Source organism: Nocardioides nanhaiensis, from assembly GCF_039542785.1.
In the GTDB taxonomy this organism is placed as follows: Bacteria; Actinomycetota; Actinomycetes; order Propionibacteriales; family Nocardioidaceae; genus Nocardioides; species Nocardioides nanhaiensis.
On record NZ_BAABIM010000001.1, the window covers coordinates 1,142,652 to 1,198,983 of the forward strand.

51 protein-coding genes and 1 riboswitch (1 of these 52 running past the window's edge) are annotated in these 56,332 nt (G+C 73.3%); of the genes, 24 read left to right on the top strand and 27 right to left on the bottom strand.

The window, feature by feature from the left end:
- Positions 1-210 precede the first annotated feature (210 nt).
- The 5 genes from ABD948_RS05495 to ABD948_RS05515 all read left to right on the top strand — a co-directional run bounded on the left by ABD948_RS05495 (position 211) and on the right by ABD948_RS05515 (position 5,406).
- On the top strand, positions 211-1,470 hold the full coding sequence (locus tag ABD948_RS05495; RefSeq protein ID WP_345263449.1) for a cell division protein PerM: 1,260 nt from the start codon (positions 211-213) through the stop codon (positions 1,468-1,470).
- A 37-nt stretch (positions 1,471-1,507) separates the two neighbouring features.
- Positions 1,508-2,137: a phosphoribosylglycinamide formyltransferase gene (gene purN / locus ABD948_RS05500; protein WP_345263451.1), complete on the top strand. Its 630-nt coding sequence runs from the start codon at positions 1,508-1,510 to the stop codon at positions 2,135-2,137.
- 2 nt (positions 2,138-2,139) lie between these two features.
- Positions 2,140-2,216: riboswitch (ZMP/ZTP riboswitch) on the top strand.
- Between the two features lie 23 nt (positions 2,217-2,239).
- The gene (gene purH / locus ABD948_RS05505; RefSeq protein WP_345263453.1) at positions 2,240-3,805 is read left to right on the top strand and encodes a bifunctional phosphoribosylaminoimidazolecarboxamide formyltransferase/IMP cyclohydrolase; all 1,566 of its coding nucleotides are present in this window, start codon (positions 2,240-2,242) and stop codon (positions 3,803-3,805) included.
- Positions 3,806-4,171: 366 nt separating this feature from the next.
- Complete coding sequence (locus ABD948_RS05510) at positions 4,172-5,038, top strand: bifunctional methylenetetrahydrofolate dehydrogenase/methenyltetrahydrofolate cyclohydrolase (RefSeq protein ID WP_345263455.1); 867 nt, start codon at positions 4,172-4,174, stop codon at positions 5,036-5,038.
- A 2-nt stretch (positions 5,039-5,040) separates the two neighbouring features.
- A complete protein-coding gene (locus ABD948_RS05515) occupies positions 5,041-5,406 on the top strand; it encodes a DUF3017 domain-containing protein (protein WP_345263457.1) in 366 nt (121 codons plus the stop codon).
- 71 nt (positions 5,407-5,477) lie between these two features.
- On the opposite strand, the gene ABD948_RS05520 is transcribed toward ABD948_RS05515, so the two are convergent.
- Positions 5,478-6,461 (bottom strand): malate dehydrogenase, encoded by a 984-nt coding sequence (locus ABD948_RS05520; protein WP_345263459.1) that lies wholly within the window; start codon positions 6,459-6,461, stop codon positions 5,478-5,480.
- A gap of 116 nt (positions 6,462-6,577) precedes the next feature.
- Between ABD948_RS05520 and ABD948_RS05525 the strand changes: the two genes are divergently transcribed.
- Positions 6,578-7,330, top strand: a complete 753-nt coding sequence (locus ABD948_RS05525; protein WP_345263460.1) for a hypothetical protein — start codon at positions 6,578-6,580, stop codon at positions 7,328-7,330.
- 21 nt (positions 7,331-7,351) lie between these two features.
- Here the strand turns inward: ABD948_RS05525 and ABD948_RS05530 are convergent, their stop codons facing one another.
- A complete protein-coding gene (locus tag ABD948_RS05530; RefSeq protein ID WP_345263462.1) occupies positions 7,352-8,467 on the bottom strand; it encodes an MIP/aquaporin family protein in 1,116 nt (371 codons plus the stop codon).
- A gap of 259 nt (positions 8,468-8,726) precedes the next feature.
- On the opposite strand from ABD948_RS05530, the gene ABD948_RS05535 reads away from it, so the two are divergent.
- The 3 genes from ABD948_RS05535 to ABD948_RS05545 all read left to right on the top strand — a co-directional run bounded on the left by ABD948_RS05535 (position 8,727) and on the right by ABD948_RS05545 (position 11,948).
- Positions 8,727-10,943: an NADP-dependent isocitrate dehydrogenase gene (locus ABD948_RS05535; protein WP_345263464.1), complete on the top strand. Its 2,217-nt coding sequence runs from the start codon at positions 8,727-8,729 to the stop codon at positions 10,941-10,943.
- Positions 10,944-10,957: 14 nt separating this feature from the next.
- A complete protein-coding gene (locus tag ABD948_RS05540; protein ID WP_345263466.1) occupies positions 10,958-11,383 on the top strand; it encodes a hypothetical protein in 426 nt (141 codons plus the stop codon).
- Between the two features lie 100 nt (positions 11,384-11,483).
- A complete protein-coding gene (locus ABD948_RS05545) occupies positions 11,484-11,948 on the top strand; it encodes an SRPBCC family protein (RefSeq protein WP_345263468.1) in 465 nt (154 codons plus the stop codon).
- Positions 11,949-12,064: 116 nt separating this feature from the next.
- On the opposite strand, the gene ABD948_RS05550 is transcribed toward ABD948_RS05545, so the two are convergent.
- Positions 12,065-13,372, bottom strand: a complete 1,308-nt coding sequence (locus tag ABD948_RS05550) for a cytochrome P450 (RefSeq protein ID WP_345263470.1) — start codon at positions 13,370-13,372, stop codon at positions 12,065-12,067.
- A gap of 102 nt (positions 13,373-13,474) precedes the next feature.
- Between ABD948_RS05550 and ABD948_RS05555 the strand changes: the two genes are divergently transcribed.
- Positions 13,475-14,095 (top strand): TetR/AcrR family transcriptional regulator, encoded by a 621-nt coding sequence (locus ABD948_RS05555; protein ID WP_345263472.1) that lies wholly within the window; start codon positions 13,475-13,477, stop codon positions 14,093-14,095.
- A gap of 42 nt (positions 14,096-14,137) precedes the next feature.
- On the opposite strand, the gene ABD948_RS05560 is transcribed toward ABD948_RS05555, so the two are convergent.
- The 4 genes from ABD948_RS05560 to ABD948_RS05575 form a co-directional block, all read right to left on the bottom strand.
- Positions 14,138-14,971 (bottom strand): carbohydrate ABC transporter permease, encoded by an 834-nt coding sequence (locus ABD948_RS05560; protein WP_345263474.1) that lies wholly within the window; start codon positions 14,969-14,971, stop codon positions 14,138-14,140.
- Positions 14,972-15,024: 53 nt separating this feature from the next.
- Positions 15,025-15,993, bottom strand: a complete 969-nt coding sequence (locus tag ABD948_RS05565) for a carbohydrate ABC transporter permease (RefSeq protein ID WP_345263476.1) — start codon at positions 15,991-15,993, stop codon at positions 15,025-15,027.
- Between the two features lie 118 nt (positions 15,994-16,111).
- Positions 16,112-17,365, bottom strand: coding sequence for an extracellular solute-binding protein (locus ABD948_RS05570; protein ID WP_345263478.1), 1,254 nt, complete (start codon positions 17,363-17,365; stop codon positions 16,112-16,114).
- The gene (locus tag ABD948_RS05575) at positions 17,362-18,453 is read right to left on the bottom strand and encodes a LacI family DNA-binding transcriptional regulator (protein WP_345263480.1); all 1,092 of its coding nucleotides are present in this window, start codon (positions 18,451-18,453) and stop codon (positions 17,362-17,364) included. The genes ABD948_RS05570 and ABD948_RS05575 overlap by 4 nt, the downstream gene beginning before the upstream one ends.
- Positions 18,454-18,508: 55 nt before the next feature.
- Between ABD948_RS05575 and ABD948_RS05580 the strand changes: the two genes are divergently transcribed.
- The 4 genes from ABD948_RS05580 (at position 18,509) to ABD948_RS05595 (ending at position 23,817) form a co-directional block, all read left to right on the top strand.
- Positions 18,509-20,713: a glycogen debranching N-terminal domain-containing protein gene (locus ABD948_RS05580; RefSeq protein WP_345263482.1), complete on the top strand. Its 2,205-nt coding sequence runs from the start codon at positions 18,509-18,511 to the stop codon at positions 20,711-20,713.
- A gap of 148 nt (positions 20,714-20,861) precedes the next feature.
- Positions 20,862-22,154, top strand: a complete 1,293-nt coding sequence (locus ABD948_RS05585; RefSeq protein ID WP_345263484.1) for an MFS transporter — start codon at positions 20,862-20,864, stop codon at positions 22,152-22,154.
- A gap of 9 nt (positions 22,155-22,163) precedes the next feature.
- Complete coding sequence (locus ABD948_RS05590) at positions 22,164-22,703, top strand: 2'-5' RNA ligase family protein (protein ID WP_345263486.1); 540 nt, start codon at positions 22,164-22,166, stop codon at positions 22,701-22,703.
- 31 nt (positions 22,704-22,734) lie between these two features.
- Positions 22,735-23,817, top strand: a complete 1,083-nt coding sequence (locus ABD948_RS05595) for a YihY/virulence factor BrkB family protein (protein ID WP_345263488.1) — start codon at positions 22,735-22,737, stop codon at positions 23,815-23,817.
- A gap of 90 nt (positions 23,818-23,907) precedes the next feature.
- On the opposite strand, the gene ABD948_RS05600 is transcribed toward ABD948_RS05595, so the two are convergent.
- From ABD948_RS05600 to ABD948_RS05625, 6 genes are all read right to left on the bottom strand, one after another.
- Positions 23,908-24,651: a succinate dehydrogenase/fumarate reductase iron-sulfur subunit gene (locus tag ABD948_RS05600; protein WP_345263490.1), complete on the bottom strand. Its 744-nt coding sequence runs from the start codon at positions 24,649-24,651 to the stop codon at positions 23,908-23,910.
- Positions 24,651-26,675, bottom strand: coding sequence for a fumarate reductase/succinate dehydrogenase flavoprotein subunit (locus ABD948_RS05605; RefSeq protein WP_345263492.1), 2,025 nt, complete (start codon positions 26,673-26,675; stop codon positions 24,651-24,653). The genes ABD948_RS05600 and ABD948_RS05605 overlap by 1 nt, the downstream gene beginning before the upstream one ends.
- 29 nt (positions 26,676-26,704) lie before the next feature.
- On the bottom strand, positions 26,705-27,442 hold the full coding sequence (locus tag ABD948_RS05610; protein WP_345263494.1) for a succinate dehydrogenase cytochrome b subunit: 738 nt from the start codon (positions 27,440-27,442) through the stop codon (positions 26,705-26,707).
- An 88-nt stretch (positions 27,443-27,530) separates the two neighbouring features.
- Positions 27,531-28,595, bottom strand: a complete 1,065-nt coding sequence (locus ABD948_RS05615) for a glycosyltransferase (RefSeq protein WP_345263496.1) — start codon at positions 28,593-28,595, stop codon at positions 27,531-27,533.
- 151 nt (positions 28,596-28,746) lie between these two features.
- Entirely contained in the window at positions 28,747-31,977 is a 3,231-nt protein-coding gene (locus ABD948_RS05620) for an ATP-binding protein (protein WP_345263498.1), read from the bottom strand.
- A 74-nt stretch (positions 31,978-32,051) separates the two neighbouring features.
- Positions 32,052-32,459, bottom strand: coding sequence for a hypothetical protein (locus ABD948_RS05625; protein WP_345263500.1), 408 nt, complete (start codon positions 32,457-32,459; stop codon positions 32,052-32,054).
- 60 nt (positions 32,460-32,519) lie between these two features.
- Here ABD948_RS05625 and ABD948_RS05630 point away from each other — a divergent pair, with 60 nt between their 5' ends.
- The 4 genes from ABD948_RS05630 to meaB are packed head-to-tail and all read left to right on the top strand — an operon-like array spanning position 32,520 to position 38,201.
- On the top strand, positions 32,520-33,254 hold the full coding sequence (locus ABD948_RS05630; RefSeq protein WP_345263502.1) for a hypothetical protein: 735 nt from the start codon (positions 32,520-32,522) through the stop codon (positions 33,252-33,254).
- A gap of 48 nt (positions 33,255-33,302) precedes the next feature.
- Complete coding sequence (locus ABD948_RS05635; RefSeq protein WP_345263504.1) at positions 33,303-35,036, top strand: methylmalonyl-CoA mutase family protein; 1,734 nt, start codon at positions 33,303-33,305, stop codon at positions 35,034-35,036.
- Positions 35,033-37,204 (top strand): methylmalonyl-CoA mutase, encoded by a 2,172-nt coding sequence (gene scpA / locus ABD948_RS05640; protein WP_345263506.1) that lies wholly within the window; start codon positions 35,033-35,035, stop codon positions 37,202-37,204. The genes ABD948_RS05635 and scpA overlap by 4 nt, the downstream gene beginning before the upstream one ends.
- A 19-nt stretch (positions 37,205-37,223) precedes the next feature.
- The gene (gene meaB, locus ABD948_RS05645) at positions 37,224-38,201 is read left to right on the top strand and encodes a methylmalonyl Co-A mutase-associated GTPase MeaB (RefSeq protein WP_345263508.1); all 978 of its coding nucleotides are present in this window, start codon (positions 37,224-37,226) and stop codon (positions 38,199-38,201) included.
- Between the two features lie 39 nt (positions 38,202-38,240).
- On the opposite strand, the gene ABD948_RS05650 is transcribed toward meaB, so the two are convergent.
- On the bottom strand, positions 38,241-38,678 hold the full coding sequence (locus ABD948_RS05650) for an Hsp20/alpha crystallin family protein (RefSeq protein WP_345263510.1): 438 nt from the start codon (positions 38,676-38,678) through the stop codon (positions 38,241-38,243).
- 131 nt (positions 38,679-38,809) lie between these two features.
- On the opposite strand from ABD948_RS05650, the gene ABD948_RS05655 reads away from it, so the two are divergent.
- Complete coding sequence (locus tag ABD948_RS05655; RefSeq protein ID WP_345263512.1) at positions 38,810-39,142, top strand: MerR family transcriptional regulator; 333 nt, start codon at positions 38,810-38,812, stop codon at positions 39,140-39,142.
- Between the two features lie 32 nt (positions 39,143-39,174).
- Positions 39,175-40,395, top strand: coding sequence for an amidohydrolase (locus ABD948_RS05660; protein ID WP_345263514.1), 1,221 nt, complete (start codon positions 39,175-39,177; stop codon positions 40,393-40,395).
- Positions 40,396-40,494: 99 nt separating this feature from the next.
- Here ABD948_RS05660 and ABD948_RS05665 read toward each other — a convergent pair whose 3' ends face one another.
- The 4 genes from ABD948_RS05665 to ABD948_RS05680 form a co-directional block, all read right to left on the bottom strand.
- On the bottom strand, positions 40,495-41,802 hold the full coding sequence (locus tag ABD948_RS05665) for an ABC transporter permease (RefSeq protein ID WP_345263516.1): 1,308 nt from the start codon (positions 41,800-41,802) through the stop codon (positions 40,495-40,497).
- Positions 41,799-43,031, bottom strand: a complete 1,233-nt coding sequence (locus ABD948_RS05670) for an ABC transporter permease (RefSeq protein ID WP_345263518.1) — start codon at positions 43,029-43,031, stop codon at positions 41,799-41,801. The genes ABD948_RS05665 and ABD948_RS05670 overlap by 4 nt, the downstream gene beginning before the upstream one ends.
- On the bottom strand, positions 43,028-44,545 hold the full coding sequence (locus ABD948_RS05675; RefSeq protein WP_345263520.1) for an ABC transporter ATP-binding protein: 1,518 nt from the start codon (positions 44,543-44,545) through the stop codon (positions 43,028-43,030). The genes ABD948_RS05670 and ABD948_RS05675 overlap by 4 nt, the downstream gene beginning before the upstream one ends.
- 113 nt (positions 44,546-44,658) lie before the next feature.
- Positions 44,659-45,762 carry a BMP family lipoprotein gene (locus tag ABD948_RS05680; protein ID WP_345264473.1) on the bottom strand — a complete coding sequence of 368 codons (1,104 nt, stop codon included), beginning with the start codon at positions 45,760-45,762 and terminating at the stop codon, positions 44,659-44,661.
- Positions 45,763-45,992: 230 nt separating this feature from the next.
- On the opposite strand from ABD948_RS05680, the gene ABD948_RS05685 reads away from it, so the two are divergent.
- Both ABD948_RS05685 and ABD948_RS05690 read left to right on the top strand, forming a co-directional pair.
- Entirely contained in the window at positions 45,993-46,430 is a 438-nt protein-coding gene (locus tag ABD948_RS05685) for a cytidine deaminase (protein WP_345263522.1), read from the top strand.
- Entirely contained in the window at positions 46,427-47,719 is a 1,293-nt protein-coding gene (locus ABD948_RS05690; RefSeq protein ID WP_345263524.1) for a thymidine phosphorylase, read from the top strand. Before ABD948_RS05685 ends, ABD948_RS05690 begins: the two co-directional genes overlap by 4 nt.
- On the opposite strand, the gene ABD948_RS05695 is transcribed toward ABD948_RS05690, so the two are convergent.
- Both ABD948_RS05695 and ABD948_RS05700 read right to left on the bottom strand, forming a co-directional pair.
- Positions 47,700-48,161, bottom strand: coding sequence for a protein-tyrosine phosphatase family protein (locus ABD948_RS05695; RefSeq protein WP_345263526.1), 462 nt, complete (start codon positions 48,159-48,161; stop codon positions 47,700-47,702). The two genes, ABD948_RS05690 and ABD948_RS05695, sit on opposite strands and share 20 nt — an antisense overlap.
- Positions 48,162-48,166: 5 nt before the next feature.
- Entirely contained in the window at positions 48,167-48,622 is a 456-nt protein-coding gene (locus tag ABD948_RS05700; RefSeq protein ID WP_345263528.1) for a MaoC family dehydratase, read from the bottom strand.
- 50 nt (positions 48,623-48,672) lie between these two features.
- On the opposite strand from ABD948_RS05700, the gene ABD948_RS05705 reads away from it, so the two are divergent.
- Positions 48,673-49,770: an adenosine deaminase gene (locus ABD948_RS05705; protein WP_345263531.1), complete on the top strand. Its 1,098-nt coding sequence runs from the start codon at positions 48,673-48,675 to the stop codon at positions 49,768-49,770.
- A gap of 98 nt (positions 49,771-49,868) precedes the next feature.
- Here the strand turns inward: ABD948_RS05705 and ABD948_RS05710 are convergent, their stop codons facing one another.
- The 5 genes from ABD948_RS05710 to deoC are packed head-to-tail and all read right to left on the bottom strand — an operon-like array spanning position 49,869 to position 54,367.
- The gene (locus tag ABD948_RS05710) at positions 49,869-50,423 is read right to left on the bottom strand and encodes a hypothetical protein (protein WP_345263533.1); all 555 of its coding nucleotides are present in this window, start codon (positions 50,421-50,423) and stop codon (positions 49,869-49,871) included.
- Positions 50,408-51,019, bottom strand: coding sequence for an ATP-binding protein (locus ABD948_RS05715; protein ID WP_345263535.1), 612 nt, complete (start codon positions 51,017-51,019; stop codon positions 50,408-50,410). Before ABD948_RS05715 ends, ABD948_RS05710 begins: the two co-directional genes overlap by 16 nt.
- Before the next feature lie 5 nt (positions 51,020-51,024).
- Complete coding sequence (locus ABD948_RS05720; RefSeq protein ID WP_345263537.1) at positions 51,025-51,903, bottom strand: aldehyde dehydrogenase family protein; 879 nt, start codon at positions 51,901-51,903, stop codon at positions 51,025-51,027.
- Positions 51,903-53,378 carry an aldehyde dehydrogenase family protein gene (locus ABD948_RS05725; protein ID WP_345263539.1) on the bottom strand — a complete coding sequence of 492 codons (1,476 nt, stop codon included), beginning with the start codon at positions 53,376-53,378 and terminating at the stop codon, positions 51,903-51,905. The genes ABD948_RS05720 and ABD948_RS05725 overlap by 1 nt, the downstream gene beginning before the upstream one ends.
- Before the next feature lie 5 nt (positions 53,379-53,383).
- A complete protein-coding gene (deoC, locus tag ABD948_RS05730; protein ID WP_345263541.1) occupies positions 53,384-54,367 on the bottom strand; it encodes a deoxyribose-phosphate aldolase in 984 nt (327 codons plus the stop codon).
- Positions 54,368-54,424: 57 nt separating this feature from the next.
- On the opposite strand from deoC, the gene ABD948_RS05735 reads away from it, so the two are divergent.
- Positions 54,425-55,015: a hypothetical protein gene (locus ABD948_RS05735; RefSeq protein ID WP_345263543.1), complete on the top strand. Its 591-nt coding sequence runs from the start codon at positions 54,425-54,427 to the stop codon at positions 55,013-55,015.
- A gap of 147 nt (positions 55,016-55,162) precedes the next feature.
- On the opposite strand, the gene ABD948_RS05740 is transcribed toward ABD948_RS05735, so the two are convergent.
- Together ABD948_RS05740 and ABD948_RS05745 are read right to left on the bottom strand one after the other, a co-directional pair.
- The gene (locus ABD948_RS05740; RefSeq protein ID WP_345263545.1) at positions 55,163-55,840 is read right to left on the bottom strand and encodes a response regulator; all 678 of its coding nucleotides are present in this window, start codon (positions 55,838-55,840) and stop codon (positions 55,163-55,165) included.
- 31 nt (positions 55,841-55,871) lie between these two features.
- Positions 55,872-56,332, bottom strand: partial view of a sensor histidine kinase gene (locus ABD948_RS05745; protein WP_345263547.1) — the 3' end only. It continues 802 nt past the right edge of the window; only the last 461 of its 1,263 coding nucleotides appear in the window; the start codon falls outside the window, past its right edge; its stop codon occupies positions 55,872-55,874.

Below are 56,332 nucleotides of genomic sequence, written 5' to 3' on the forward strand. Positions count from 1 at the left end.
AGGTCACGCAGCGCCGCGCCGGGGGAGGCCGCGGTCGGCCGTGGTCCTCGTGGAACTGCGGACGCACCGGGGTCCCCGGGCACGCCGCCGGGCGGGCGAAGGGGGCGTGCAGCCCGCACGTGTCCGCACGTCCACGCATCGGCCACCTCGAGGCCGTGCTCGGCGTGGGAGCCCACGAGCGCCGGGCCCGAGGGCGATGATGGCCCGACCATGACCTCACTGCTGCCCCCCGCCTCCCGCCGGCGCGGTCAGGAGACGCCGCCCACCAGCCCGTCGAGCCAGTCCAGCCCGAGCGTGCCGCGCCCGCTGGCGCTGGTGGCGGCCCTGGGAGGCGTGACGGCGGCCGCCGCGCCGCTGGTGGTCTTCCTGGGGTTCGGGGTGGTCGGCTGGTTCCTCGCCGACGGCGGCGCGCACGGTGCCCCCCGCGACGGGCTCCGGGCCGGGGCGCTGGTCTGGCTCGCCGGCCACGGCTCCGGGGTCACCGTGCAGGGTGCCGCGGTCACCGCGGTGCCGCTCGGCGTCACGCTGGTCGCCGCCTGGGCGGTGTGGCGGGTTTCCCGGCGGGTCGGTGAGCTCGTGGCGCCGCACGGTCCCGACGCGCCAGCCCTCGCCGACGGCGCCCGCGACTGGACCGTGCCGCTGGCGGGCTCCCTGTTCGCCGCCTCGTACGCCACCGTCGCCGTGCTGGCCTGCTCGGTCGCCGCCACCCCCGCGACCCAGCCCGAGCCTGCCCGGGTGCTGGTGTGGTCGCTGTCGCTGTGCCTGGCGGTGGCGCTCCCGGCGATCGCCGTGGGCGGCGGGCGCCTGGCCACCTGGGCGGCCCTGCTCCCACTGCCGGTGCGCGCCTGCCTGGCCGCGGTGCGCGCGCTGCTGCTCACCTGGTTCCTGGTCTGCGCAGTGGCGCTGGCAGCCGCCTTCCTGCTCGACCTCTCCACCGCCGCCAACATCAGCAGCCAGCTCGGCGCCGGCCCCGGCGACCTGGTCATGCTCGGCCTGCTGATGCTGCTGGCGGTGCCCAACGCGATGGCCTTCACCGGTGCCTACCTGCTCGGCCCGGGCTTCTCGCTCGGCGTGGGCACCCTGGTCACCCCCCAGGTGGCCGTCGTGGGTGCGCTGCCGCTGGTGCCGCTGCTGGCCGCTCTGCCCGACGACGGCGCCGCGCCGGGCTGGGTCGCGTGGCTCGCCGCGCTGCCGGTGCTGGTGGCGGCCCTCGCCGTCGGCCGTGCCCAGCTGCGGGTGCCGACGCTGCGCTGGGACGAGGCGCTGCTCCGCGGCTGCGGGGCGGGCGTGCTCGCGGGCGTCGTCGTGGCGGTGACCGCCGGGCTCAGCGGTGGCGCGGTCGGGCCCGGCCGGATGCGCGAGGTGGGCCCGGTGGCGCTCGACGTGCTGGTGCACGCCGTCACGGCCTTCGGGCTCGGGGGGCTGCTGGGCGCGGCCGCCGTCACCTGGTGGCAGCGCCGCTCCGCCTGAACGGCCGCACCCTCCTCACGCCGTAGACTCCCCGCCCGTGACTGACCCCGCCCGCCTGGTCGTGCTCGTCTCGGGCAGCGGTACCAACCTGCAGGCCCTGCTCGACGCCACGGCCGACCCCGCCTACGGCGCGCAGGTGGTGGCCGTCGGTGCCGACCGCGCCGGCATCGAGGGGCTGGCGCGCGCCGAGCGTGCCGGTGTGCCCACCTTCGTGCAGCGGGTCGGCGACCACCCCGACCGCGCCGCCTGGGACGCCGCCCTGGCCGACGAGGTGGCGGCACACCGTCCCGACCTGGTGGTGCTGGCCGGCTTCATGAAGCTCGTGGGGGAGGCCTTCCTGGCCCGCCACGGCGGCCGTGTGGTCAACACCCACCCGGCCCTCTCGCCGTCCTTCCCGGGGATGCACGGGCCTGCGGACGCGCTCTCGCACGGCGTCAAGGTCACCGGCTGCACCCTGTTCGTGGTCGACGCCGGCGTCGACACCGGCCCGATCGTGGCCCAGAGCGCGGTACCGGTCGAGGAGGACGACGACGTCGAAGCGCTGCACGAGCGGATCAAGGTGGCCGAGCGCGCCATGCTGGTCACGGCCGTCGGGCGGATGGCGCGCGAGGGCTTCCGGGTGGAGGGGCGCGCGGTCCGGTTCGGCAGCCCGCCCCGACTTGCCTAGACTCACGCCCAGACGACTGGCGCAGGTGGGGAACCACCAGGGAGTACGCGCGGGGCCATCGACCGCCTGGGTGGCCCGGCACCGCGACCCAGGAGACCCCTGATGACCCAGCAGACCGGCCCGTCCCACCAGATCCCCGTCCGCCGCGCCCTCGTCTCGGTCTACGACAAGACCGGGCTCGAGGAGCTGGTCCGCGGCCTGCACGAGGCCGGCGTCGCGCTGGTCTCCACCGGCGGCTCGGCCCGGCTGATCGCCGGGCTCGGCGTGCCCGTGACCCAGGTGGAGGAGCTCACCGGCTTCCCCGAGTGCCTCGACGGCCGCGTGAAGACCCTGCACCCGCGCGTGCACGCCGGCATCCTGGCCGACCGCCGCCTGGACTCCCACGTGGCGCAGCTGGCCGACCTGGGGATCGAGGCGTTCGACCTCGTGGTCGGCAACCTCTACCCCTTCCGCGAGACCGTCGCCTCGGGCGCCGGCTTCGACGAGTGCGTGGAGCAGATCGACATCGGCGGGCCCTCGATGGTGCGCGCGGCGGCCAAGAACCACCCCTCGGTCGCCATCGTCACCTCACCCGCCCGCTACGAGGAGACCCTCGCCGCGGTGCGCGACGGCGGCTTCACGCTCTCCCAGCGTCGTGGCCTGGCCGCCGAGGCGTTCGCGCACACCGCCGCCTACGACGTCGCCGTGGCCGAGTGGTTCGCCCGCCAGGAGACGCCCGAGGACTGGCCGGCCTTCGGCGGCGGCACGCTGACCCTGCGCAGCCCGCTGCGCTACGGCGAGAACCCGCACCAGCACGCCGCGCTGTACGTGAACGGCGAGGGCGGCCTGGCCGAGGCCGAGCAGCTGCACGGCAAGGAGATGTCGTACAACAACTACGTCGACACCGACGCCGCGCTGCGCGCCGCCCACGACCACGCCGAGCCCGCGGTCGCCATCATCAAGCACGCCAACCCGTGCGGCATCGCGGTCGGCGAGGACGTCGCGCAGGCCCACGCCCGCGCGCACGCCTGCGACCCCGTCTCGGCCTTCGGCGGCGTGATCGCGGTCAACCGCCCGGTCTCGGTGGCGATGGCCGAGCAGGTGGCCGAGGTGTTCACCGAGGTGATCGTCGCGCCGGACTACGAGGACGGCGCCGTCGAGGTGCTGCAGGGCAAGAAGAACATCCGCATCCTGCGCTGCGAGGCGCCCGCACCCGAGGGATTCGCGTGGGAGTACCGCCCGATCTCCGGTGGCGAGCTGGTGCAGCAGCGCGACCTCGTGGACGCCGAGGGCGACGACCCGGGCACCTGGACCCTCGCCACCGGCGAGGCGGCGACGCCCGAGGTGCTCGCCGACCTCGCCTTCGCCTGGCGCGCCTGCCGCTCGGTGAAGTCCAACGCGATCCTGCTGGCCAAGGACGGCGCCTCGGTGGGCGTGGGCATGGGGCAGGTCAACCGTGTCGACTCCTGCCGGCTCGCCGTCACCCGCGCCGGTGAGCGGGCGCAGGGCGCTGCCGCGGCCTCCGACGCCTTCTTCCCGTTCGAGGACGGCCCCCAGATCCTCATCGACGCCGGCGTGGCCGCCATCGTGCAGCCGGGCGGCTCGGTGCGCGACGAGCTGACCGTGGAGGCCTGCCGCGCCGCCGGCGTCACGATGTACTTCACCGGCACCCGCCACTTTGCCCACTGACGAGCGAAGCGAGTGAGTGGGCAACGTGGAGGAGCCGACTCGGCGGTAGCGCCTCGGAGGAGCGAAGCGGGGGAGGGGCGCTGGCGCCGCGTCGGCGAGGTGTCCATGGCCGGCTGGCCAACCGCGGAGCCCAGCCCCCGCGGGTCGGTCTGAACACTGTGCCAGGGCAAGGAGCCGACTCGGCGGTAGCGCCTCGGAGGAGCGAAGCGGGGGAGGGGCGCTGGCGCCGCGTCGGCGAGGTGTCCACGGCCGGCTGGCCAACCGCGGAGCCCAGCCCCCGCGGGTCGGTCTGAAGACCGAGCGAGTCCCGGCTCGCACGACAGGCCAGGCGCCCCGCCCCGCACCACCAATGGAAGGATGACCCCCGTGACGGCACAGAAGCTCGACGGCAGCGCGACCCTGCGGACCATCAAGGCCGAGCTGGCCGAGCGCGTGACCGCCCTGCGTGACCGGGGCGTCGTGCCCGGCCTGGGCACCGTGCTGGTGGGCGACGACCCGGGGTCGCACTGGTACGTCGGCGCCAAGCACAAGGACTGCGCCGAGATCGGCATCGAGTCGATCCGCGTCGACCTGCCCGCCACCGCCACCCAGGCCGAGGTCGAGGCCGAGATCGACCGGCTCAACGCCGACCCCGCCTGCACCGGTTTCCTGGTCCAGCAGCCCACCGGGCTCGACGAGGTGGCGCTGCTGAGCCGCGTCGACCCCGACAAGGACGTCGACGGTCTGCACCCGGTCAGCCTGGGGCGGCTGGTGCTGGGAGAGCGGGGCTCGCTGCCGTGCACGCCGGTGGGCGTCATCGAGCTGCTGCGCCGCCACGGCGTCGAGCTGGCGGGTGCGGAGGTCGTGGTCGTGGGCCGCGGCCTCACCGTGGGCCGGCCCCTGGGCCTGCTGCTCACCCGCCGCTCCGAGAACGCCACGGCCGTGCTCTGCCACACCGGCACCCGCGACCTCGCCGCGCACACCCGCCGCGCCGACGTCGTCGTCGCTGCCGCGGGGGTGCCCGGCATCATCACCGGCGACATGGTCAAGCCCGGTGCGGCCGTGCTGGACGTCGGCGTCTCCCGGGTCGACGGCAAGATCGCCGGCGACGTGGCCGACGACGTCTGGGAGACCGCCGGCTGGGTCTCGCCCAACCCGGGCGGCGTGGGCCCGATGACCCGCGCGATGCTGCTGGCCAACGTCGTGGGCATGGCCGAGGCGGCTGCCGACGCCGGCGCGGCGGGGACCCGCTGACCATGCCGCCGGAGGGCACGCCGGCTCCGAGCGAGGGCGAGCCCCCCGAGGAGCCGCCCGAGCCGCCTGAGGCATCGCCCGCCCTGGAGGAGCGTCGCCACCCCTCCACGCTCGGGGGCGCGCTCTACCTGCTGATCCTGGCCGCGATGTCGCTCGGCGTCGTCCTGGCCTACCTAGACGACTGGCGCCTGGGGGCGCGGATCCTGGGCGGCGCGCTGCTGACCGCCGGAGCCCTGCGGCTGGTGCTGCCCGAGCGCGACGCCGGCATGCTGCGGGTACGGCACCGCCTGGTCGACGTCGGCGTGCTCGCCGTCATGGGCGGCGCCATCGTGTGGCTGGCCGGCGACATCCCCGAGCAGCCCTTCTGAGCTGGTGCTGCACGACGGCGCCCCGCGGACCGGGTCCGCGGGCGCCGTCGTCGGTGCTGGGCGAGGCCAGCTCAGATCAGGCCGAGCTCGGTGACCGCGGCCTTCTCGTCGGCCAGCTCGGCCACGGAGGCGTCGATCCGCCCGCGCGAGAAGTCGTCGATCTCCAGGCCCTGGACGATGCTCCAGTCGCCGTTCGAGGTGGTGACGGGGAAGGAGGAGATGAGCCCCTCCTGCACGCCGTAGGAGCCGTCGGAGACGACCGCCATGGAGACCCAGTCGCCCTCGGCGGAGCCGTGCAGCCAGTCGCGGGCGGCGTCGATGGTGGCCGAGGCCGCGGAGGCGGCCGACGAGGAGCCGCGGGCCTCGATGATCGCGGCGCCGCGCTTGGCCACGGTGGGGATGAAGGTGTTCTCCAGCCAGTCCTGGTCGCCCACGGCCTCGGCGGCGTTGCGGCCGGCCACCTCGGCGTGGAAGAGGTCGGGGTACTGCGTGGCGGAGTGGTTGCCCCAGATCGTCATCTTGGTGATGTCGGTGACCGGGGCGCCGGTCTTGGCGGCCAGCTGCGAGATGGCGCGGTTGTGGTCGAGGCGGGTGAGCGCCGAGAACCGCTCGCGCGGGATGTCGGGGGCGTTGCTCATCGCGATGAGCGCGTTGGTGTTGGCGGGGTTGCCCGTGACGCCGATGCGCACGTCGTCGGCGGCGACCTTGTTCAGCGCCTTGCCCTGCGCGGTGAAGATCGCGCCGTTGGCCGAGAGCAGGTCGCCACGCTCCATGCCCGGACCGCGAGGCTTCGCGCCGACGAGCAGGGCGAGGTTGACGCCGTCGAAGATCGTCTCCGCGTCGTCGCCGATCTCGACACCGGCCAGCGTCGGGAACGCGCAGTCGTCGAGCTCCATGACGACGCCCTCGAGCGCCTTGAGGGCCGGGGTGATCTCCAGCAGGCGCAGCTCGACCGGGCGGTCACCCAGGGCGCCGCTGGCGAGGCGGAAGAGCAGGCTGTAGCCGATCTGGCCGGCGGCTCCGGTGACGGCGATCTTCAGCGGGGTTGAGCTCACGTCGTGACTCCTCGGGGATCTGGGGCTGGGTGCGGGCACGAGTGCCAGGTTCCCCGAAACTAGCAGCGCACCACCCCCGCGCCCGACGCCGCCTCGGCTGCGGGACGATGGCCACCATGAGGGCTCCCCGCTCCGCCGCCGCGCTCACCGCCCTGCTGCTGGGCCTCTCCGGGAGCGGGGCGCTGAGCGCCTGCGGCTCGGGCACGGGCACCGCGCCGCTGGCCGGCGTCGACGGCCTCGAGGTGCCCACGCCGAGCCCGGACCCGGACGACTTCGTGGCCGAGGTGGACAATCCCTGGCTGCCGCTGGTGGTGGGCTCCTCGGCGGTCTACGAACCGGGCACCGGGGTCCTCGGCGCCGATGTCGCGCAGCTGCTGGTCAGCGTGGAGGAGGGGCCGCAGGTGGCGGGCGTGGCCACCACGGCGGTGCGCCGCACCACCACCGGCTCGGAGGGCACGGTCCCGCCGGACCCCGAGGCCGGGGGCGAGACGGTGGACTACTACGCCCAGGACGCCGCGGGCAACGTGTGGTGGTTCGGGCGCGAGGGGGAGTGGCTGGCCGGCGAGGACGGCGCCGAGGCGGGCGTCGCGATGCTGGCGACCCCGCGGGTGGGTGACGGCTATCGCGAGGCGCTGGCGGCCGGCATCGACGTGCGGGCGCAGGTGCTCTCGCTCGACGAGGAGGCGACGACGCCCGCCGGCACCTTCGGTGGGCTGGTGCTGGTGGAGGTGCGGGACACCGCGGCGGACCGGGTGGAGCGCCGCGCGTACGCAGAGGGCCTCGGGCTGGTGGCCGTCGAGACCGTGAGCGGGACCCCGGACGTGCGACTGGGGCTCGTCCAGGTGGACGAGCCCCAGTCGGGGAGCTGAGTCAGCGGTCGGTCGTCTGACTCACTGACCGTCGGGCGGGCGGATCTGGGTGCGCTCGCCGCCGGCGTCGGGCCACGACTGCTGCGGGGCCTTCTGCTCGGGGATCCACTGCTGGGCGGCGGGGTCCCACTCCCACCCGTCCTGGACGATCTTCTGCGGCTGGGCCGGGGCGGCCTGCTGGGCGGGGACCGCCTGGGTGGCGCCGGCGTTCGGGTCGGGCCAGCCCTGCTGACCGCCCTGCTGGGCAGGTGCGGACTGCTGGCCCCAGGGGGCCTGCGCGACCGGGGCCTGCTGGGCCTGCGGGTAGCCGGGCACCTGCTGGTTCCACTGCTGCTGGTAGGCGTCGGGGGTGCCGTAGCCGGGGGCCGTGGGCGAGCCGCCGCGGCCGCCGCCGAAGTTCATGCCCGAGCCGACGACGGGCTCGGCGCCGTGGCCGAACAGGGCCGGGTAGGAGAGGCCGGCGATCGCAGCGCCGACGAGGGGGCCGAGGATGAACAGCCAGATCTGCACCATCGCGTCGCCGCCGGAGAAGAACACCGTGGAGAGCGAGCGGGCGGGGTTGACCGAGGTGCCGGTCGCCCCCATCGAGGCGAAGTGGACGGCGGCCAGCGTGAGGCCGATCGCCAGCGGCGCGAGCGCGGGGTGCTCGTTGCGGGTGTCGGTGACCGCGAGGATCACCAGCACGAAGACGAACGTCATCACGATCTCGATGACCAGGGCGCCGCCGAGGGCGAAGCCGCCGCGGTCGCCGAAGAAGTTGGCGCCGAAGCGGTCGTCGCCGAACTCGAGGCCGGTGTCGCCGAGCACGAACATCAGCACCAGCAGCAGACCGCCGACGAGCGCGCCGCCGACCTGGGCGCCCATGTAGGCACCCGCCTCGCGCCACGCGATGCGGCCACCGAGCGCGGCGCCGATCGAGACGGCGGGGTTGAAGTGGCCGCCCGAGACACGGCCGAAGGCGTAGACCATCGCGATGATGGCGATGCCGAACGCGAGGCCGACGGCGGCGTAGTCCTCGCCCTGGGTGATGACGGCAGTGCCGACGCCGAACAGGACCAGCACGAACGTGCCGATCGCTTCGGCGGTCAGCTTCTGGCCCAGCGTGGGTGGGGCGGTGACGGCAGGTGCGTCGCTCATGGGTGGGGACTCCTCAGGCTCCGGTGTGACTGCACTCAGATGCCCACGCAGCGTAGACCCAAACCTCCGATCTGGACGGGGTGCCGCGCCCCACCCCCGAGCGGCCTGCTGGGCGGCCTGCCGCCGTGCCCGTTGAAGTACGCGGACCCGGCTGCGAGGCTGGCCTCGCCGACCGCGCGGCGACCATCCGCCGAGGTCAGGTATCTTGACGTCAAGATTTGTGCCGACCGACCTCCGAGAGCACCAGGAGCACCGCCCCATGGCCAACCCGTCCCGGATCATCTACACCCTCACCGACGAGGCGCCGCTGCTGGCGACCTACTCCTTCCTCCCCGTGATCGAGGCCTACGCCGCCAAGGCCGGGGTCGGTGTCGAGACCCGCGACATCTCCGTGGCCGCGCGCATCCTGGCGCAGTTCCCCGACCGGCTCGGCGAGAAGGCGGTCGACGACGCGCTGGCCGAGCTGGGCGACCTCGCGAAGACCCCCGAGGCCAACATCATCAAGCTCCCCAACATCTCCGCCTCCGTGCCACAGCTCAAGGCCGCGATCAAGGAGCTGCAGGAGCAGGGCTTCGACCTGCCGGCCTACCCCGACGACCCGAAGACCGACGAGGAGCGCGAGACCCGCGCCCGCTACGACAAGGTCAAGGGCTCCGCGGTCAACCCGGTGCTGCGGGAGGGCAACTCCGACCGGCGCGCGCCCGCCTCGGTCAAGGGCTACGCCAAGGCCCACCCGCACCGGATGGGTGCCTGGAGCCCGGACTCGAAGACCAACGTGGCCACCATGGGCGAGCACGACTTCCGCTCCAACGAGAAGTCGGTCGTCATCGAGTCCGACGACACCCTGCGCATCGAGCACGTCGGCGCCGACGGAGAGACCGCCGTGCTCAAGCCCGAGGTGAAGGTGCTGGCCGGCGAGGTCGTCGACGCCACCTTCATGGACGTCGCCGCCCTGCGTCGCTTCCTCACCGAGCAGGTCGCCCGCGCCAAGGCCGAGGACGTGCTGTTCTCGGTGCACCTGAAGGCCACGATGATGAAGGTCTCCGACCCGATCATCTTCGGCCACGCCGTGCAGGCGTTCTTCCCGACCCTCTTCGACCAGTACGGCGAGCAGCTCGCCGCCGCGGGCATCTCGCCCAACGACGGTCTGGGAGCACTGCTCTCGGCCGTGGCCGACCTGCCCGACGGCGAGGCGATCAAGGCCGCGGTCCAGCAGGGTCTGGCCGAGGGTCCCGCCATGGCCATGGTCGACTCCGACAAGGGGATCACCAACCTGCACGTGCCCTCCGACGTGATCATCGACGCCTCGATGCCGGCGATGATCCGCACGTCCGGGCACATGTGGGGCCCCGAGGGCGAGGAGGCCGACACCCTGGCCGTCATCCCCGACTCCTCCTACGCCGGCGTCTACCAGACCGTGATCGACGACTGCCGCGAGCACGGCGCCTTCGACCCCGCGACCATGGGCTCGGTGCCCAACGTCGGCCTGATGGCGCAGGCTGCCGAGGAGTACGGCTCGCACGACAAGACCTTCGAGGTGCCCGCCGCCGGGACCGTGCGCGTGGTCGCCTCCGACGGCACGGTGCTGATCGAGCACGAGGTGCAGCCCGGCGACATCTGGCGGGCCTGCCAGACCAAGGACGCCCCGATCCGCGACTGGGTGAAGCTCGCCGTCACCCGTGCGCGCGCCACTGGTGCCCCTGCCGTCTTCTGGCTCGACGAGACGCGTGCCCACGACGCCGAGCTGATCGCCAAGGTGAACGAGTACCTGCCCGAGCACGACACTGACGGGCTGACCATCGAGATCATGCCGCCCGCGGAGGCCTGCGCCTACTCGCTCGAGCGGATCCGCAAGGGCGAGGACACCATCTCGGTCACCGGCAACGTGCTGCGCGACTACAACACCGACCTCTTCCCGATCCTCGAGCTCGGCACGTCCGCCAAGATGCTCTCCGTCGTGCCGCTGATGAACGGCGGCGGCCTCTTCGAGACCGGCGCGGGTGGCTCGGCGCCCAAGCACGTGCAGCAGCTGGTGCGCGAGAACTACCTGCGCTGGGACAGCCTCGGCGAGTTCTTCGCCCTCGCCGCCAGCCTGGAGCACCTCGCCCAGGCCGACGACAACGCCCGCGCCCAGGTGCTGGCCGACACCCTCGACCGGGCCACCGGCACCTTCCTCAACGAGGACAAGTCGCCCACCCGCAAGGTCGGTGGCATCGACAACCGCGGCTCGCACTTCTACCTCGCCCTCTACTGGGCCGAGGAGCTGGCCCAGCAGACCGACGACGCCGAGCTCGCCGCGGACTTCGCCTCGCTCGCGCAGTCGCTGCGCAGCCAGGAGGAGACCATCGTGGGCGAGCTGAACGGCGTGCAGGGCGAGGCCGCCGACATCGGGGGCTACTTCCGCCCCGACCCCGAGAAGGCCGAGCGGGTCATGCGTCCCAGCGCCACGCTGAACGAGGCCCTGGCCTCGCTGTGACGCCCCGACACCCCGTGGCTCCCGCAGGACTCCTGCGCCGCACCGCCGCGACCGTGCTCACGGTCGCGGCGGTGGGGGTGCTCGGCGCCTGCGAGCAGGCCGAGGACGCCATCTCCGACGCCGCCTCGGACGGCGCGTGCCGCCTGGCCCAGGAGGCCGTCGACGGCATCGCCGGCCAGGCGCGTCAGGCCGCCGAGTCCATCGGCGCCGACCCCGAGGCGGCCCGCCGTGAGCTCTCCGCGCTGCGGGACTCGGTGGCCGCCGCGGAGGACAACCTCTCCGGGGAGACCCAGGCACGCCTGCAGCAGGCGCGCGAGGCGCTCGACGCGCTGGTGCAGGAGTCGCGCGACGCCGCCGAGGGCGCCGTCGACCAGCAGGCCGTGACCGAGGCCGAGCAGCAGCTCGACGACGCCGTGGAGCAGCTGACACAGGTCTGCTGAGCCCGGGGGAGCCGGCGCCGGCGGACGACAGTGTCGGGCAGGGCCGGTACCCATGGACGGCGGCTTGAACCGACGCTCCGAGCGTGCCCATCGTGGAGGCATGACCGACGACCAGAAGATCACCGTGTCCCGGCGCATCGACGCCTCCACCAGCGACGTCTTCGACGTGCTCAGCAACCCGCACCGCCACCACGAGCTCGACGGGTCGGGCTTCGTGACCGGCATCGACCACGGCGACCGCATCACCGCCACCGGCCAGAGCTTCCGGATGAACATGACCGGCGACCACATGGGTGGCGACTACCAGACCGACAACGTCGTCACCGGGTTCGACCCGCGCCACCTGCTCGCCTGGCAGACCGCGCCGGCCGGCCAGGAGCCCCCGGGCTGGGAGTGGCTGTGGGAGCTGCAGGCCGACGGGGCCGACGCCACCGAGGTGACGCTGACCTACGACTGGTCCAAGGTCACCGACCCCCAGATCCTCGAGAAGGTCTCCTTCCCGCTCGTGAGCCAGGCCCAGCTCGAGGACTCGCTCGCCAAGCTGGCCTCCGCCGTCTCCAGCTGAGGCGGCCCCGACCGAACCTCCTGAGCAGCGCGATCGCGCCCCTCACCCGGATCAGAGGATGCGCATCCTCCTGGCCGGCGCGATTGCGCTGCTCACCCGGGCCCGTGACCGCCGCATCAGCCGGCGAGGGCGCGCAGCCGGACGGGCTGCCCGTCCTTCGGGACGGGCAGCGAGAGGTAGCTGAGGGAGGGTCGGTAGTCGGGGTCGACGGCCCACTCGAAGCGCCGCAGCAGGTGGTGGAGGATCAGCTTGACCTCCGCGCCGGCGAAGAACATGCCCAGGCACTTGTGCACCCCGCCGCCGAACGGCTCCCAGGCGTGGCGGTGACGGCGGTCCTCGCGGCGGGGCTCGGCGAAGCGTTCGGGATCGAAGCGCTCGGGGTCGGTCCACCACTCCTGCTGGTGGTGCTGCAGGTGCACCATGACGGCCGTCAGGCGGCCGGCGGGGATCCGGGTGCCCAGCACCTCGGTCTCCTTCACGGTGCGCCGCGCCAGCACCGGGACCGGCGGCAGCAGCCGCAGGCACTCGTGGATCACCAGGTCGGCGTCCTCCCAGGCGTCGAGCTCGGCCAGGGTGGGGTGCTCGGGGAGCTCCCGGGCCTGCTCGCGCAGGCGCTCCTGCCACGCCGGGTGCTGTCCCAGGTGCTGCATCGCGGTCGAGACCGTGATGGTCGAGGTGTCGTGCGCGGCCATCAGCAGGAAGATCATGTGGTTCACCACGTCCTCGTCGCTGAACACCTCGCCGTCCTCGGAGAGGTGGCACAGCACCGAGAACAGGTCCTCGCTGGCGTGGGCGCGCTTGGCGGGCAGGTGCCGGGTGAGGAACTCCTCCAGCAGGGCGCGGCCCCGGACGCCGCGACCCCACCGGGTGAAGGGCAGGGGTGCGCGCACGAACGCCGTCGCGGCCTGCACGCAGTCCACGAAGGCCCGGTTGACGGCGTCGAGCTCGCGCGGCGAGGTGAGCTGGGCGCCCCCCATGAACACCTGCGTGGCGAGGTCGAGGGTGAGGGTCTTCAGCGCCGGGTAGGCGCGGACGTTCTCCCCGGGCTGCCACGCGTCGAGCCCCCGCGCCACCGCGGGGCTGAGCGCCGCGGTGTAGCCCTCGATCCGGTCGCGGGTGAACGCCTGCTGCATGAGGCGCCGGTGGCGCCGGTGCTCGTCGAAGTCGAGCAGCATCAGGCCCCCGTCGAAGAACGGCCCCACCAGCTGCCCCCAGCCGGGGCCGTTGGCGAAGGCCTTGTCGCGGTTGACCAGGGCCTCGCTGCACGCGTCCGGGCCGAGCAGCACGGTCCAGGGCCTGCCGAGGAACGGGATCTCCGAGACGGGCCCGTGCTCGCGCAGCTGGCGCTCCATGAAGGTCAGCGGGTCGGAGACGTAGGCGAGGGTCGGGCCGACCAGGGGGAGCGAGCGGAGCAGGGGGAGCATCGGCGTCCTATCTGACAGGGGATCCTGTCAGTTTGGTCGGTGGGTGGGGCGCCGTCAAGGGTCGGGGTGCGCCGGGGCCGCCCCGTGGGCCAGGCTGGGCCCGTGGGTGAACGCAGCTACGGAGGCAGGACGGCGAGCGAGCGCGCCACCGAGCGCCGCGCCCGGCTCGTGCGTGCGACCGCCACGGTGCTCGCCGAGCGGGGCACGACGCGCACCACCATGACCGCCGTCTGCGCCGAGGCCGGCCTCACCGAGCGCTACTTCTACGAGAGCTTCCGCAACCTCGACGAGGCGCTGGTCGCGACGCTCGACGACATCGCCGACCGGATCCTGGGCCTGGTCACGGCCGAGGTGGCCCGGACCCCGGGCACCGCGGGCGAGCGGGTGCAGGCGGCCGCGCGGGCACTGGTCGAGCTGGTGGTCGCCGAGCCCGCGGCAGTGCGGGTCGCCGTGGTGCACGCGGCCGGCGCCTCGGCGCTGCGCGAGCGGCGCGACGCCCTCGTGGGGGGGTTCGCGCAGGCGATAGCTGCCGAGGCGGCGGCGCTCTACGGGCAGCAGGCATGGCCCACGGCCCGGGCGCTGGCGCGGGCACGGGTGCTGGTGGCGGGCCTGGCCGACCTCGTCGGCGCCTGGACGGAGGGACACAGCGACCTCGACGCCGAGGACCTGGTCGAGGTCGCCGCCGACCTGTTCGAGCAGGTCCTCCGGCGCCCGCGGGGTTGAGGGCCCGCCGCGGGCGCCGGAGTGGTACGAGGTGGGCGGTGGCTACTCCTTCACCGCCCCGGTGCTGGCGTTCATGATCCGTTTCTGGAAGACGAAGAAGACCACCGCGACCGGGATGGTCATCACGGCGGCCGCCGCCAGCTTCAGCGGGTACTGGGACCCCTGGCTGAGAGCGCCCGACGCCAGCTGGGCCACGCCCTTGGTGAGCGTGAAGAGCGCCGGGTCCTGGCTGGCCACGATGAAGTGGCTCAGCTCGTTCCAGGAGCCCTGGAAGGAGAGGATCACGATGGTCACCACCGCGGGGCGCGCCATGGGGAGCACCACCGACCAGAAGATCCGCAAGGTGCCGGCTCCGTCGATGCGCGCCTGCTCCTCGACGCTGACCGGGATCGACTCGAAGAAGTTCTTCATGATGAAGATCCCCGCGGCGTCGGCCAGCAGCGGGACGACCAGGCCCGGGTAGGAGTCGTAGATGGAGAGCTGGTTGATCACCAGGAACTTCGGGATCAGCAGCACCACGTTGGGCACGGCCATGACCGCCACCAGGAGCGCGAAGAGCGCCGTGCGCCCACGGAAGGGGATGCGTGCGAGCGCGTACCCGGCCAGGGAGTCGAAGAGCACCCTCCCCGCCGTCACCAGCAGGGTCACCACCACCGAGTTGGCGAACCAGGTCGGGAAGTCCGAGCGCAGGAACAGGCGCTCGTAGGCCGCCGTCGTGAACGTGCCGGGCAGCAGCGAGACCGGGTCGGCGGCGGCTTCCTCCTCGGTCTTGAACGAGGTGGCGACGTCGATGAGGAACGGCAGGATGTAGATCGCCGCCATCAGGACCAGGAGGCCGTAGAGCAGCACCACGCGCCGCCGTCCGACGCCGCGCATGCTTGCTCGTGCGGTACCACCTGCCGCTCGCTCGGGTGCGCTGGTCGTGGCGCTCACGTGCGGCTCCTCAGCAGCCACCGCTGCACCAGCGTCAGGGAGACGATGATGGCGAACAGGATGAACGCGATGGCGGCGCCCTGGCCCCAGCGCTGGTCGTTGAACGCCGACTCGAACGACAGGTAGGCCGGCGTCAGCGTGGTCTTGGCCGGTGTGCCCTGCGTGCCGGTGTAGATCTGGTCGAAGACCTGCCAGGTGCCGATCAGTCCGAGCGTGAGCACGGTGAACAGGGTCGGGCGCAGCATCGGCAGGGTGAGGTGCCGGAAGCGCTGCCACGAGGAGGCACCGTCCATCTGGCCGGCCTCGTCGATCTCCTCGCCGATGTTGTTGAGCGCGGCGATGAACAGCAGCATGAACGTGCCCGAGGTGGTGAAGACGGCCATCAGCACGAGGGCGAACATCGCCACCGAGGGCCCCGCCAGCCACTCCCACCAGGAGATGCCGAGAGCAGTGTTCTCGCTTAGGGCGGCGGGCGGCTGGTCGACCCCGACCCCGCCGAGCGCCAGGTGGAGCAGGCCCCGGGGATCGTTGAACCACGCGGGCCCGTTGATGCCGACCCACCCCAGGATCTCGTTGACGGCGCCGCTGCTGCTGAACAGGAACAGCCACAGCACGGTGATCGCCACCGAGCTGGTGACCGAGGGGAAGTAGAACGCCGTCCGGAAGAAGCCCCGGCCACGCAGCCACCGGGTGTGCACCAGGACCGCCAGCGCCAGGGCGAGGGCGGTCTGGAGCGGCACCACGAGCAGCACGTAGTAGGCGTTGTTGCGCAGCGCGGTGCCGAAGTCGCGCTGCGCCAGGGTGCCCCCGGTGAGGATGGAGCGGTAGTTCTCCAGGCCGACGAACCCGACGTCGGACCCGAACGGGCTGCCGACGCCGCGCCAGTCGGAGAAGCTCACCGACAGCGCCATGACGACGGGAACGGCCAGGAAGGTGCCGAGCAGCAGCACGGCGGGGCTCACCATGAGCCAGCCGTCACGGCTGCGTCGACGCTGCTCGGCCGTGCGACGCGCTCGCCGCGGGGGAACGTCGCGTCGCGCGGGACCCTGCGCGGTCGCAACGGGAGCAGTGCTCACGACCCGCTCACTGCTGAGCGTCGAGCACGGCCTGCAAGGAGCCCTGCACCGAGGTCAGGATCGACTCCGGGTCGCCGCCGGCCAGGCTCTCCAGTTGGGCGTTGAAGTCGGCCACGACGTCGGCGGCACCCTCCTGGGCGGGTGGGTTCTGCGCCACGTCGGCACCCTCCACGAACGGCGCCTGGGTCGGGTCCTGGGAGGCGTACTGCTCCGCGGCCGACTCGAGCGAGGGGATTACCCCGAACGCATCGGCGAAGGCGAGCTGCTGCTCGGCGCTGGTGAGGTGCTCGACGAGCGCTACGGCGTCGTCCTGGCTCTGGCTGGCCTGGGCCACGCCCCAGCAGTTGGTGAAGGCCAGCGTGCCGGCACCGCCGGGGCCCTCGGGCAGGGGCGCGACGGTGTACTCGACGTCGGGGTAGTCGCTGCTCAGTGCCCCCTCGATCCAGTTGCCCTCGATCGTCATCGCCGCAAGCTGGCGGCCGAAGGCCTCGCCGCCCCAGCCGGCCCCGAGGTCGGAGGAGAACGAGGCGACGCCGTCGTCGAAGAGCTGCTGCACGTAGTCGAGCGCCTCCAGGTTCTCGGGGGTGTCGACGATCGCCTCGGTGCCGTCCTCGGAGACCATGCCGCCCCCCGCCTGTGCCATGAAGACGCCGACGCGCTGGTACTCGGGGCTGAAGGCCAGCCCGACCCGGTCGCCCTCGGTGAGCTGCTCGGCCACCTGGGCGAGCTCCTCCCACGTGGTGGGCACGTCGGCCTCGGTCAGGCCGGCCTCCTGCCACAGTCGTTGGTTGATGACGAGCGCGAGCGTCGAGAAGTCCTTGGGCGCGCAGTACAGCTCGTCGTCGACGGTGAAGGCCTCGGTCAGGGCGGGGTAGAACTCGCCGGCGTTCTCCAGCTGGTCGCCGTAGGGCAGTAGCGAGCCGTTGGCCGCGTAGCCGGCCAGCGTGTCGGTGGAGACGTAGAAGACGTCCGGCGGGTTGCCGGAGGCGAAGCCCTGGCTCAGCTGCTGGGGCAGGTCGCTGGCCACCGAGACCTCGGCGTCGACCCCGCTCTCCTGCGACCACTGCGCCACGGCCTCCTCGACCGCGGCCGTCTCGGCCTCGCCGGAGGAGCCGATCAGCACCGTCAGTCCCTCGGACGAGCCCTCACCGCCACCGCCACCGCCGGCGTCGTCGAAGCCCGAGCCGCCGCAGGCGGTCAGCAGGAGCGACGCCGAGGTGGTGACGGCCAGGACGGCGAGCGAGCGGGAACGTGTGGTCATCGGTGTGCCTCCGAGGTGCGGGTGGACGGGTGGGGGTCGGTGGGTGCGCCGCGCAGGCTCGAGGCGCGCACGACGAGCTCGGGCGCGAGGAGGCTGCGACGGCGATGGGTTGCTCCGTCGAGCTGCTCTAGCACGGCGCCGACGAGGTCGGCGGCCACGGCAGCCAGCGGCTGGCGCAGGCTGGTGAGGCCGGGGGTGGTGAGCGCGGCGGCGGGGGAGTTGTCGAAGCCGGTGACGCCCACCTGCTCGCCCGCGCGCAGTCCCCGTTCCGCGAGGGCGCGCAGCACCCCGAGGGCGAGGGTGTCCGACGCGCAGACGAAGCCGGTGGCCGGCTCCGTGGCGTCGAGCAGGCGGTGGGCGGCGTCGCGGGCGGCGTCGAAGTCGTCGGGGACGGCGGCGTCGAGGTCGACCGGCAGGCGACGGTCCGCGCACGCCTCGCGCCAGCCGCGGCGCCGGTCGGCACCGGTGTCGGAGTCGTGCGGCCACCCCACGTGGGCGATCCGGGTGTGCCCCTGGGCGCCCAGGTGGTCGGTGGCCGCGCGCAGGCCGGCGCGGCCGTCGACGTCGGCCCAAGAGAGGTCGTCGTCGCCGTCCCACGGACGGCCGAAGGTGGCCACGGGCACGCCCCAGCCGCGGAGCGCCGCCACGCGACGGTCGCCGGCGTGGGTGCCGGCCAGCACGAAGGCGTCGACCGAGGTGGTGTCGAGCAGCTCGCGGTAGGCCTCCACCTCCGCGTGCTCGTCCTCGGCCTGGCAGAGGATCAGGTGGCATGCGGCCTGCCCGGCCGACTCGGCGAGGGCGTGCAGGAACTGATCGAGCAGGAGCGCGGCACGGTCGTCGCGGGAGGGCTCGACCTTGACGCCGATCAGGTGCGAGCGGCGGCTGCGCAGGGTGCGTGCGGAGCGGTTGGGTCGGTAGCCGAGCTCCTGGACCGCCGCGAGGATCCGCTCGCGGGTCTCGGTGGTCAGCTTCTCGGGCCGGTGCAGCGCGTTGGAGACCGACTGCGCCGAGACGCCGACGTGGCGGGCGACGTCAGCCAGGGTGACGCTGCCGTGCGGCACCGGGCCGCGCTGGTCCGACGGTGTCACGGTCGACCTCCCTCGGGTCCTGACGTGGGCAGTGTTTAACGCTAAACTACGGAACGTGACGGAGGTTACCCACGACGACCGCGCCGAGACAACCCCCACGCCCGGCCCGCCGCTGCAGCCCGCGCTGCACCGGCTCGCCTCCCTCGTGGCCGCGCCCGGCCTGCTGCTGGGCGAGCCCGACGGGCAGGTGCGGCGCGGCGGTGCCCAGGGCTGGTTCGTGGGCGACCTGCGCCTGCTCGACCGGATCGCGCTGCGCGTCGAGGGCTCCGCGCTCGAGTCCGTGCGCGAGGTCTTGCCCGGGGTCGCGCGCCAGGAGGTCTCACTGCTCGCCCGCTCGCTGGGGGACGCGCTGCCCGACCCCACCGTGCGCCTCGACGTGGTGCGCGAGCTCGACGGTGACTCCCTGGTCGAGCGCATCGTCGTCGAGTCGGTCGCCGCCGAGCCGGTCACCGTCGTGCTGCACCTGGAGCTCGGCGCCGACCACGCGCCCATGAGCAGCGTCAAGCAAGGAACGGCCCCGCCCGCGCTGCCGGCGACCGACGACGGTGAGGGTCTGCGGTGGCAGGGGAGCGGCGTGACCACCTCCGTCCGGCCCGGGTCCGGGGCGCCGGGGGTCGCCATGCCGCCCATGCCGCCCACGCCGCCCACGCCGCCCACGCCGCCCACGCCGCCCACGCCGCCCACGCCGCCCATGGCGCCCACCGGGGCCGATGTCGAGATCGACGCCGCCGCCGGTCGCCTGACCTGGCGGCTGCACCTGGAGCGTGGCGAGCGCGCCGAGGTCGGGTGGCGCGCACGCACCACGCACCGCGGCGTCTTCGGGCCACCGCAGCGCCGGCCGAGCTGGCACCTGCACGTCCGGGCCGACGACGTGCGTCTGGAGCGCTGGGTCGCGCGCAGCCTCGAGGACCTCGCCGGGCTGGCCCTGGGCGAGGAGGAGGACACCTTCCTCGCCGCCGGTAGCCCGTGGTTCCTGACGCTCTTCGGCCGTGACTCGCTCTGGGCAGCACGGATGATGGCGCCGGTGGACCCGGCGCTCGCCCTCTCGACCCTGCGGGTGCTGGCCCGTCGTCAGGGCACGCGCCACGACGCGAGGACCGAGGAGGAGCCGGGCAAGGTGCTGCACGAGGTGCGCGCGGCCGAGCTCGACCTCGGTGCCCAGCGGCTGCCGCCGCTCTACTACGGCAGCGTGGACGCCACGCCCCTGTTCGTGAGCACCCTCGCCGACGCCGCGCAGTGGGGCGCGGACCCCGCCGGTGTCCGTGCGCTCCTGCCGGCGGCGCGTCGCTGCCTCACCTGGGTGCTGGAGGCCTCGGCCCGGTCCGAGGACGGCTGGCTGCGCTACCTCGACCACACCGGGCGCGGCCTCTCCAACCAGGGGTGGAAGGACAGCCACGACTCGGTGCAGTTCGCCGACGGCCGCCTGGCCGAGGCGCCGATCGCGCTGTGCGAGGTGCAGGCCTATGCCTACGAGGCCGCCCTGCGCGGTGCCGCCCTGCTCCGTGCCCACGGCGAGCCGGAGGTGCCGGGACTCGCGGACTACGCCGCCGCCCTGCCCGCCCGGTTCCGTCGGGACTTCTGGGTGGACACCCCGCAGGGCGGGCACGCAGCCATCGCTCTCGACGCGAGCGGGCGCCGGGTCGACGCGGTGACCTCCAACCTCGGTCACCTGCTGGGCACCGGACTCCTGGGCGAGCGCGATGCCGCCCGGGTGGCCGCCCTGCTGACCGGCCCCGAGCTGAGCTCGGGCTTCGGCCTGCGCACCCTCAGCGCCGCCTCGCCCCGCTTCTCGCGTCTCTCCTACCACGGCGGGTCGGTCTGGGCGCACGACACCGCCATCGCCGTGCGCGGGCTGGCCGCCGAGGGCGCGCACGAGGAGGCGGCCGGGCTCACCCGCGGTCTGCTCGACGCCGCGGAGCAGCTGGACTACCGGCTGCCCGAGCTGTTCGGGGGTGACACCCGTGCCGGCGACGGCGCGTCGTCCTCGTCCGCGGCGCCGTCCGCCTACCCCGCCGCCTGCCGGCCCCAGGCCTGGTCCGCCGCGGCGGCCGTCGCGTGCCTGGTGGCGGTGGCCGGGGTGAGGGTCGAGGAGGGGCGGGCGGTCGCGCCGGCCCGCACCAGCGCGCTGCTGGGGCGCTTCACCCTGACCGGCCTGCACGATCCGGCGGCGGGCCGCACGGGCGGCCCCACGGGTGGCCCGGGCCTGGAGGTGCAAGTCACGGACGGTGGCGAGGTGCGGCTGGGGGCGAGCGCCCGGTAGCCGGGTGCGGGGAGCATCACCGCACCGCGGAATTGCCGGGGCGGCAGCGCGGTTGGACGATGGGTGGCGCGCGATCCTCGGCCCGGCGCGGTGCGACCGTCCGGGCTGCGTGCACCGCACCCACGTGTCCCGCCGACGAGAGAGAGCCGTGACCCTCACCGCCCCCGGTAGCCCCACCGCCCCCCCGGGCGGCCCGACCAGCAACGGCGCACCGGCCAGCCTGTCGCCGCGACGCGTCGCCGTGGCGATCCTCGCGCTGGCGATGGGCGGCTTCACCATCGGCACCACCGAGTTCGTGACCATGGGTCTGCTGCCCCAGGTGGCCGACGGCGTCGGTGTCTCGGTGCCGCAGGCCGGGCACGTGATCTCGGCCTACGCCCTCGGCGTCGTGGTGGGGGCGCCCCTGCTGGCGGTGCTGGGCGCACGCTGGCCGCGCCGCGCCCTGCTGGTGGGGCTGATGCTCGCCTACGCGGTCTTCAACGTGCTGTCGGCGGCGGCCACGGGGTTCGCCATGCTCGGCACCGCACGCTTCCTCGACGGGCTCCCGCACGGCGCCTACTTCGGTGTCGCCTCGCTGGTGGCTGCCGACCTGGCCGCCCCCGGCCGCAAGGGACGCGCCGTGGCCTCGGTGATGCTGGGTCTCTCGGTCGCCAACGTGGTGGGCGTCCCCGCGGCCACGTGGATGGGGCAGATGTGGGGCTGGCGCAGCGCCTACGGCGCCGCAGCCCTGCTGGCGCTGCTCACCGCCCTCCTCGTGCTCGCCTGCGTGCCCTCCCGACCGGGCGACCCGCAGGCCACCGGACTGCGCGAGCTGCGGGCCTTCCGCAGCGCGCAGGTGTGGTTGACCCTGCTCGCGGGCGCCGTCGGCTTCGGCGGCATGTTCGCCATCTACACCTACATCGCGCCGATCGTCACCGAGGTCGGCGGGCTGGGTGAGGGGGCCGTGCCCGTCTTCCTCCTCGTGCTGGGCCTCGGCATGGTGGTCGGCACGTGGTTCGCGGGCGAGCTCGCCGACTGGTCGGTGTGGCGGTCCCTGTTCATCGGTGCCGGCGGGATGCTCGTCGTGCTGATCGTCTTCTGGTTCCTGGCACCCGGGGGCTGGGTGCTGCTCCCCGCCGCCTTCCTCACGACCGTGATGGGCTCGGTGCTGGTGGTCAACCTGCAGCTGCGGCTGATGGACGTCGCCGGCGAGGCCAGGACCCTCGGGGCCGCGATGAACCACGCGTCCCTCAACGTCGCCAACGCGCTGGGCGCCTGGATCGGGGGTCTCGTGATCGCCTCCGGTGCCGGGTACCGCGCACCGGCGCTGGCCGGAGCGGTGCTCTCGATCGCGGGTCTCGTGGTGCTCGTCATCGCCTTCCTGACCCGCGGACGGGCCTACCAGGAGGTCGCCGCGGGTGCACCCGCGGGGGCCTCCGAGGCCTCGCGGGCCGCCCGCTAGGGTCGAGGCGTGCCGACGATCGGAGTCGCAGTCGCCATCCCGGAGCCCTGGGCCACCGAGCTCCAGGACTACCGGCGCGACGTCGGCGACACCACCGCCACCAAGATCCCCACGCACATCACGCTGGTGCCGCCCACCGAGGTCGACGGCGACCTCGCCGCGCTCGAGCGACACCTCTCGGAGGCCTCGCAGAAGGTGCCCGTCTTCGGCGTCCACCTGCGCGGCACGGGGACGTTCCGCCCCATCTCGCCGGTCGTGTTCGTCAGCCTGGTCGAGGGCATCTCGCACTGCGAGCAGCTGGCCGAGGCGGTCCGCAGCGGCCCGCTCGATGTCGAGCTGGACTACCCCTACCACCCGCACGTGACCGTGGCGCACCACCTCGAGGACCCGCTGCTCGACCGCGCCTTCGCCGAGCTCGCCGACTTCGAGTGCGTGTTCGAGGTCTCCCGCTTCCACTTGTACGTGCACGATGTGGATACCGGCTGGCAGGCCACGCGCGCCTTCCCGCTCGTGGCGCAGGAGACCAGCAGGCCCGACCCGGCGACCTGAGCGGCCGCCGCCGACCGACGGAGACCCCTCAATGGCCATCGCCGACCGCCTGGCCGCAGCCCGGGCCGAGCGCCCCGCGCTCGACCACGCCCTGCGCACCCAGGAGCACTACTCCGCCGTCAAGGGCGGGCAGCAGGCCGGGGGCATGACCTACTACGGCTTCCTCTCCTTCTTCCCGGTCCTGGCGCTCTCCGTCTTCGTCGTCGGCCTGCTCTCGCGCATCTACCCCGACGCCCAGAGCGACCTGCGCCAGGTGATCGACGACGTGCTCCCGGGCATCATCGGCAGCCGGGAGGGCCAGATCTCGCTGGCCGACATCCGCACGTTCTCCGGCTGGGCGGCGGTCGTCGGCGTGCTCGGCGTGCTCTACTCCGGCCTGGGCTGGCTCTCCTCCATGCGCGAGGCGCTCATCGTCGTCTTCGAGAAGCCCGCGTTCCAGCAGCCGAACTTCGTGCTCGGCAAGCTGCGGGACCTCGTGACGCTCGGGACCGTCGGCCTCACGCTGTTCGTCTCCGTGGCGGTGACCGGCTTCGTGCGGGGCTTCTCCGACCTGCTGCTCGACCTCGTCGGTCTCGACGCGGCGTTCGGCTGGCTGGTGAGCGTGCTCACCGTCGTGGTCGGGCTCGCCGTCAACGCGCTGCTGTTCTTCCTCATCTTCCAGATGCTGGCGCGCCCCGAGATCCCGCGACGCTCGATGATCGGGGGAGCGGTGCTCGGTGCCGTGGCCTTCGAGGTGCTCAAGCTGCTCTCGCAGTTCCTGCTGGGTGCCACCAAGGGCCAGCCCGCCTTCCAGGCCTTCGGGATCGCGCTGATCCTCGTGGTGTGGATCAACTACTTCTCCCGGGTGGTGCTCTACGCCGCCTCGTTCGCCTGGACCAGCGCGGAGGCTCGGGCGCTGCGCACCGAGGGCGAGGCGCCGGTGCAGGGCCCGCAGACCCCGCCCCTGGCCCCGCACCCCGGGGGCAGCGGTCGCGCCGTGTGGGCGAACGACCCCGCGGCCGACGGTGGGGCAGGTAGCGCGGGCGCGGCCGGCCGCCGCTGGGTCACCCCGTTCGCCGGGGGAGCGGCGGCGATGCTCGGCCTGGTGGCCGTGGTGCGCCGCGGGAAGGACTGACCGCGCTCCAGCCCGAGCGAGCAGGACCCGGACGCGGACGACCCCTCTCGGCCGGTGGCCGGGAGGGGTCGTCGGTGTGGTGCGTGTGGCTCAGTGACCGTGCTTGATGGCGGTACGCAGGTCCTTGTTGAGCTGGGAGATGACGTCGAGCGGGATGCCCTTGGGGCAGGCCGAGGTGCACTCGCCGATGTTGGTGCAGCCGCCGAAGCCCTCATGGTCGTGCTGGCCCACCATGTCGGCCACGCGCGAGTAGCGCTCCGGCTGACCCTGGGGCAGCTCGCCGAGGTGGGTGATCTTCGCGCCGAGGAACAGCGACGCCGACCCGTTGGGGCACGCGGCGACGCAGGCGCCGCACCCGATGCAGGTGGCCACGTTGAAGGCGCGCAGCGCCTTGTCGCGCGGGGCGGGCACCGAGTTGGCCTCGGGCGCCGAGCCGGTGTTGGCGGAGATGTAGCCGCCGGCCTGGATGATCCGGTCGAAGGCGCTGCGGTCGACGACGAGGTCCTTGAGCACCGGGAACGGGTCGGCGCGCCACGGCTCGACGGTGATCGTCTCGCCGTCCTTGAACGAGCGCATGTGCAGCTGGCAGGTCGTGGTGACCTCGGGGCCGTGCGGCTGGCCGTTGATCATCAGGCTGCACGAGCCGCAGATGCCCTCGCGGCAGTCGTGGTCGAAGGCCACCGGCTCGTCGCCCTGCTCGTTGAGCTGCTCGTTGAGCACGTCGAGCATCTCGAGGAAGCTCATGTCGGGCGAGACGTCGTTGACCGCGTAGGTCTGCATGGCGCCCGCGGCCTCGGGCGAGGCCTGGCGCCAGATCTTCAGGGTGAGGTTCATTACTTGTACGACCTCTGCTTCATCTCGATGGCGGTGTAGATCAGGTCCTCCTTGTGCAGCACGGGCTGGCCCTCGTCGCCGCCCCACTCCCAGGCCGCCACGTAGGCGAACTCGTCGTCGTGGCGCAGCGCCTCGCCGTCCTCGGTCTGCGACTCGCCGCGGAAGTGACCGCCGCACGACTCGCGGCGGTTCAGGGCGTCGATGCACATCAGCTCGCCGAGCTCGATGAAGTCGGCGACGCGGCCGGCCTTCTCGAGGCTCTGGTTGAGGGTGTCGGCGGTGCCGAGCACCTTGAGGTCGCTCCAGAACGCGGCCTTGAGCTCACGGATCATGTCGATGGCCTTGCGCAGGCCGTCCTCGGTGCGCTCCATGCCGCAGTACTCCCACATGATGTGGCCGAGCTCGCGGTGGAAGGAGTCCGCCGAGCGGTTGCCACCGATGGAGAGGAACTTCTGGATGCGCTCCTCGACGGCGGTGCGCGCCGCGACGACCTCGGGGTGCGACTCGTCGATCTTCTCGAACGGGCCGTCGGCCAGGTAGTCGCGGATGGTGTTGGGCAGCACGAAGTAGCCGTCGGCCAGGCCCTGCATCAGCGCGGAGGCACCCAGGCGGTTGGCGCCGTGGTCGGAGAAGTTGGCCTCGCCGGTCACGAAGAGGCCCTCGAGGTTGGACTGCAGGTGGTAGTCGACCCACAGGCCGCCCATCACGTAGTGCACGGCGGGGTAGATGCGCATCGGCACCTGGTAGGGGTTCTCGCCCGTGATCCGCTCGTACATGTCGAAGAGGTTGTCGTACTTCTCGCGCACGGCGTCCTCGCCCAGGCGCGCGATGGCGTCGGCGAAGTCCAGGTACACACCGCGGCGGAAGTCGCCCACGATCGGGCCGACACCGCGGCCCTCGTCGCAGACGTTCTTGGCCTGGCGCGAGGCGATGTCGCGCGGGACCAGGTTGCCGAAGGAGGGGTAGATCCGCTCCAGGTAGTAGTCGCGGTCCTCCTCGGGGATGTCGCGGGGGTCCTTGTCGCAGTCCTCCTTGTTCTTCGGCACCCAGATGCGGCCGTCGTTGCGCAGCGACTCCGACATCAGCGTCAGCTTGGACTGGTGCTCGCCCGAGACGGGGATGCAGGTGGGGTGGATCTGCGTGTAGCAGGGGTTGGCCATGTAGGCGCCCTTGCGGTGCGCGCGCCACGTGGCGGTGACGTTGGAGCCCATGGCGTTGGTGGAGAGGAAGAAGACATTGCCGTAGCCACCGCTGGCGAGCACGACGACATCGGCCAGGTGGGTCTCGATCTCGCCGGTGACCAGGTCGCGGGCGATGATGCCGCGCGCCTTGCCCTCGACCATCACGAGCTCGAGCATCTCGTGGCGGGTGTACTGGGTGACGGTGCCGGCGGCCACCTGGCGCTCCATGGCCTGGTAGGCGCCGATCAGCAGCTGCTGGCCCGTCTGGCCGCGCGCGTAGAACGTGCGCGAGACCTGCACGCCGCCGAAGGAGCGGTTGTCGAGCAGGCCGCCGTAGTCGCGGGCGAAGGGCACGCCCTGCGAGACGCACTGGTCGATGATGTTGGTGCTGACCTCGGCCAGGCGGTAGACGTTAGACTCGCGCGAGCGGTAGTCGCCGCCCTTGACGGTGTCGTAGAAGAGGCGGAAGACCGAGTCGCCGTCCTCCTTGTAGTTCTTGGCCGCGTTGATGCCGCCCTGCGCCGCGATCGAGTGCGCGCGGCGCGGCGAGTCCTGGTAGCAGAAGGACTTCACGTTGTAGCCGGCTTCGCCGAGCGTGGCCGCCGCGGCGCCGCCGGCCAGGCCGGTGCCGACGATGATCACGTCGAGCTTGCGCCGGTTGGCCGGGTTGACCAGGCGGTTCTCGAACTTGCGGGTGGTCCACCGGTCGGCGATGGGTCCCTCGGGCGCGATGGGGTCGACGATCTTCTCGCCCGGGGTGTAGTACCCGTGGGCGTCGTCGGAGGTCTGCGTCGGAGCGGTGTTCAGGGGGGTCAGCCCCTCGTGGAAGGTGTTGCCAGCCATGGTGCAGGTCTCCTTGCTCGAAGCTCGTACTACTCGATGATGCCGACGAGGACGCCCAGCGGCACCAGCGAGAAGCCGCCGGCGACCACCACCGCGAGCACCCAGCCGGCGAGGCGGGCGCGCTGGCGCGAGGCGACGGTGTTGGTGAGGCCCAGGGTCTGCATGGACGAGAAGGTGCCGTGGTGCAGGTGCAGGGCGAGCGCCGCCATGGCCACGAGGTAGAAGATCGTCAGCCACCACACCTGGAAGCTGTCGACCAGCAACGAGTACGGGTCGCCCGCGGCGGACCCGGTCTCGCCCGTGGCGACGTTGATCTTGCCGATGGTGAAGTTGAGCAGGTGCCACACCAGGAACAGCAGCACCGTCAGTCCGCCCCAGCGCATGGTGCGCGAGGAGAGGCTGGAGTTGCGGTACTTGCGGTTGGCGTACTGCACGCTGCGTGCCGCGCCCGCCCGGCGCCACAGGGCCACGGCGCTGGCCACGTGCACCACCAGGGCGAGGATCAGTCCGACGCGGATGATCCACAGCAGGCCGCTGTAGGGCAGCAGCGGCTCGCCGAGCTCACGCAGGTGCTCGGCGTAGGAGTTGAACGACTCCTGGCCCGAGAAGGCCTTGAGGTTGCCGTACATGTGTCCGAGCACGAAGGCGATGAAGAGCAGGCCGCTGAGGGCCATCGCGATCTTCAACGTGATCGTGGTGCGGGTCGCTCGCGCTCCCTTGACCAGGGAGCGCTGCGTCTTGCCGGAAGGCTGGGTCGCTTGTGCCACGATTTATGAGCGTACCCCCCGCGGGAGAGGCGGAGGTCACGCCCACGTGTGAGATAGACCCGTTAGGGCTGCCTTCGTTACCGGCGGGTCACCGCGCGGACGGGAGTGCCTCCGCACCGGTGAGCGGTCGCAGGTGCTCGACCTCCAGCTCCGCGACGGCGTCGCGCCAGCTGCGCACGGCGAGCTCGCGGCCACGCCCGCCCAGCAGTCCGCGATGCCGGTCGGCGGCCACCGCGGCGACGGCGCGGCGCAGGTCGGCGGGGTCGGCGGGGTCGTAGAGCACCCCGCTCTCGAGGTGCCGGACCACGTGCCGCGCGCCCCCGGCCCGGGGCGCGACCACGGGCACCCCGCTGGCGGCGGCCTCGCGCAGCACGTGGCAGCAGGTCTCGTGCACGCCCGGGTGCACCAGCACGTCGAGCGTGGGCAGGGCCACGGTGAGGTCCCCGGTGGTGAGCGAGCCGGTGAGGCGCGCGTCGGGCAGGCGCAAGGCGAGCCACTCGCGCTGGGGCCCGCTGCCGATCAGCACCGGTCGGATGCCGGGCACCTCGGCGAGCTCGGCCAGCCGGCGCACGCCGTGCCGCTTGTGCAGGCCGCCCACGTAGCCCACGACGACCGCGGCGCCGCGCGGGGACCGGGCACGGGCCCAGGAGTCGTGCAGCCACTGGTCACGCAGCCCCGGGTGGAAGGCCGCGGTGTCGACGCCGGGCTCCCACAGGCCGGTCTCGACGCCCTCGGTAGCCAGGCGCTGCTGCATCCACGAAGAGGTGACGAGCACGCGGTCGGCCCGCTCGGCGACACGGTCGCGCCAGTAGTCCACGGTGCGGTCGAGCAGCGGTGACTGCTCGACGACGATCGTCGGCACCCCGCTGCGCTGGGCGTGCTTGAGGGCGCGGCGTCCCAGCGCGCCGGGCGAGGTGACGTGCACGAGGTCGGGAGCGAAGCCCTCGAGGGCGGTGCGCACCTGGGGTGCGCGGGGCTCGCGGGTCTGGATCCGGGCCACGTGGCTGGCGCGGTAGCGGGCCAGCCCCGGGGCCGGCGCGACCACCAGCACCTCGTGGCCGGCGTCGACCAGGCCGTCGGCCACCGCCTTGACGGTGGTCGTCGTGCCGTCCACCTGGGGGAAGAAGGTCTCGGTCACCAGCGCGATCCGCATGGTGCGCACCCTCCTCGGCGCGTCTGGCGATGTCACCACCCCGAGGTGACCGTCGCGTGAACACGCGGCCGACACCCGGGCCGACACCCGGGCCGACAGCCGGGCCGACCAGCCGGGCCGACACCCGGGCCGACACCGGCGGTGGGTGACGTCAGGTGAGGTGGACCGCCGCGAACTCCTCCAGCTCGCGGCACGAGCGCGCCAGCGCGGCCTCGAGCTCGGAGAGCGGGATCACCAGAGCGGTGGGCGAGGGCTCGATGGCGCCCTGGACGGCCCCGCGCTCCGTCGCGTCGGCGAGCGCGGCGACCTCCGTGAGGCCGAGGGTGCCGGCACTGCCCTTGAGCCAGTGGGCAGCGGCAGCGAGCTCCTCGGGGTCGCCTGCCTCCGCAGCGCGCCGCAGCCGGTCGGGTGCGGAGGTCGCCGTCTGGTGCCAGCGCTCGAGCATCCGCAGCACCAGCGCGTCGTCGACCTCGCGCAGCTCCAGGAGACGCTCCCAGCGGCTCTCCGCGGGAGGTGACGACGCCGCGGCCGTGCACGCCGTCGTGGCCGTCGTCGCGGGCGGTGGGCCGGTCCACCGGGTCAGCGTCGCGGCCAGCAGGTCGGGGTCCACCGGCTTGGGCACGAAGTCGTCCATGCCGGCCGCCAGGCAGCGTGCGCGTTCCTCGGCGACGGTGGCGGCGGTCATCGCCACGATGGGTGTGCGCGTCCCGCCCGCCTGCAGGGCGCGGATCGCGCGGGTGGCGTCGTAGCCGTCCATCACCGGCATCTGGCAGTCCATGAGCACCGCCGCGAAGCCGGCGGGCTCGTCGGCGACGGCGGCGACGGCCACCGAGCCGTTCTCGGCCACCACCGGTGCGAAGCCGAGGCGTCGCACGAGGCCCTCGGCGACCAGCTGGTTGACCGGGTTGTCCTCGACGACCAGCACCCGGCCGCGCACCGGGGGAGCGGCCGCCGCAGCGCCGTCCGCGACGACCTGGGCCGCGCGGGGGAGGGCCCTGCCGGTGAGGACGGCCAGCAGCTCGTGCAGGGCCGAGGGCAGCACGGGGCGCGCCAGCTGGCCGTCGACGACGCCCTCCTCCACGAGCGCGGCGGCCTCGCCCCGGTCGGCGGGGGCGCACACCAGCGCCAGCCGGACCGCGGTGTGGCGGGGGTCGCTGCGCACGGCACGGCAGGTGGGGGCCTCGCCGGCGTCGCCTCGAGCCTGGCTGAGCAGCACCACCTCGAGGGGCTCGCCGCGCGCGTGGGCGGCGTCCAGCGTCGCGAGGCACTCGGCGCCGGTGGCCACGCCGCGCGCCACGACCTGCCAGGTGGCCAGCTGCCGCACCAGGTGGGCCCGCTCGTCGGCGTCCTCGTCGACCACCAGGGCGCGGGCGCCCGCCACGAGTCGTGCGTGCCCGGGCAGCGGCACCAGGTCGACGGCCGGGGCGAACGGGACGGTCACCGCGAAGCTGCTCCCGCGCCCCGGGGTGCTCGCGACCTCGATGCGCCCACCCAGGGCCTCGACGATGCGGTGGCTGATGGCCAGACCGAGGCCGGTGCCGCCGAACTCGCGGGTGGTGGAGCTGTCGGCCTGGACGAACGGCTGGAAGAGCCGCTCGCGGGCCTCCTCGGCGATCCCGACCCCGGTGTCGCGCACCTCGACGTGCACCCCGGTGCCGTCGGGCTGCTCCCCGCGCGGCCCGCTCGCCGCTCGGACGTGGACCTCGACGTGGCCGACGAGGGTGAACTTGACGGCGTTCGCGGCGAGGTTGGTGACGACCTGCCCGAACCGCACGGGGTCGCCGCGCACCAGCGCAGGGGTGTCACCCTCCACGAGCACGCGCAGCGCCAGCCCTCGGTCGCGCGCCTGGTCGGCCACCAGGGCGACGCTCTGCTCCACGACGCGACGGGGGTCGAAGTCGACGACCTCGAGCTCGAGCCGCCCCGCCTCGACCTTGGAGAGGTCCAGCACGTCGTTGACCAGCGAGAGCAGCGTGCGCCCGGAGGCGTCGATCCCCTCCGCGAGACGGCGCTGGTGGTCGTCGAGGGCGGTGCGCCGCAGCAGCTCGCCGAGCCCGATGACGCCGTTGAGGGGGGTGCGGATCTCGTGGCTCATCGTGGCGAGGAACTCGGACTTGGCCCGGGAGGCGCTGAGTGCCTCGTCGCGCGCCCCGGCCAGGGCCCGCTCGGCCTGCTCGCGCTCGGCCACGCCCGCCAGCAGTGCCAGCAGCTGGGTGAAGACGCCCAGGTCGCTGGGTTGCGGGACCGCGCTGGTGTGGGTGTCGGAGACCACGGTGCAGACCACGCGGTCCCGCACGCGCACGGGACCGGCCACCAGGACCGAGGCGCCAGCGGGTCCCGCCGGTCCGGCCGCGTCGTGGACCACGGTGGACTCCGCGGCGGCCCGGTCGGCCAGCCCCTCGCAGCGGGCGCGGACGTCCGGCGGCAGGGGAGCCGGCTCGAGGTGGGTGGTGGTGCCGTCGGACCGGTGCAGCGTCACCAGCAGGCCGGTCCAGCGCGAGTACTCCCCGACGGCGTCCTCGAAGGAGCCGAGCACCTCGCGCAGCGAGTGCGCCCGGTTGGTGACGACTGCCAGCCGGCTCAGGAACTCCAGCCCCTGCCTGTGCTCGGTGGCGGCGGTGACGTCCTGCACCGTGCCGCCCACCCGGACGGGCACGCCGTCGTCGTCGGCGGTGACGACGCCGCGGACGCGCAGCCACGCGTCCCGGCCGTCGGGTCGCGGCAGCTGCACGTCGAGCTCGATGGGCTCACCCTCGGTGACGCGCGACCAGGCGTCCTCGAGCCGCGCGGTGTCCTCGGGACGGAAGAGAGCGGCGAAGGCCCGGGCGCTGGGTTCGAAGGTGGCGGGCGTGACGCCGCACAGCCGGTAGGTCTCGGGCGACCAGGTCGCGATCCCGGTGAGCAGGTCGGCGTCCCAGCTGCCGATGCGCGCGATCTCCTGCGCCTCGACCAGCTTGCGCTCGCGGTCCTCGAGGTCGCCGAGCAGCGCACGGGTCTGGGTGTGGTCCTTGACCCGGTAGAGCCACCCGCGCACCGCGCCGTCGTCGTCGATGACGGGGCGGTGGCTCACCAGCGTCCAGACCCAGCTGCCGTCGGGCCGCAGCAACAGGCAGACCAGGTTGGTGGCCGTCAGGCCCCCGGGGGTGCGCCGGGCGGCGAGGTGCGTGCGGAAGTCGGCGGCCCCCTGCTCGTCGAGGGCGTCGAACACCGAGTAGCCGAGGGTCTGGTCGGGATGGATGCCCAGCAGCTCGGCCATCTGCTCGTTGGCGTAGGTGGTGCGGCCCTCGTCGTCGAACATCCACAGGCCGTCGGGGACGGCGCGCAGCAGCCAGGCGGGCGCGAGGTCGCCCGGTCCGTCGCCGGGGGTGGGTGCGGGGGGCACGGGCACATGCTCTCCCACGGGGGCAACGCCGAGCAGGCGAATCGCTCGGACGCACGTCGATCGTGCCCGATCGGTCAGGCCCCGATGGTCTGCTCCGGCACCTCGCCGCGGCGCAGCCGGTCGGCGAGCTCGTGGACGGCCACCCCGCTGGCCTGCCAGTCGCCGGCGGGTTGCTCGGTCCAGGGGGCCCAGCCCCGACGGACCTCGACGGTCCAGTGCCGCCCCAGCAGCACGCGCCCCAGCAGGGCGACGGGCAGCACCAGCAGCAGGAGCAGCAGCTCGAGGCCGGCCAGCAGCACGAGCACGAGGAAGGGGAGTGCGAGCACCAGCAGCACCAGGCCGACGATCGCGCTCACCGGGTCGTCGCCCAGCCCGCCGGGCAGGTCGGGCACGGCGTCCAGGCTGCCCCGGAGGCGACGGCGCCAGGGCACCCAGCGGCGGCTGACCCGCCACACCTGCCCGCCGGGGCTGCGCACCTTCACGCCGGGAGGGTAGCCGCGCGTCACCGGGCGACCCCGGCGCCGCGGTGGCACGATCCCGGTGTGAGGTCACCAGGAGCCGCCCGGCGCGCCGTCGGCGCCGTCACCGTCGCCACGTTCACCGTGGCCGCGCTGCTGGGGGTGCTGGTCCTGGTGGGCGGCGAGCTGGGCGACCTGCAGGTGCAGGTGCTCCTCACCACGCTGCTCGTGGGTGCCGCCAGCGTGGCCGCGCTCTGCTACCTGACGACGGCGGGCTCGCCGCAGTGGCCGGTCGGGGCGGCCGGCGGTGTGCTGCTGACCCTGCCGGTGGCGGCCGGACTGGTGCTGGTCTGGTTCCAGCCGCAGGACGCCGAGGGCCTGGCGCGCGCCTTCGGTGTCGGTGCCGTGCTCTCGGCCTCCTGGGCACAGGTGTGCGTGCTGGTGGCGCTGGCCCGCGGTGGCGCGCCGTCGGTGCGGGTGGTGCAGTGCCTGACCCTGGTGCCGCTGGCGGTGCTGGCGCTCGTGCTCTCGGCCATGGTGCTGGGCGCCGATCCCGGCGACGGCGGTCTGCGGGTGCTGGGGGTGGCGGCGATCCTCGACGTGCTCGGCACGGTCGTGACCGCGGTGCTCGCCCGCCTGGCGGAGGCGGACGCGGCTGCCGGGCGACCGCACCGGGCCGGTCGCGACGACGTGCTGCGAAGGCCGCCCGAGCTGCGCGCAGGACTGGACCGGGAGGCCGCGGCGCAGGGGCGGGACCCCGGAGAGCTGCTGGACGACGCCGTCCGCGGGTACCTGCGCAGCCATGGCTCGCGTGACTGATTTCACGGCTGCTACCGGCCGTGGCCCCGGGCTCCTAGGGTGCCCCCCATGACCGACGACGTCGAGGTGGAGGGCGGGCTCGACGAGCCGACCGGCCTCGAGCCCGAGCAGGGCTCGCTGGCGCTGGCCTCCGAGCACGACCAGCACGCCCGCGCCGACTGGGAGGCCGCGGCGGCGGGCGTGCTGCGCAAGGCGCGCCGCCTGCGTGACGACGACCCCGACGAGCTGGTCTGGCAGAAGCTCACCCGCACGACGCTCGACGGCGTGGCGGTGACGCCCCTGGGCACTCCGGAGCTGCTCGAGGGGCTGGCCACCACCGGCCGCCCGACCCGGGCCGGTGCCTGGGACGTGCGCTCGCACCTGGCCTCGGCGCCCGAGAAGCAGCTCAACGAGGAGGCGCTGGTCGACCTCGAGGGCGGAGTCACCTCCCTGTGGCTGGGGACCGGTGCCGAGCCCGACCTGGACGCGCTGCTCGACGGGGTGCTGCTCGACCTCGCCCCCGTGGTGCTCGACGCCCCCGCCGACCCCGTCGGTGTCGCCGAGACGTTCCTGGCCTGGGCACAGGGGCGCGAGCTCCACCCGGCGACCAACCTGGGGGTGCCTGTGGCGCAGGCGAGCGCGGCGCTGGCCAGCCGGGCGCAGCAGTCCGGCGTGCTGGCGTTCGTCGTCGACGCGACCGCGGTGCACGACCGCGGCGCCTCGGACGCCCAGGAGCTGGGCCACGCCCTCGCCGCGGCCGCGGGCTACCTGCGCGCGCTCGAGGCGGAGGGGGTCGACGTCGCCGCGGCCGCCGGGCTGCTGGAGTTCCGGCTCGCGGCCACCGACGAGCAGTTCCCCACCATCGCCAAGCTGCGCGCCGCCCGCCGCCTGTGGGCGCGCGTGCTCGAGCTGAGCGGCCTCGCGGGTGACGACGCACCGCCCATGCGGCTGCACGCGGTGACCAGCCGGCCGATGATGAGCCGCTACGACCCCTACGTGAACATGCTGCGCACCACGGTGGCGGCGTTCGCTGCCGGCACCGGTGGCGCCGACGCGCTGACCGTGCTGCCCTTCGACGCGCCGCTGGGTCGCCCGGAGGTGCTCGGCCGGCGGGTGGCCCGCAACATCTCGGCGCTGCTGGTCGAGGAGAGCCACGTGGCCGTCGTGGCCGACCCCGCCGGCGGTGCGTACGCCGTCGAGAAGCTGACCGACGACCTGGCCGCCGCGGCCTGGGAGGTGCTGGGCACGCTGGAGTCCGGCGGCTCGCTGGACGAGCTCGTCGCGGCCACGGCCGCCGAGCGCGCGCAGCAGGTGGCCACCCGGCGTCGTCCGATCACCGGGCTCACCGAGTTCCCGAACCTGGCCGAGCAGCTGCCCGAGCGCCGCCCCGACGGGGCCTTCGACGGCGTCCGCTCCTACGGCGCGGCCTTCGAGGCGATGCGCGACGACCCGCCCTCCCGCAACGTGTTCCTCGCGACGCTCGGCACCGTGGCCGCGCACACCGCCCGGGCCACCTTCGCCACCAACCTGTTCGCCGCCGGGGGCGTCGCGGTCGACGTCGCCGGGCCCACCGACGGCCTCGAGGAGCTGCTGGCCGCCTACGACGGCCAGCCCGTCGCGTGCCTGGCCGGCACCGACGCCGCCTACGAGGAGTGGGGCGCGCAGGCGGCGGCCGCGCTGCGCGAGGCCGGCGCGACCCACGTGGTGGTGGCCGGCAAGCCCGCCGACCACGCCGACGACTCCGCCGCGATGGGCGTCGACGCCCTCGCGTTCCTGACCCGGACGAGGGAGAAGCTGTCATGAGCGTGCCCGAGAGCTTCGCCGGCCTGCCGCTGGCCCCCGACCACGCAGGAGCAGCCCCGGGGACCGCTTCGGCGGGGGAGCCGTGGCTGAGCCCCGAGGGCATCGAGATCAAGCCCCTCTACACGCCGGCCGACCTCGAGGGCCTCGACGCCCTCGACACGTTCCCCGGCCTGAGCCCGTTCCTGCGCGGGCCCTACCCCACGATGTACACCACCCAGCCGTGGACGGTGCGCCAGTACGCCGGCTTCTCCACCGCGGAGGAGTCCAACGCCTTCTACCGCCGCAACCTCGCGGCCGGCCAGAAGGGCCTCTCGGTGGCCTTCGACCTGGCGACGCACCGCGGCTACGACTCCGACCACCCGCGGGTGCGCGGCGACGTGGGCATGGCCGGCGTCGCGATCGACTCCATCTACGACGCGCGCACCCTCTTCGACGGCATCCCGCTCGACGAGATGTCGGTGTCGATGACGATGAACGGCGCCGTGCTGCCGGTGCTGGCGCTCTACATCGCCGCCGCGGAGGAGCAGGGGGTGAAGCCGGAACAGCTCGCGGGGACCATCCAGAACGACATCCTCAAGGAGTTCATGGTCCGCAACACCTACATCTACCCGCCGGCGCCGAGCATGCGGATCATCTCCGACATCTTCAGCTACACCGCCGAGAAGATGCCGCGGTTCAACTCCATCTCGATCTCCGGGTACCACATCCAGGAGGCCGGGGCGACCCAGGACCTCGAGCTGGCCTACACGCTGGCCGACGGCGTGGAGTACATCCGCGCCGGTCTCGACGCGGGCCTCACCATCGACAAGTTCGCGCCGCGACTGTCGTTCTTCTGGGCGATCGGCATGAACTTCTACATGGAGGTGGCCAAGCTGCGCGCCGCCCGCGCGCTGTGGGCCCGGCTGGTGCGCGAGTTCGGCCCGAGCAACCCCAAGTCGCTCAGCCTGCGGACGCACAGCCAGACCTCGGGCTGGTCACTGACCGCGCAGGACGTCTACAACAACGTGGGCCGCACCTGCATCGAGGCGATGGCGGCCACCCAGGGTCACACCCAGAGCCTGCACACCAACGCCCTCGACGAAGCCATCGCGCTGCCCACCGACTTCTCGGCGCGGATCGCCCGCAACACCCAGCTGCTGCTTCAGCAGGAGTCCGGCACCACCGGCACCATCGACCCCTGGGCCGGCTCCTACTACGTGGAGCGGCTCACCCACGACCTCGCCGAGCGCGCCTGGGCGCACATCCAGGAGGCCGAGCAGGCCGGCGGCATGGCCAAGGCCATCGAGCAGGGCATCCCCAAGATGCGCATCGAGGAGGCGGCCGCCCGCACCCAGGCGCGCATCGACTCCGGCGCCCAGAAGGTGATCGGCGTCAACACCTACCGCCTGGCCGCCGAGGACGCGCTCGACGTGCTGCGCGTCGACAACGACGACGTGTACCGCCAGCAGATCGCCAAGCTGGAGCGGCTCCGCGCCGAGCGCGACGACGAGGCGGTGCGCAGCGCGCTCGAGGCGCTCACCGGCTCCGCCGAGCGGGGTGCCAGCAAGGGCTCGCTCGACGGCAACCTGCTCGCGCTCGCCGTCGACGCCGCGCGGGCCAAGGCCACGGTGGGCGAGATCTCCGAGGCCCTGGAGAAGGTCTACGGCCGCCACCAGGCCGTCATCCGTACGATCAGCGGCGTGTACCGCGACGAGTCCGCCGCCGCCGGCGACGGCCTGGTGCAGCAGGTGCGCGAGGCCACCGACACCTTCGAGGAGGCCGAGGGACGCCGTCCGCGCATCCTGGTGGCCAAGATGGGCCAGGACGGTCACGACCGCGGCCAGAAGGTGGTCGTCTCCGCCTTCGCCGACATGGGCTTCGACGTCGACGTGGGGCCGCTGTTCTCCACGCCCGAGGAGGTCGCGCAGCAGGCGGTCGACGCCGACGTGCACATCGTCGGCGTCAGCTCGCTCGCCGCGGGCCACCTCGCGCTGCTGCCGGCGCTGAAGTCCGCGCTGGCCGAGCAGGGCCGCCCCGACATCATGACGGTGATCGGCGGCGTCATCCCGCCCGACGACGTGTCCACGCTGCAGGAGATGGGGGCGGCCGCCGTCTTCCAGCCCGGCACCGTGATCGCGGAGTCCGCGCTCGACCTGCTGGCCAAGCTGCGCGAGCAGCTGGGTCACTGACGGCGGCGGACGGCTCCGGGTGCCGCTCGACGTCGAGGTGCTGCGCGAGGGCGTGCTGGCGGGCCGTCGCGCCCAGGTCTCCCAGGCGATCACGCTGGTGGAGTCCACCCGGCCGGCTCACCGGGCCCAGGCACGCGAGCTGCTGACCGCGCTTTCCGGAGCCCCCTCGCCCGGCTCGGTGCGCGTGGGGATCTCCGGGGTGCCCGGGGTCGGCAAGAGCACCTTCATCGAGGCGCTGGGCAGCCGGCTGACCGCGGCCGGTCACCGGGTGGGCGTGCTCGCCGTCGACCCCTCCAGCGTGCGCACCGGCGGCTCGGTGCTGGGCGACAAGACCCGGATGGCGCGCCTCTCCGCCGATCCGCGCGCCTACATCCGCCCGAGTCCCAGCGCGGGCACGCTCGGCGGCGTCGCGCGCGCCACGGTGCAGGCGATGAGCGTGCTGGAGGCGGCCGGCTACGACGTGGTGCTGGTCGAGACCGTGGGCGTCGGGCAGTCCGAGGTGACCGTCGCCGGCATGGTCGACACCTTCCTGTTCCTCACCTTGGCCCGCACGGGCGACCAGCTGCAGGGCATCAAGAAGGGCATCCTGGAGATCGCCGACGTGGTGGCGGTCAACAAGGCCGACGGTGACCGCGAGTCCGAGGCCCGCGGTGCGGCGCGCGAGCTGGCCGGCGCGCTGCGCTTGGTGCGCGCGCACGGCGAGTGGGCGCCCCCGGTGGTCACCTGCTCGGCGCTGCACGACGTCGGCATCGAGGAGCTGTGGGGCCAGGTGCACGCGCACCGGGAGCACCTGGGGGAGCAGGGTCTGGCGCGCAAGCGCGCCGAGCAGCAGCTGGACTTCACCTGGGCACTCGTGCGTGACGAGCTGGAGCAGCGGCTGCGTCAGAGCCCCGGGGTGCGGGCCGTGCGCGAGCAGGTGCGCGCCGCCGTGCTCGACGGCGAGCTGCCCGCCACGGTGGCCGCCGACCGGATCCTCGCCGCCTACGACGGCGAGTGACCCGGTCGGCGGCGCCCCACGGGTCCTTCGAGCCGGGTGTCAGGCCTCGATGGCGGTCTTCTCGTCGTCGCGCGCCCCGCTGATCTCGACCTTGCGCGGCTTGGCCTTCTCGGCGACGGGCACCACCAGGCGCAGCACGCCGTCGGCGTAGGAGGCCTCGATCCGGTCGAGGTCCAGGTTGTCGCCCAGCACGAGCTGGCGGCTGAACATGCCGCGCGGCCGCTCGGAGGCCAGCGCCTCCCAGTCGCCGTTGCGGGCCAGGCGCTCGGCACGCACGGTGAGCACGTTGCGCTCGACGTCGATGTCGATGGAGTCGCGGCTGACGCCGGGCAGGTCCAGCTCGAGGACGAAGCGGTCGCCCTCGCGCCAGGCGTCCATCGGCATCGCGGCGGGGCGGTTGGTGGTGCCGGTGGTGCCCAGCAGGTGGGCGGTGAGTCGGTCGAGCTCGCGGAACGGGTCGGTGGTGCGGATCAGCATCTCTCTCCTCCTGGGATCGGGGGCGCGGGTCGCGCCCGAGCAGTACCTGTATCAACAGTTATAGGTTCCCTGCATTCCGGAGTCAAGGAGATCTGCTGCTCCAAGGTGCAGGTCGCGGTACGGTGTCGGGCATGGACCTGAGCACCCAGGACCCCCGCCGCGGGGTCTACGCGATCTCGGTGGCGGCCGAGATGGTCTCCATGGAGATCCAGAACCTGCGCGTGTACGAGCGTCGGGGCCTGGTGGACCCCGACCGCAGTCCGGGCGGCAGCCGCCGCTACAGCCCCGAGGACATCGCGCGGCTGCACCGGATCCGCGACCTGCTCGCCGAGGGGCTCAACCTGGCCGGCATCGGTCGGGTGCTGTCACTCGAGGCCGAGGTGGCGCGGCTGCGGCGCGAGAACGAGCGGCTGTCCCAGCAGCAGGCGCGGGGTGGCGGTCGCGGTCCCCGCCGCGCGGGTTGAGGCGGTACGCCGAGGGCTACCCTGGACCGGATATGTCGAGCTCTCCCGCCGGTCCCGTGCCCAGCCCCGCCTCCTCGCTGATCGCCGACGTCGTGGAGAAGTACAGCGGGGAGCTGGTCGAGCTGCGGCGCGACATCCACGCCCACCCGGAGCTGTCCTGGGCCGAGCACCGCACCTCCGACCTCGTGGCGGCGCGCCTCGAGCAAGCCGGCTGGCGGGTCCGGCGGATGGTGGAGACCGGCGTCGTCGCCGACCTGGGCGACCCCGTCGCGGGAGCGGTGGCGCTGCGTGCCGACATGGACGCCCTGCCGGTGCAGGAGGTGACCGGCGAGGCGTGGGCCAGCACCGTGCCCGGCGTCGCGCACGCCTGCGGCCACGACGTGCACACCACCGCACTGCTGGGCGCCGGGTTGGCGCTCGCCGAGGTCGCCGAGCGCGGCGAGCTGCCCGCGGGCGGCGTCCGCCTGGTCTTCCAGCCCGCCGAGGAGGTCATGCCCGGGGGAGCGGTGCACCTGCTCGCCCACGACGTGCTCGACGACGTCGAGCGGATGTTCGCCCTGCACTGCGACCCCGGCGTCGACGTCGGCCGGATCGGGCTGCGCGCGGGTGCGCTCACCAGCGCCGCCGACCGGATCGAGGTGCGACTGGAGGGCACCGGCGGGCACACCTCCCGCCCCCACCTCACCGGTGACCTGACCTTCGCGCTCGCCAAGGTCACCACCGAGCTCCCGGCCGTGATCAGCCGGCGCATGGACCCGCGCGCCGGCGTCAGCGTGGTGTGGGGCATCGTCTCGGCCGGCTCCGCGCCCAACGTCATCCCGGGCACGGGCCTGGTGGCGGGCACCGTGCGGATCCTCGACGCCGTCGCCTGGGCCGAGTGCGAGCCGATGATCCGCGAGGCGATCCAGGAGATCGTGCGGCCCTACGGCGTCAACGCCCACGTGGACTACCAGCGCGGTGTGCCGCCGGTGGTCAACGAGCCCGCCGCCAACGCCGTCATCGCGGCGGCGACGCACGCGGTGCTGGGCCCGCACGGCCAGGTGCAGGTGCCCCAGAGCCTCGGCGGCGAGGACTTCGGCTGGTACCTGGAGCAGGTGCCCGGCGCCATGGCGCGCCTGGGCACCCGCAAGCCGGGCGGCACCACCTACGACCTGCACCAGGGCAACCTCGTCGTCGACGAGCGAGCCGTCCCCATCGGGGCCCGGGTGCTCGCCGAGACCGCCGTCCGCGGCCTGCTGTCGCTCGACCGCTGAGACGTCGGCGGGCGCATGTTACTGACTGCCGGCACTAGTAGATGGGGTCCTGAAGACCCCATCTACTAGTGCCACGGGTCAGTAACATGCGGCGGGGCGCTACCCCTTGCGGTAGGGCAGCCCGACGGCGGCAGGGGCGCGCGAGCGGCCCACGAGACCGGCGACGGCGATGATGGTGACCAGGTAGGGCAGCATCAGCATGAACTCGCTCGGCACCGGCGAGCCGATCACCGAGAGCACGCCCTGCAGGTTGGAGGCGAAGCCGAACAGCAGCGCCGCCAGCGTGGCGCGGATGGGGTCCCACTTGCCGAAGATGACGGCGGCGAGCGCGATGTAGCCCGCGCCGCCGGTCATCTCGCGGTTGAAGGCCTGCACCGAGACCAGCGTGTAGAAGGCGCCGCCCGCGCCGGCGATGGCACCGGCGAGCAGCACGGTGCGGTAGCGGGTGCGGTTGACGTTGATGCCGACCGTGTCGGCGGCCTTGGGGTGCTCGCCCACGGCGCGCAGCCGCAGGCCCCAGCGGGTGCGGTAGAGCGCGAAGGTGACGGCGGCGACGGCCACGTAGAGCAGGTAGACGATGGGGGACTGCTTGAAGAAGATCGGGCCGACCAGCGGGATCTCGGACAGCAGCGGGATCGCCACGGCGGTGAGCCGCGGCGGGGTGTTGAGCGCCTCGGTGTTCTCGGCCAGCACCTGGCTGAACATGAAGCTGGTGAAGCCGATCACCAGCACGTTGAGCACCACGCCGACGATCACCTGGTCGACGAAGTAGCTGATCGCGAACAGGCCGAGCACCAGTGCCACGAGCGTGCCGGCGGCCATCGCGGCGACGATGCCGATCCACGGCGAGCCGGTGATGGAGCCGATCATCGCGGCGGCGAAGGCACCGGCGAGCAGCTGACCGTCGATGGCGATGTTGACGACGCCGACCCGCTCGCCCAGGACGCCGCCCAGGGCACCGAAGACCAGCGGGACGGCGAGCAGCAGCGAGCCCGCGAGCAGACCGACCACGGGGACCGTGCCCCCGGCCGCGGCCCAGGCGAGGAAGGCGACCAGCCCGAGCACCGAGAAGACCGCCACCAGCCACAGCGGTGTCGTGCTCCGGGCGAGGTAGCGACGCGTCGCCTCTGCGGTGCACACCGCCATCAGCGCGATCAGCACGAGGGCGGTGACCTCGGCCGGCAGCTCCACGGTGGGCAGGGCGAACAGGTCGTCGGCGGTCGAGAGCCGGAAGGCCGTGGTGCCGTCCTGGGCGCCCAGCAGCACCGCGAGGCCCAGGCCCACGGTCACGACCGCCATGATCACGGGCGTCTTGCGGCTGACCACCGTGATGGTCTGCGGGCGGCCGCTCTCGTCGACGGCGACGCCGGCGGGCCCCTCGGTGGGAGCCGGGGTCTGGGTGCTCACTTGGCCTCCTTGGCGGGCAGCCGGAAGATCGCCCGCACCAGCGGCGGCGCGGCGATGAACAGCACGATCAGCGACTGGATGACCAGCACGATGTCGACGGGGATGCCCTCGGAGGCCTGCATCGAGAAGCCGCCGGCCTTGAAGGCGCCGAAGAGCAGGCCGGCACCGAGGATGCCCAGCGGGTGCGACCTGCCGAGCAGCGCCACGGTGATGGCATCGAAGCCGATGCCGGCGTCGAGGTCGGTGGTGACGCCGGCGGGCACGGTGCCGAGCACCTGGTTGGCGCCCGCCAGGCCCACCAGGGAGCCCGCGATCAGCATGGCGACCACGTAGGTGCGACCGACGTCGATGCCGGCGCTGCGCGCGGCGTGCGGGTTCTCGCCGACGGCGCGGAAGCGGTAGCCGAGCGCCGAGCGGGAGAGGATCCACCAGACCACGGCGACGGCGACCAGTGCGAGCAGGAAGCCCAGGTGCAGGTTGTAGCGGTCGCCCAGGATCTTGGGCATCACCGCGCTCTCGTCCATGGGCAGCGACTTCTGGTTCACCGAGTCCGGTGCCTGCAGCAGTCCCTGGGTGGAGAGGGCGTAGAAGACCAGGTAGAAGCCGACGTAGTTGAGCATGATCGTGACGATCACCTCGTGCGCGCCGGTGCGGGCCTTGAGCAGGCCGGCGAGCCCGGCCCACAGGCCGGCGGCCAGCATGCCGGCGACGATGGCCACGACCAGGTGCAGCGGGAAGGGCAGGCTCACGTTGATGCCGACCCAGCCGGCGGCCGCGCCGGCCAGCAGCATCTGGCCGCGACCGCCGATGTTGAACAGGCCGGCGCGGAAGGCCAGGCCGACGCCGAGCCCGGCCGCGATCAGCGGACCGGCGAACTTCAGGGTCTCGGTGAGGGGTCGGATCGCCGTGGCGAAGTCCTCGGCGCGGGTGTTGTAGATCGAGCCGCGGAACAGGGCGCTGTAGGCGCCGCTGATGGCCTCGCCGGCGGCCCGGAAGAAGTCGCTGGGGCGCGCGGTGATGTAGCCGGCCGACTCGCGGACCGCCTCGTCGGTGGCCAGGATCATGATCGAGCCGACGATCACCGCCAGCAGGACGGCGAAGACGCCGACGAGCGCGTTGCCGCTGGTGATCGAGCGGAGGACGTCGTGCCAGTGCCCGTTGACGGGTGGCCGCGGCGCCTCCTCCTGCTCGGGGGCGGGGGAGGCCTGGGGTGCCTGGGGGCTGCTCATGCGGTGTGCGCTCCTGCCGGTCGTTCTCCGGTCATCATCAGGCCGAGCACCTCGCGGGGGGTGTCCGCGGGCACGATGCCCACCACCTGGCCCCGGTAGAGCACCATGATCCGGTCGGCCAGGGCGACGACCTCGTCGAGCTCGGTGGAGACCACGAGCACGGGCACGCCGGCGTCGCGGGTGGCCACGACCTGCTGGTGGATGAACTCGATCGAGCCGACGTCGACGCCGCGGGTGGGCTGGGCGGCCACGAGCAGCCGCAGGTCGCGGGAGAGCTCGCGGGCCACGACGACCTTCTGCTGGTTGCCGCCCGAGAGGTTGCCGGCGTGGGTCTCGATGCCGGGCGCGCGCACGTCGTACTCCCTGAGCTTGGTGCGAGCGAACTCCTGCAGCGCGCCGAGCTGGAGTGCGCCCCGCTTGACGAAGGGTGCGTCGAAGCTGCGGTCGAGCATGAGGTTCTCGGCGATCGAGAACGAGCTGACCAGGCCGTCGACCTGCCGGTCCTCGGGGATGAACCCGACGCCGGCATCGAGGATCTGGCGCACGCTGCGGCCCACGAGCTCCTGGCCGTCGAGCCGCACCGAGCCGAGGACGTGGTCCTGGAGGCCGAGCAGCGCCTCGGTGAGCTCGGTCTGGCCGTTGCCCTGCACACCGGCGACGGCGAGCACCTCGCCGGCGCGGATGGTGAAGCTGAGGTCGTCGACGTGCACGAGGCCGCCGGCATCGGCCACGGTGAGGCCCTCGACGACCAGGGCGTCCGCCCCCAGCTGCGGGGGCTGTTTGGAGACGGTCAGCTCGACGGGCCGACCGACCATCAGTGCGGCGAGCTCGGCGTTGCTGGCGGTGGGCTCGGCCTCGCCGACGACCTTGCCCAGCCGGATGACGGTGATCCGGTCGGCCACCGCGCGCACCTCGCGCAACTTGTGGGTGATGAAGACGATCGCGGTGCCGGCCTCGCGGAGCTGGCGCATGATGCCCATCAGCTCGTCGGTCTCCTGGGGCGTCAGCACTGCGGTGGGCTCGTCGAAGACCAGCACCCGGGCGTCGCGCGAGAGGGCCTTGATGATCTCGACGCGCTGCTGGACGCCGACCGGGAGGTCCTCGACGACGGCGTCGGGGTCGACGTCGAAGCCGAAGCGCTCGGAGATCTCGCGCACCCGGCGGCGGGCGGCGTCGAGGTCGAGCGAGCCGGCGAAGCCGGTGGACTCGTTGCCGAGCATCACGTTCTCGGCGACGGTGAAGACCGGGACGAGCATGAAGTGCTGGTGCACCATCCCGATGCCGGCCGCCATCGCGTCGCCGGGCCCGGAGAAGTGCTGCACCTCGCCGTCGAGCACGATCTCGCCCTCGTCGGCCTGGTAGAGGCCGTAGAGCACGTTCATCAGGGTCGACTTGCCGGCGCCGTTCTCGCCGAGCAGGCAGTGCACCTCACCCGGCTCGACGGTGAGGGAGATCCGGTCGTTGGCGACCAGGGTGCCGAAGCGCTTGGTCACGTCGCGCAAGGCCAGCTGCATGGGGGTGATCCTAGGAAGTGGCGTGTGGGAACGACAGAGGGAGGTCGACCACGGGGGTCGACCTCCCTCCGGGAGCAGGTGCCGGGCGGACCAGGGTCAGACCGGCACGCGCGTCACTGGTTGAGGTAGGACGTGACGGCGATCGAGCCGTCGATGATGCCGGCCTTGATCTCCTCGAGCTCGCCCGGGAGCGACTCGGAGACCTGGTCCTCGAAGTTGTGGAACGGCGCGATGTCGACGCCCTCGTTCTCCAGGGTGCCCACGTAGGGGGTGAAGTCGAGGTCGCCCTCGCCCGCCTGCGTGACGGCCTCCTGCGTGGAGACGTCCATCTTCTTGAGGATCGAGGTGAGGACGACGTCCTGGGTGTTGGGGTCGGTCTCGTAGAAGTCCGCGTCCACGCCGATGAGCGCGACGTCCTTGCCGGAGTCCTCGATCGCGGTCAGCGCGCCCTGGTAGATCGGGCCGCCGACGGGCAGGAGCACGTCGACGTCCTGGTCGATGAGCTGGGCCGCGGTCTGGGTGGCGGTCTGGTTGGCCTCGAAGCCACCGGTGAACGAGCCGTCCTGGCCGTCCCAGCCGACGACGCTGACGTCCTTGCCCTTCTCCTGGGCGTAGTACTCCACGCCCTGCTTGAAGCCGTCCATGAAGATGGTGACGGTGGGGAACGGCAGACCGCCGTAGGTGCCCACGACGCCGGTCTTGGTGAAGTCGGCGGCCGCGTAGCCGGCCAGGAAGGCGGCCTGCGCGGTGTCGTAGAGCAGCGGCTTGATGTTGGGCTGGTCGGCCTGGCCGTCGAAGGTCTCGCCGTCGTCGCCGCCGTCGGCCGCGTCGTCGATGAGGATGTACTCGAGGTCGGGGTTGGCCGCCGCGGACTCCTTGGTGGCCGCCGCGAGGGCGAAGCCGACGGTCACGATGGCGTCGCAGCCCTCGGAGACCAGGCTCTCCAGGTTGGGGCCGTAGTCGTTCTCGGAGTTGGACTCGACCTCGGTGACCTCGGTGCCGAGGTCCTCGGCCGCTGCCTCGACGCCCTCGTAGCTGAGCTGGTTGAACGACTTGTCGTCGAAGCCACCCGCGTCGGAGACGATGCAGGGGAGGAAGTCGCTCGCGGCCTCGCCGCCACCACTACCGCCGCCGGACTCCTCGGGAGCCTCGCCGCATGCGACCAGCGCGGTCGAGGTCGCCAGGAGTGCGATCCCGCCGACGACGGCCTTCCTCATCTTCTTCACGATTCATGTCCTCCAGGTCCCTCGCCCCGCACCGGTGGGGGCGACCTGCGGCACCGTACTGGAACCCGTGCCGCTGCGGGACCGCCTCGGAGCCTCGTCACTGAAGGGTTATCGAGTTGGGATGTTGGGGGCCTGGCGGGGGGATGGCCTAGGGTCGGCGCCCCGGACGCACGTGGGTGGGGCCGATCGAGCTGGAGCGAGCTGGAGCGAGGGTGGGCAGCATGACCGAGGACTTCGACTGGGCGGGCCTGCAGGCCGAGGCCGTCGCGGTGGCCGCGCGCGCCTACGCCCCCTACAGCGGCTTCCCCGTGGGCGCCGCCGCCCGGGTCGACGACGGTCGGCTCGTGGTCGGCTGCAACGTCGAGAACGCCGGCTACGGGGTCACCCTGTGCGCCGAGTGCGGGCTGGTCTCGGCGCTCGTGGCCGGGGGCGGGGGAAGGCTCACCCACTTCGCCTGCGTCGACGCCCGCGGCGAGGCGATCATGCCCTGCGGTCGCTGCCGCCAGCTGCTCTGGGAGCACGGTGGCGCCGCCCTGCTGGTGCTGACCCCGCAGGGGGTGCAGCGGATGGACCAGGTGCTGCCACAGGCGTTCGGCCCCGAGGACCTCGACCGCGTGCAGTCGGCCGCGAGCCCCACCCACGACCAGGAGAACCGATGAGCAGCAGCACCCACGACGCCGTCGAGGTGATCAGCGCCAAGCGCGACCACCATGCGCTCAGCGACAGCCAGATCGACTGGGTCATCGACGCCTACACCCGCGGCGAGGTCGCCGACGAGCAGATGTCGGCGCTGGCCATGGCGGTCCTGCTCAACGGCATGAGCCGCGCCGAGATCGCCCGTTGGACCGCTGCGATGATCGCCTCAGGCGAGCGGATGGACTTCGGCGGCCTCTCGCGGCCCACCGCCGACAAGCACTCCACGGGTGGCGTCGGCGACAAGATCACCCTGCCGCTGGCGCCCCTGGTGGCGTCCTGCGGCGTCGCCGTCCCGCAGCTCTCCGGCCGCGGCCTGGGCCACACCGGCGGCACCCTCGACAAGCTGGAGGCCATCCCGGGCTGGCGGGCCGCCCTCTCCAACGCCGCGCTGATGGCGCAGCTGGAGTCCGTCGGCGCGGTCATCTGCGCCGCCGGCGACGCGCTGGCGCCGGCCGACAAGAAGCTCTACGCGCTGCGCGACGTCACCGGCACCGTGGAGGCGATCCCGCTGATCGCCAGCTCGATCATGAGCAAGAAGATCGCCGAGGGCACCGGCTCGCTGGTGCTCGACGTCAAGGTCGGCACCGGCGCGTTCATGAAGGACCTCGAGCGCGCCCGCGAGCTGGCCGAGGTGATGGTGGGGCTGGGCACCGACGCCGGGGTGCACACCGTCGCGCTGCTCACCGACATGAGCACCCCGCTGGGCCTGACCGCCGGCAACGCCCTCGAGGTGGCCGAGTCGGTGGAGGTGCTGGCCGGGGGCGGGCCCTCCGACGTCGTCGAGCTGACGGTGGCGCTGGCCCGCGAGATGCTGGCCGGCGCCGGGCGTGACGACGTCGACCCCGCCGAGGTGCTGGCCTCGGGCCGGGCGATGGACACCTGGAACGCGATGATCCGCGCGCAGGGCGGCGACCCCGGTGCGGCGCTCCCGCAGGCGCGCGAGACCCACGTGGTGGCCGCACCGGCCACGGGGGTGCTGACCCGGCTCGACGCCATGGCCGTGGGCATGGCGGCCTGGCGCCTGGGCGCCGGTCGGGCCCGCAAGGAGGACCCCGTGCAGGCCGGCGCCGGCGTCGTGTGGCACGCGCGGCCTGGCGACGCCGTCCGCGAGGGCGAGCCGCTGCTGACGCTGCACACCGACGAGCCGGCGCGCTTCGACCGCGCGCTGGCATCGCTCGAGGGGGGTTACGACATCACGCCGGGCGAGACGCCGTTCGTGCCCGCGCCGCTGCTCATCGACCGGGTGGGCTGAGCCCCGGTCCGAGCCGCGCGGCGACCTGCCGCAGCCACCGCCGCTGCAGGGGCGTCTCGACGGCGCGCGGGTGGTGGTGCTCGCGCACCCACGCCACCGCCTCGCCGGGCGGCAGGCCCGACAGCACCGCCAGGGCCGCGAGGGCGGTGCCGGTGCGCCCGACCCCGCCCCGGCAGGACACCTCGACCCGCTCGGTGAGGGCGTGGGCGTGCGCCTCCCGCAGTGCCGCCAGCGTGGTCGCGGTGTCGGCGGGGGAGCGGAAGTCGGGCCAGCGCACCCAGTGCACGGGCCAGGGCAACGGGTCGGGCTCGCGGCCCAGCAGCACCAGGTGCAGCTGCGGCTCGGGCAGCTCGGCGCGCGGGGCATGCAGCGGCGCGGCGCGCACGCGGCGCCCGTCGGGCAGCACGACGACGCCGGGGGCGTCGTCGGGCCAGCCGGGCACCGGCGTCAGTCGGCGAGCAGCAGCACGACCGACTCGGCCACGCAGGCCGGCTTCTCCTGACCCTCGATCTCGATGACCTGCTTGAGGGTGAGCTGCTTGCCCTGCGGGAGGTCGGTGACCTCCGCGAGGGTGACGTTGACGCGCACACGGGCCCCCACCAGCACCGGGTTCGGGAAGCGCACCTTGTTGAGGCCGTAGTTGAGCTTGGCGCCGGGGGTCTCGAGCGCGAACACCTGCGTGCCCAGCCACGGCAGCAGCGAGAGCGTGAGGTAGCCGTGGGCCACGGTCCCGCCGAAGGGGCCCTCCTTGGCGCGCGCGACGTCGACGTGGATCCACTGGAAGTCGCCCGTCGCCTCGGCGAACTGGTCGACCCGCGACTGCGTGATCTCGACCCAGTCGCTGGTGCCGAGCTCCTCGCCGGCGGCGGCGCCGATCTCGTCGAAGGTGGTGAACGTGCGCATGCGCGACTCCTGGCGATCGGTCCGCGGATCTGCGGTGGTTGGATGGGCGAATGGAACCTACCGCCCCCACGGGAGACCAGGTCCGTCAGGCGCCCAAGGTGCTGCTGCACGACCACCTCGACGGCGGGCTCCGCCCGGCCACCGTGCTCGAGCTGGCCCGCGAGGTGGGCCACACGCTGCCCGAGGGCTCCGACACCGACGCCGCCACGCTGGGCCGCTGGTTCGCCGAGGCCGCCGACTCCGGCTCGCTGGTGCGCTACCTGGAGACCTTCGACCACACCGTCGGCGTCATGCAGACCGGTCCGGCCATCACCCGGGTGGCGCGCGAGTGCGTCGAGGACCTCGCCGCCGACGGCGTGGTCTACGCCGAGATCCGCTACGCACCCGAGCAGCACGTCTCGGCCGGCCTGACCCTCGACGAGGTCGTCGCCGCCGTCCGCGAGGGCTTCGAGCAGGGCACGGCCGCCGCAGAGGCGGCCGGGCACCGGATCGTCGTGCGGCAGCTGCTGACGGCGATGCGCCACCAGGCGCGCTCGATGGAGATCGCCGAGCTGGCCGTGGCCTGGCGCGACCGCGGGGTCGCGGGCTTCGACATCGCCGGCGCCGAGGCCGGCTACCCCCCGACCCGTCACCTGGACGCCTTCGAGTACCTGCAGCGCGAGAACGCGCACTTCACCATCCACGCCGGCGAGGCCTTCGGGCTGCCCTCGATCTGGCAGGCGCTGCAGTGGTGCGGCGCCGACCGGCTCGGTCACGGCGTGCGCATCGTCGACGACATCACCGTGCACGACGACGGCTCGGTCGAGCTGGGGCGCCTGGCGCAGTACGTGCGCGACAAGCGCATCCCCCTGGAGATGTGCCCGGCCTCGAACATCCAGACCGGGGCCGCCGCCTCGATCGCCGAGCATCCGATCGGGCTCCTCACCAAGCTGCGCTTCCGGGTCACGGTCAACACCGACAACCGGCTGATGAGCGGTACCTCGATGACCGCCGAGATGAGCTCCCTGGTCGAGGCCTTCGACTACGGCCTGGCCGACCTGCGCTGGTTCACCATCAACGCGATGAAGTCGGCCTTCCTGCCCTTCGACGAGCGCCTGGCGATCATCGACGGCGTGATCAAGCCGGGGTACGCCGCACTGGGGGTCTGAGGGCGCCCGGATGTTACTGACTCGGGCGACTACTACATGGGGTCGTGGTGAGGCGTCCTAGTAGTCGGGCGGGTCAGTAACATGCGCCAGCGCGCTGCTCAGCCCGTGACGGTGAACCAGGGCACGTCCCAGCCGGCGAGCCGCAGGCGGGCGTCGTCGAACGCGGCGCGCGGGACGACGGTGGCGACACCGCGGCTGGGCTCGTAGCAGGTCACCCGCTCGGGGTCGACGGCGACGACGAGCACCACGTGCCGGGGCAGCCAGCGGTTGCCCACGTACAGCGCGGCGGGCATCGGCGCGGCGAGCAGACGGCGGTACGCGGCGTCGCGGTCGAGCACGAAGCGGGTGCGGTGGGAGCGTCCGGTCAGCGCGCCGAGTGCCCGCGCGACCGCCCACGGCGGGGTGCCGAGGGCGCGCGGCCAGGGCAGCTGGGTGGCGCCCCGGTGGTCGCGCAGCCCGGTGAGGGAGCGGTGCGTCGTGAGCACCTCCGAGCGCCAGTCGGCCACCCCGGCTGCCGAGTCAGGATCCGCCAGCAGCAGCCGCGCCACCACCACCGAGGCCGCGCCGCACGAGAGCCGGTCGGGCTGCCGCAGCCCATCGGGTCCGGCCGCCCGCAGCAGGGAGACCAGCCGTGCGCTCAGGTCGGCGTCCACGACCCCACCAGCGCACGCAGGCGACGTCGCCCCTCCTCGTTGCCCACCGGCTCGCACCCGAGGGCGACGGCGTGGGCGACCACGCGGCGCTGGTCGCGCAGCAGCGCGAGACCGCGGCGCACCAGCACCAGCGGCGGCTTGCGGTGCTCGCGCAGGTCGCGCGTCAGCCGCCGCCAGAACGTGACGACGGGATGCTGGCGCAGGCACAGCGCCGCAGCCATCAGACCCTCGGCGCGCACGGTCGGCACGATCTCCTGGGCGAAGATGCCCTCGGCCACGAACACCGGCGCCCCGGCCAGGTCGAGCACCTGCTCGCCGCAGCGGCCGTCCTGCGCGATGTCGTAGACCGGCACCACGGCCCGCCCCTCGCGGCACAGCGCACGCACGGCGTCGAGCGCCTGCTCGCGCCACCAGGAGTCAGGGTGGTCCCAGTCGACGATGCCGGCGTTCGGGCCCTCGGCGATGAACGGTAGCCCGGGGTCACCGGCGGACTTGTAGAAGTCGTCGAGCCGGAGCACCGGCAGGCCGGCGTGCTCAGCAAGTCGGGACTTGCCCGACCCCGAGGGGCCGGCCAGCACCACCACCTGCGCGTGCACCGGCGTCAGACGCCCATCGGGTGCCAGACCGTCTTGGTCTCCAGGAAGGCGGTCATCGCCTCGAGGCCCTGGGCCTCGGTGAAGTCCGGCTCCGCGGCCGGGGCGCGGCGCACGCGCTTGAGGTTGTCGGCCGCGGCCACCTCGAGCTCGGTGGCGAGCTCCGCCCCACCGGACAGGCCCGCCACGCCGAGCAGGTCGATCGCGTTGACGTCCATGTGCGAGGCCAGCCAGGGGCCCAGCGTCGAGGCGGACCCGGTGAGCAGGTTGACGACGCCGCCCGGCACGTCGGAGGTGGCCAGCACCTCGGCGAACGTGACGGCGGGCAGCGGCCGCTCGAAGGAGCTGACGACGACCGCGGTGTTGCCGCTCACGATGACCGGCGCGACGGCGGAGACCAGGCCCAGCAGCGAGGAGGCCTGCGGCGCGAGCACCGCGACGACGCCGGTGGGCTCGGGGGAGGAGAGGTTGAAGAACGGCCCGGCCACGGGGTTGGCGTTGCCCACCACCTGCGCGAGCTTGTCGGCCCAGCCGGCGTACCAGACCAGCCGGTCCACGGCGGCGTCGACGACGGCGCCGGCGCGCGCGGCGGTGAGGCCCTCACCCTGCTTGACGGCCTCGACGAACTGCGGGCGACGGTCCTCCATGACCTCGGCGATGCGGTAGAGCACCTGGCCGCGGTTGTAGGCGGTGCGGCCCGACCAGCCGCCGAACGCCTTGCGGGCAGCCACGACGGCGTCGCGGGCGTCCTTGCGTGAGGCGAGCGAGGCGTTGGCCACGAAGGCTCCCTTCGCGTCGAGCACCTCGTAGGAGTAGCCCGACTCCGAGCGGGGGAACGCGCCCCCGATGTAGAGCTTGTAGGTCTTGCGGACGTCGATGCGCGCCATCACTGGCCTCCCTGGAGGTAGGCCGCGAGGCCGTGACGGCCGCCCTCGCGCCCGTAGCCCGACTCCTTGTAGCCGCCGAAGGGGCTGGTGGGGTCGAACTTGTTGAACGTGTTGGCCCACACGACGCCGGCACGCAGCCGGCCGGCGACCTCGAGGATTCGCGAGCCCTTGTCGCTCCAGATGCCGGCCGAGAGGCCGTAGGGGGTGTTGTTCGCCTTCTCGACCGCCTCGCTGGGCGTGCGGAAGGTGAGCACCGAGAGCACCGGGCCGAAGATCTCCTCGCGCGCGATCCGGTGGGCCTGCGAGACGCCGGTGAACAGTGTGGGGGCGAACCAGTAGCCGGTGGTGGGCAGCTCGCACGCAGGCGACCAGCGCTCGGCGCCCTCGGCCTCGCCGACGTCGCTGAGCTCGCGGATGCGGGCCAGCTGGGCGGCGGAGTTGATGGCGCCGACGTCGGTGTTCTTGTCGAGCGGGTCGCCCACGCGCAGGGTGCCCATCCGCCGCTTGAGGCGGTGCAGCACCTCCTCGGCCACCGACTCCTGCACGAGCAGGCGCGACCCCGCGCAACACACGTGGCCCTGGTTGAAGAAGATGCCGTTGACGATGCCCTCGACGGCCTGGTCGATCGGGGCGTCGTCGAAGACGATGTTGGCGGCCTTGCCGCCCAGCTCGAGGGTGACCCGCTTGCTGGTGCCGGCGACGCTGCGCGCGATGGCCTTGCCGACGCCGGTGGAGCCGGTGAAGGCGACCTTGTCGATGTCGGGGTGGCCCACGAGCGCCTCGCCGGTGGCGCCCGCGCCGGTGACGATGTTGACGACGCCCGGCGGCAGGTCGGCCTGCTGGCAGATCTCGGCGAAGAGCAGCGCCGTGAGCGGCGTGGTCTCCGCGGGCTTGAGCACCACGGTGTTGCCGCAGGCCAGGGCCGGCGCGATCTTCCACGCCAGCATGAGCAGCGGAAAGTTCCACGGGATGACCTGGCCGGCGACGCCGAGCGAGGTGGTGCCGTAGCCGCTGTGCTCGAGCTTGTCGGCCCAGCCGGCGTAGTAGAAGAAGTGCGCCGCCACGGTGGGCACGTCGACGTCGCGCGCCTCCTTGATCGGCTTGCCGTTGTCGAGCGACTCCAGCACCGCGAGCTCGCGGCCGCGCTCCTGGATGATCCGCGCGATCCGGAACAGGTACTTGGCGCGCTCGCTGCCCGGCATCCGTGACCACACGCGGCTGTGGGCGCGCCGGGCGGCCTTGACCGCGGCGTCGACATCGGCCGCGGAGGCCTCGGCCACCTCGGCCAGGACCTCCTCGGTGGCGGGGTTGACGGTCTTGAAGGAGGTGCCCGACCCCTCCACGAACTCACCGTCGACGAAGAGCCCGTAGCTGGGCTTGAGGTCGACGATCGCGCGCGACTCGGGCGCCGGTGCGTACTCGAAGGCGAAGGGGGAGCGGGGCGCCGATGGCGTGCTCGGGTCGTTGCTGGGCATGGTGATCAGTCCAGGGTCACGTAGTCGGGGCCGGAGTAGCGGCCGGTGGAGAGCTTGGTGCGCTGCATCAGCAGGTCGTTGAGCAGCGTGGAGGCGCCGAAGCGGAACCAGTCGGGGTCGAGCCAGTCCTGCCCGGCCACCTCGTTGACCATCACCAGGTACTTCAAGGCGTCCTTGGTGGTGCGGATGCCACCGGCGGGCTTGACCCCGACCATCTGGCCGGTGGCCTCGCGCCAGTCGCGCACGGCCTCGAGCATGATCATCGTGACCGGCGGGGTGGCCGCGGGCTGCACCTTGCCGGTGGAGGTCTTGATGAAGTGCGCGCCGGCCAGCATGGCCAGCCACGAGGCGCGGCGCACGTTGTCGTAGGTCTGCAGCTCGCCGGTCTCGAAGATGACCTTCAGGTGCGCGTCGTCGCCGCACGCCTCGCGGACGGCCACGATCTCCTCGAAGACCTGCAGGTAGTGCCCGGAGAGGAACGCTCCACGGTCGATCACCATGTCGATCTCGTCGGCCCCGGCCTCGACGGCGTCGCGGGTGTCGGCCAGCTTGACCGGCAGCGCCGCGCGGCCGCTGGGGAACGCGGTGGCCACCGCGGCCACGTGCACGCCGGAGTCGCCGAGGGTCTCGCGGGCGGTGGCGACCAGGTCGGGGTAGACGCAGACGGCGGCCGTGGCGGGGCAGGAGGCGTCGGTGGGGTCGGGGCGCATCGCCTTGCTGGCCAGCGCCCGCACCTTGCCCGGGGTGTCCTGGCCCTCGAGCGTGGTCAGGTCGACCATCTCGATGGCCAGGTCGATGGCTGCGGCCTTGGCGGTGGTCTTGATCGAGCGGGTGCCCAGGGAGGCGGCGCGGGCGTCGCAGCCCACCTGGTCGACACCGGGCAGCCCGTGGAGGAACCGACGCAGCGAGGCGTCGTCACGGGTGACGTCGGACAGGGCGCCGGCAGCGCCCGGCCCTGCGATCGGCCCCGTGGAGGACGAAGAAGGCATACCGGCCAGCATAGGGTCGGTCTCGACCGGCGAGACAATCCGAGGAGGGGTGACGCGGTGCACGGCGATCCGGAGGAGCGCTTCGCCTCCAGCGGCGGGGTCGCCTCGGGCGTGGCCACCCTGGTGCTCCTGGCGGCTGCCTTCGCCCTGGGGCTGCGCGAGGGGTGGGGCCTGGCGGCGCACGGGGTGCTGCTGGTGCTGGCCGTGCTCGCGTGGGGCGCGCTGCTGCGCCCCCGCGTCTCGATCGACGGCGACCGCCTCCGGCTGCGCGGAGTGCTCAGCACCACGGTGATCCCGCTCGCGGCGGTGCAGGAGGTGCTGGTGCGCCAGGTGCTCGCCGTGCGCGTGGGCGAGCGCACCTTCACCTCGCCCGCCGTGGGGCGACGCGTCAAGCGGGCGATGGGCTACCACGAGCCCGTGAGCGCCGACGGCGCCATGCTCGGGCTGGCCGCCTCGCCCGAGGCGGAGCTCGCGCAGTCGCGCATCCGCGACGCTGCCCTGGCCGCCCGCAAGCGGGCCGGGCTGGAGGAGTGGTCGCCCGAGCAGCTGGCGCTCGGGGAGCAGGTGCAGCGGGAGGCGGCGTGGCTCGAGCTGGGGCTGCTCGTCGTCGGCGTCGGCCTGGTGGTCGTGGGTCTGCTCCTCGGCTGAGGGTCGCTGCCCCGGCGAGCGGTGCGTGGGTGACCGTTCCGGGCGGGTGATCGGTGACGGAGCGACCGCCGCCCACGGGTGGCGGTGCGTCAGTGCCCGACGCTGGAGCGGGAACGGTGCCGGAGCCACCGCCGCCCCGCAGGCGCCTCAGCCCGCGCGCTCGACCAGCCCGTGCTCGTGGGCGTAGACGACGATCTGCACCCGGTCGCGCAGGTCGAGCTTGCGCAGCAGTGCGCCCACGTGGGTCTTCACGGTCGACTCGCCGGCGAAGAGGGCGGCGGCGATCTCGGTGTTGGAGAGCCCGCGGGCCACGAGGTCGAAGACCTCGCGCTCCTTCTCGGTCAGACCCGCGAACGCGGCGGGGGGCGCGGATCGGTTGGTCAGGCCCCCCTCCAGCAGGGTGGAGAGGTCCCCGGGAGCCAGCACCGCGTTGCCGGTGTGCACGGTGCGGATCGCGTCACGCAGCTGCACCGGCGTGGTGTCCTTGAGCAGGAACCCGCTGGCACCGTGCCGGATGGCGGTGGCCGCGCGGTCGTCGAGGTTGAACGTGGTGAGCACGACGACCCGCACCGGGCGGGTGCGCGCGGCGACCCGCTCGGGGCTGAAGATCCGCCGCGTGGCCTCCACGCCGTCGAGCTCGGGCATCCGGATGTCCATGAGCACCACGTCGGGCTCCAGCGCGTCCACCTGGCGCACCGCCTCGTGGCCGTCGGCGGCGGTGCCCACCACGGTCATGCCCTCCTGGGCGTCGACGATCACCCGCACGCCCTCGCGGAACAGGTCCTGGTCGTCGACCAGCAGCACGCGGATCGGATCGGCACTCACCGGGCGACCGTACCGGGAGCCGGGGCCGCGATCAGCGACCGCTCACCGGCATCCAGGCGGTGACCGTGAAGGTGGTGCCGCCGTCCTCCTCGCGACGGCGGACGTCGAGCCGGCCGCCCACCGACTCCAGCCGACGCCGCATGCCGTCGAGGCCCTGGCCACCCCCGGACTCGGAGGCGGCAGCCAACGGTGCGGTGAGCTCGGCGTCGGCGACGACGTTGCGCACCTCGAGCCGCAGCTCGCCGTCCCAGTGCCGCTCCAGCAGCACCGGGCTCTCGCGGCTGCCGTGCTTGACGGCGTTGGTGAGCATCTCCTGCTGCACCCGGTAGGCCACGGCGGCCAGCTCGGGCGGCAGCGGGCGGGGGGTGCCGACGTCGGAGGAGCGCACGTCGCGACCACCCGCGCGGACGCCGGTCACGAGGTCGTCGAGCTCGCCCACGGGAACCGGCTGCGAGCCAGCCGAGAGCACCGCTCTGACGTCTTGCAGCGACT

Bases quoted from the DNA above. Each gene is read 5' to 3' on its own strand.
- ABD948_RS05660 (WP_345263514.1), top strand. From the start codon at position 39,175: ATGTCGAGCTCTCCCGCCGGTCCCGTGCCCAGCCCCGCCTCCTCGCTG.
- ABD948_RS05690 (WP_345263524.1), top strand. From the start codon at position 46,427: ATGAGCAGCAGCACCCACGACGCCGTCGAGGTGATCAGCGCCAAGCGC.
- ABD948_RS05700 (WP_345263528.1), bottom strand. From the start codon at position 48,622: ATGCGCACGTTCACCACCTTCGACGAGATCGGCGCCGCCGCCGGCGAG.
- ABD948_RS05670 (WP_345263518.1), bottom strand. From the start codon at position 43,031: ATGAGCAGCCCCCAGGCACCCCAGGCCTCCCCCGCCCCCGAGCAGGAG.
- deoC (WP_345263541.1), bottom strand. From the start codon at position 54,367: ATGCCTTCTTCGTCCTCCACGGGGCCGATCGCAGGGCCGGGCGCTGCC.
- ABD948_RS05600 (WP_345263490.1), bottom strand. From the start codon at position 24,651: ATGAACCTCACCCTGAAGATCTGGCGCCAGGCCTCGCCCGAGGCCGCG.
- ABD948_RS05635 (WP_345263504.1), top strand. From the start codon at position 33,303: ATGACCGACGACGTCGAGGTGGAGGGCGGGCTCGACGAGCCGACCGGC.
- ABD948_RS05615 (WP_345263496.1), bottom strand. From the start codon at position 28,595: ATGCGGATCGCGCTGGTGACCGAGACCTTCTTCCCCCAGGTGGACGGC.
- scpA (WP_345263506.1), top strand. From the start codon at position 35,033: ATGAGCGTGCCCGAGAGCTTCGCCGGCCTGCCGCTGGCCCCCGACCAC.
- ABD948_RS05530 (WP_345263462.1), bottom strand. From the start codon at position 8,467: ATGAGCGACGCACCTGCCGTCACCGCCCCACCCACGCTGGGCCAGAAG.
- ABD948_RS05495 (WP_345263449.1), top strand. From the start codon at position 211: ATGACCTCACTGCTGCCCCCCGCCTCCCGCCGGCGCGGTCAGGAGACG.
- ABD948_RS05675 (WP_345263520.1), bottom strand. From the start codon at position 44,545: ATGCAGCTGGCCTTGCGCGACGTGACCAAGCGCTTCGGCACCCTGGTC.
- ABD948_RS05525 (WP_345263460.1), top strand. From the start codon at position 6,578: ATGAGGGCTCCCCGCTCCGCCGCCGCGCTCACCGCCCTGCTGCTGGGC.
- ABD948_RS05605 (WP_345263492.1), bottom strand. From the start codon at position 26,675: ATGGCTGGCAACACCTTCCACGAGGGGCTGACCCCCCTGAACACCGCT.
- ABD948_RS05595 (WP_345263488.1), top strand. From the start codon at position 22,735: ATGGCCATCGCCGACCGCCTGGCCGCAGCCCGGGCCGAGCGCCCCGCG.
- ABD948_RS05680 (WP_345264473.1), bottom strand. From the start codon at position 45,762: ATGAGGAAGGCCGTCGTCGGCGGGATCGCACTCCTGGCGACCTCGACC.
- ABD948_RS05535 (WP_345263464.1), top strand. From the start codon at position 8,727: ATGGCCAACCCGTCCCGGATCATCTACACCCTCACCGACGAGGCGCCG.
- ABD948_RS05655 (WP_345263512.1), top strand. From the start codon at position 38,810: ATGGACCTGAGCACCCAGGACCCCCGCCGCGGGGTCTACGCGATCTCG.
- ABD948_RS05650 (WP_345263510.1), bottom strand. From the start codon at position 38,678: ATGCTGATCCGCACCACCGACCCGTTCCGCGAGCTCGACCGACTCACC.
- ABD948_RS05550 (WP_345263470.1), bottom strand. From the start codon at position 13,372: ATGCTCCCCCTGCTCCGCTCGCTCCCCCTGGTCGGCCCGACCCTCGCC.
- purH (WP_345263453.1), top strand. From the start codon at position 2,240: ATGACCCAGCAGACCGGCCCGTCCCACCAGATCCCCGTCCGCCGCGCC.
- ABD948_RS05725 (WP_345263539.1), bottom strand. From the start codon at position 53,378: ATGCCCAGCAACGACCCGAGCACGCCATCGGCGCCCCGCTCCCCCTTC.
- ABD948_RS05545 (WP_345263468.1), top strand. From the start codon at position 11,484: ATGACCGACGACCAGAAGATCACCGTGTCCCGGCGCATCGACGCCTCC.
- ABD948_RS05685 (WP_345263522.1), top strand. From the start codon at position 45,993: ATGACCGAGGACTTCGACTGGGCGGGCCTGCAGGCCGAGGCCGTCGCG.
- ABD948_RS05570 (WP_345263478.1), bottom strand. From the start codon at position 17,365: ATGACCACACGTTCCCGCTCGCTCGCCGTCCTGGCCGTCACCACCTCG.
- ABD948_RS05720 (WP_345263537.1), bottom strand. From the start codon at position 51,903: ATGGCGCGCATCGACGTCCGCAAGACCTACAAGCTCTACATCGGGGGC.
- ABD948_RS05560 (WP_345263474.1), bottom strand. From the start codon at position 14,971: ATGCGCGGCGTCGGACGGCGGCGCGTGGTGCTGCTCTACGGCCTCCTG.
- ABD948_RS05565 (WP_345263476.1), bottom strand. From the start codon at position 15,993: ATGGTGAGCCCCGCCGTGCTGCTGCTCGGCACCTTCCTGGCCGTTCCC.
- ABD948_RS05515 (WP_345263457.1), top strand. From the start codon at position 5,041: ATGCCGCCGGAGGGCACGCCGGCTCCGAGCGAGGGCGAGCCCCCCGAG.
- ABD948_RS05705 (WP_345263531.1), top strand. From the start codon at position 48,673: ATGGAACCTACCGCCCCCACGGGAGACCAGGTCCGTCAGGCGCCCAAG.